General features: G+C 60.0%; 60 protein-coding genes (1 of these 60 only partly in view). 34 read left to right on the top strand and 26 right to left on the bottom strand.

Translation table 11 applies throughout. From position 1 onward, the window contains the following. Both VJ651_RS19415 and VJ651_RS19410 read right to left on the bottom strand, forming a co-directional pair. Positions 1 to 174: the 5' portion of a hypothetical protein gene (locus VJ651_RS19415; protein WP_324109023.1), read on the bottom strand. It extends 81 nt beyond the left edge of the window; only the first 174 of its 255 coding nucleotides appear in the window; its start codon is at positions 172 to 174; the stop codon falls past the left edge of the window. Between the two features lie 308 nt (positions 175 to 482). Then, positions 483 to 668, bottom strand: a complete 186-nt coding sequence (locus VJ651_RS19410) for a hypothetical protein (RefSeq protein ID WP_324109022.1) — start codon at positions 666 to 668, stop codon at positions 483 to 485. Positions 669 to 833: 165 nt separating this feature from the next. Between VJ651_RS19410 and VJ651_RS19405 the strand changes: the two genes are divergently transcribed. Both VJ651_RS19405 and VJ651_RS19400 read left to right on the top strand, forming a co-directional pair. Continuing rightward, positions 834 to 2,189, top strand: coding sequence for a lipase (locus VJ651_RS19405; protein ID WP_324109021.1), 1,356 nt, complete (start codon positions 834 to 836; stop codon positions 2,187 to 2,189). An 88-nt stretch (positions 2,190 to 2,277) separates the two neighbouring features. Next, complete coding sequence (locus VJ651_RS19400) at positions 2,278 to 2,856, top strand: lipase secretion chaperone (protein WP_324109020.1); 579 nt, start codon at positions 2,278 to 2,280, stop codon at positions 2,854 to 2,856. On the opposite strand, the gene VJ651_RS19395 is transcribed toward VJ651_RS19400, so the two are convergent. Then, positions 2,850 to 3,473 (bottom strand): hypothetical protein, encoded by a 624-nt coding sequence (locus VJ651_RS19395; protein ID WP_324109019.1) that lies wholly within the window; start codon positions 3,471 to 3,473, stop codon positions 2,850 to 2,852. The genes VJ651_RS19400 and VJ651_RS19395 overlap by 7 nt on opposite strands. Positions 3,474 to 3,961: 488 nt before the next feature. Here VJ651_RS19395 and VJ651_RS19390 point away from each other — a divergent pair, with 488 nt between their 5' ends. The 3 genes from VJ651_RS19390 to VJ651_RS19380 all read left to right on the top strand — a co-directional run bounded on the left by VJ651_RS19390 (position 3,962) and on the right by VJ651_RS19380 (position 5,855). Continuing rightward, positions 3,962 to 4,828: a CHASE domain-containing protein gene (locus tag VJ651_RS19390; RefSeq protein ID WP_324109018.1), complete on the top strand. Its 867-nt coding sequence runs from the start codon at positions 3,962 to 3,964 to the stop codon at positions 4,826 to 4,828. Positions 4,829 to 4,949: 121 nt separating this feature from the next. Continuing rightward, entirely contained in the window at positions 4,950 to 5,129 is a 180-nt protein-coding gene (locus tag VJ651_RS19385) for a hypothetical protein (protein ID WP_324109017.1), read from the top strand. Positions 5,130 to 5,342: 213 nt separating this feature from the next. Beyond that, positions 5,343 to 5,855: a DUF1993 domain-containing protein gene (locus tag VJ651_RS19380; RefSeq protein ID WP_324109016.1), complete on the top strand. Its 513-nt coding sequence runs from the start codon at positions 5,343 to 5,345 to the stop codon at positions 5,853 to 5,855. A 69-nt stretch (positions 5,856 to 5,924) separates the two neighbouring features. Here VJ651_RS19380 and VJ651_RS19375 read toward each other — a convergent pair whose 3' ends face one another. From VJ651_RS19375 to VJ651_RS19360, 4 genes are all read right to left on the bottom strand, one after another. Further along, the gene (locus VJ651_RS19375; RefSeq protein ID WP_324109015.1) at positions 5,925 to 7,115 is read right to left on the bottom strand and encodes an acetyl-CoA C-acyltransferase family protein; all 1,191 of its coding nucleotides are present in this window, start codon (positions 7,113 to 7,115) and stop codon (positions 5,925 to 5,927) included. Between the two features lie 156 nt (positions 7,116 to 7,271). Beyond that, the gene (locus VJ651_RS19370; RefSeq protein WP_324109014.1) at positions 7,272 to 7,925 is read right to left on the bottom strand and encodes a dienelactone hydrolase family protein; all 654 of its coding nucleotides are present in this window, start codon (positions 7,923 to 7,925) and stop codon (positions 7,272 to 7,274) included. Positions 7,926 to 8,019: 94 nt separating this feature from the next. Beyond that, positions 8,020 to 8,262 (bottom strand): GlsB/YeaQ/YmgE family stress response membrane protein, encoded by a 243-nt coding sequence (locus tag VJ651_RS19365; protein WP_324109013.1) that lies wholly within the window; start codon positions 8,260 to 8,262, stop codon positions 8,020 to 8,022. A gap of 149 nt (positions 8,263 to 8,411) precedes the next feature. Next, entirely contained in the window at positions 8,412 to 9,569 is a 1,158-nt protein-coding gene (locus tag VJ651_RS19360; RefSeq protein ID WP_324109012.1) for an ATP-grasp domain-containing protein, read from the bottom strand. Positions 9,570 to 9,822: 253 nt separating this feature from the next. On the opposite strand from VJ651_RS19360, the gene VJ651_RS19355 reads away from it, so the two are divergent. Beyond that, positions 9,823 to 10,674 (top strand): SMP-30/gluconolactonase/LRE family protein, encoded by an 852-nt coding sequence (locus VJ651_RS19355; RefSeq protein WP_324109011.1) that lies wholly within the window; start codon positions 9,823 to 9,825, stop codon positions 10,672 to 10,674. Between the two features lie 336 nt (positions 10,675 to 11,010). On the opposite strand, the gene VJ651_RS19350 is transcribed toward VJ651_RS19355, so the two are convergent. The 6 genes from VJ651_RS19350 to VJ651_RS19325 all read right to left on the bottom strand — a co-directional run bounded on the left by VJ651_RS19350 (position 11,011) and on the right by VJ651_RS19325 (position 19,452). Further along, positions 11,011 to 12,168: an AraC family transcriptional regulator gene (locus tag VJ651_RS19350; protein ID WP_324109010.1), complete on the bottom strand. Its 1,158-nt coding sequence runs from the start codon at positions 12,166 to 12,168 to the stop codon at positions 11,011 to 11,013. 92 nt (positions 12,169 to 12,260) lie between these two features. Continuing rightward, on the bottom strand, positions 12,261 to 12,797 hold the full coding sequence (locus VJ651_RS19345) for a DUF2059 domain-containing protein (protein WP_324109009.1): 537 nt from the start codon (positions 12,795 to 12,797) through the stop codon (positions 12,261 to 12,263). Positions 12,798 to 12,839: 42 nt separating this feature from the next. Continuing rightward, positions 12,840 to 14,423, bottom strand: coding sequence for an OmpP1/FadL family transporter (locus VJ651_RS19340; RefSeq protein WP_136418755.1), 1,584 nt, complete (start codon positions 14,421 to 14,423; stop codon positions 12,840 to 12,842). Positions 14,424 to 14,481: 58 nt separating this feature from the next. After that, positions 14,482 to 15,501, bottom strand: a complete 1,020-nt coding sequence (locus VJ651_RS19335) for a transporter (RefSeq protein WP_324109008.1) — start codon at positions 15,499 to 15,501, stop codon at positions 14,482 to 14,484. Between the two features lie 48 nt (positions 15,502 to 15,549). Beyond that, positions 15,550 to 16,314, bottom strand: coding sequence for a C39 family peptidase (locus tag VJ651_RS19330; RefSeq protein ID WP_324109007.1), 765 nt, complete (start codon positions 16,312 to 16,314; stop codon positions 15,550 to 15,552). Between the two features lie 405 nt (positions 16,315 to 16,719). Further along, a complete protein-coding gene (locus VJ651_RS19325; protein ID WP_324109006.1) occupies positions 16,720 to 19,452 on the bottom strand; it encodes a LuxR C-terminal-related transcriptional regulator in 2,733 nt (910 codons plus the stop codon). A 616-nt stretch (positions 19,453 to 20,068) separates the two neighbouring features. Between VJ651_RS19325 and VJ651_RS19320 the strand changes: the two genes are divergently transcribed. From VJ651_RS19320 to VJ651_RS19305, 4 genes are all read left to right on the top strand, one after another. Continuing rightward, positions 20,069 to 20,566, top strand: coding sequence for a DUF6160 family protein (locus VJ651_RS19320; RefSeq protein ID WP_324109005.1), 498 nt, complete (start codon positions 20,069 to 20,071; stop codon positions 20,564 to 20,566). Positions 20,567 to 20,755: 189 nt separating this feature from the next. Then, positions 20,756 to 21,535 (top strand): hypothetical protein, encoded by a 780-nt coding sequence (locus VJ651_RS19315; protein WP_414691365.1) that lies wholly within the window; start codon positions 20,756 to 20,758, stop codon positions 21,533 to 21,535. Between the two features lie 3 nt (positions 21,536 to 21,538). Continuing rightward, the gene (locus VJ651_RS19310) at positions 21,539 to 22,459 is read left to right on the top strand and encodes a hypothetical protein (RefSeq protein ID WP_324109003.1); all 921 of its coding nucleotides are present in this window, start codon (positions 21,539 to 21,541) and stop codon (positions 22,457 to 22,459) included. Position 22,460: 1 nt separating this feature from the next. After that, positions 22,461 to 22,928: a hypothetical protein gene (locus VJ651_RS19305; protein WP_324109002.1), complete on the top strand. Its 468-nt coding sequence runs from the start codon at positions 22,461 to 22,463 to the stop codon at positions 22,926 to 22,928. Between the two features lie 22 nt (positions 22,929 to 22,950). Here the strand turns inward: VJ651_RS19305 and folE are convergent, their stop codons facing one another. The 4 genes from folE to VJ651_RS19285 form a co-directional block, all read right to left on the bottom strand. Then, positions 22,951 to 23,520, bottom strand: coding sequence for a GTP cyclohydrolase I FolE (folE, locus tag VJ651_RS19300; RefSeq protein ID WP_324109001.1), 570 nt, complete (start codon positions 23,518 to 23,520; stop codon positions 22,951 to 22,953). A gap of 237 nt (positions 23,521 to 23,757) precedes the next feature. Next, positions 23,758 to 24,465, bottom strand: a complete 708-nt coding sequence (locus tag VJ651_RS19295; protein WP_324109000.1) for an RNA polymerase sigma factor — start codon at positions 24,463 to 24,465, stop codon at positions 23,758 to 23,760. Positions 24,466 to 24,569: 104 nt separating this feature from the next. Continuing rightward, positions 24,570 to 24,974, bottom strand: coding sequence for a hypothetical protein (locus VJ651_RS19290; protein WP_324108999.1), 405 nt, complete (start codon positions 24,972 to 24,974; stop codon positions 24,570 to 24,572). Positions 24,975 to 25,115: 141 nt separating this feature from the next. After that, positions 25,116 to 26,216: a hypothetical protein gene (locus VJ651_RS19285; RefSeq protein ID WP_324108998.1), complete on the bottom strand. Its 1,101-nt coding sequence runs from the start codon at positions 26,214 to 26,216 to the stop codon at positions 25,116 to 25,118. Between the two features lie 287 nt (positions 26,217 to 26,503). Between VJ651_RS19285 and VJ651_RS19280 the strand changes: the two genes are divergently transcribed. Continuing rightward, complete coding sequence (locus VJ651_RS19280; protein ID WP_324108997.1) at positions 26,504 to 27,124, top strand: class I SAM-dependent methyltransferase; 621 nt, start codon at positions 26,504 to 26,506, stop codon at positions 27,122 to 27,124. A 141-nt stretch (positions 27,125 to 27,265) separates the two neighbouring features. Continuing rightward, the gene (locus tag VJ651_RS19275) at positions 27,266 to 28,363 is read left to right on the top strand and encodes a GGDEF domain-containing protein (protein WP_324108996.1); all 1,098 of its coding nucleotides are present in this window, start codon (positions 27,266 to 27,268) and stop codon (positions 28,361 to 28,363) included. A gap of 3 nt (positions 28,364 to 28,366) precedes the next feature. On the opposite strand, the gene VJ651_RS19270 is transcribed toward VJ651_RS19275, so the two are convergent. Then, positions 28,367 to 29,599: a malic enzyme-like NAD(P)-binding protein gene (locus VJ651_RS19270; RefSeq protein WP_324108995.1), complete on the bottom strand. Its 1,233-nt coding sequence runs from the start codon at positions 29,597 to 29,599 to the stop codon at positions 28,367 to 28,369. Between the two features lie 540 nt (positions 29,600 to 30,139). Continuing rightward, entirely contained in the window at positions 30,140 to 30,502 is a 363-nt protein-coding gene (locus VJ651_RS19265; RefSeq protein ID WP_324108994.1) for a hypothetical protein, read from the bottom strand. 152 nt (positions 30,503 to 30,654) lie between these two features. On the opposite strand from VJ651_RS19265, the gene VJ651_RS19260 reads away from it, so the two are divergent. Continuing rightward, positions 30,655 to 31,320, top strand: a complete 666-nt coding sequence (locus tag VJ651_RS19260; protein ID WP_324108993.1) for a hypothetical protein — start codon at positions 30,655 to 30,657, stop codon at positions 31,318 to 31,320. A 369-nt stretch (positions 31,321 to 31,689) separates the two neighbouring features. After that, positions 31,690 to 32,868, top strand: coding sequence for a CHRD domain-containing protein (locus tag VJ651_RS19255; protein ID WP_324108992.1), 1,179 nt, complete (start codon positions 31,690 to 31,692; stop codon positions 32,866 to 32,868). Positions 32,869 to 32,878: 10 nt separating this feature from the next. Here VJ651_RS19255 and VJ651_RS19250 read toward each other — a convergent pair whose 3' ends face one another. Continuing rightward, the gene (locus tag VJ651_RS19250) at positions 32,879 to 33,205 is read right to left on the bottom strand and encodes a hypothetical protein (protein WP_136418706.1); all 327 of its coding nucleotides are present in this window, start codon (positions 33,203 to 33,205) and stop codon (positions 32,879 to 32,881) included. Between the two features lie 39 nt (positions 33,206 to 33,244). Continuing rightward, positions 33,245 to 33,778, bottom strand: coding sequence for a DUF3617 domain-containing protein (locus VJ651_RS19245; RefSeq protein ID WP_324108991.1), 534 nt, complete (start codon positions 33,776 to 33,778; stop codon positions 33,245 to 33,247). A 153-nt stretch (positions 33,779 to 33,931) separates the two neighbouring features. Here VJ651_RS19245 and VJ651_RS19240 point away from each other — a divergent pair, with 153 nt between their 5' ends. Both VJ651_RS19240 and VJ651_RS19235 read left to right on the top strand, forming a co-directional pair. Continuing rightward, positions 33,932 to 35,629 carry an ExeA family protein gene (locus VJ651_RS19240; RefSeq protein ID WP_324108990.1) on the top strand — a complete coding sequence of 566 codons (1,698 nt, stop codon included), beginning with the start codon at positions 33,932 to 33,934 and terminating at the stop codon, positions 35,627 to 35,629. A 3-nt stretch (positions 35,630 to 35,632) separates the two neighbouring features. Further along, positions 35,633 to 36,301 (top strand): general secretion pathway protein GspB, encoded by a 669-nt coding sequence (locus VJ651_RS19235; protein WP_324108989.1) that lies wholly within the window; start codon positions 35,633 to 35,635, stop codon positions 36,299 to 36,301. A gap of 18 nt (positions 36,302 to 36,319) precedes the next feature. On the opposite strand, the gene VJ651_RS19230 is transcribed toward VJ651_RS19235, so the two are convergent. Next, positions 36,320 to 37,378 carry an alpha/beta hydrolase gene (locus tag VJ651_RS19230; RefSeq protein WP_324108988.1) on the bottom strand — a complete coding sequence of 353 codons (1,059 nt, stop codon included), beginning with the start codon at positions 37,376 to 37,378 and terminating at the stop codon, positions 36,320 to 36,322. A 190-nt stretch (positions 37,379 to 37,568) separates the two neighbouring features. Between VJ651_RS19230 and VJ651_RS19225 the strand changes: the two genes are divergently transcribed. The 4 genes from VJ651_RS19225 (at position 37,569) to VJ651_RS19210 (ending at position 39,673) form a co-directional block, all read left to right on the top strand. Then, positions 37,569 to 37,979 carry a MarR family winged helix-turn-helix transcriptional regulator gene (locus VJ651_RS19225; RefSeq protein ID WP_324108987.1) on the top strand — a complete coding sequence of 137 codons (411 nt, stop codon included), beginning with the start codon at positions 37,569 to 37,571 and terminating at the stop codon, positions 37,977 to 37,979. Between the two features lie 52 nt (positions 37,980 to 38,031). Next, a complete protein-coding gene (locus tag VJ651_RS19220; protein ID WP_324108986.1) occupies positions 38,032 to 38,496 on the top strand; it encodes a cupin domain-containing protein in 465 nt (154 codons plus the stop codon). A gap of 73 nt (positions 38,497 to 38,569) precedes the next feature. Beyond that, entirely contained in the window at positions 38,570 to 38,998 is a 429-nt protein-coding gene (locus tag VJ651_RS19215; RefSeq protein WP_324108985.1) for a PaaI family thioesterase, read from the top strand. Positions 38,999 to 39,043: 45 nt separating this feature from the next. Further along, positions 39,044 to 39,673, top strand: coding sequence for an alpha-ketoglutarate-dependent dioxygenase AlkB family protein (locus VJ651_RS19210; protein ID WP_324108984.1), 630 nt, complete (start codon positions 39,044 to 39,046; stop codon positions 39,671 to 39,673). A gap of 96 nt (positions 39,674 to 39,769) precedes the next feature. Here VJ651_RS19210 and VJ651_RS19205 read toward each other — a convergent pair whose 3' ends face one another. Further along, the gene (locus VJ651_RS19205) at positions 39,770 to 40,039 is read right to left on the bottom strand and encodes a hypothetical protein (RefSeq protein ID WP_324108983.1); all 270 of its coding nucleotides are present in this window, start codon (positions 40,037 to 40,039) and stop codon (positions 39,770 to 39,772) included. A 158-nt stretch (positions 40,040 to 40,197) separates the two neighbouring features. On the opposite strand from VJ651_RS19205, the gene VJ651_RS23650 reads away from it, so the two are divergent. From VJ651_RS23650 to VJ651_RS19170, 8 genes are all read left to right on the top strand, one after another. Further along, positions 40,198 to 41,451: a leucine-rich repeat domain-containing protein gene (locus VJ651_RS23650; RefSeq protein WP_414691364.1), complete on the top strand. Its 1,254-nt coding sequence runs from the start codon at positions 40,198 to 40,200 to the stop codon at positions 41,449 to 41,451. Positions 41,452 to 41,487: 36 nt separating this feature from the next. Continuing rightward, on the top strand, positions 41,488 to 41,907 hold the full coding sequence (locus VJ651_RS19200) for an endo alpha-1,4 polygalactosaminidase (RefSeq protein WP_414691363.1): 420 nt from the start codon (positions 41,488 to 41,490) through the stop codon (positions 41,905 to 41,907). 217 nt (positions 41,908 to 42,124) lie between these two features. Continuing rightward, positions 42,125 to 42,499, top strand: coding sequence for a SirB2 family protein (locus VJ651_RS19195; RefSeq protein ID WP_324108982.1), 375 nt, complete (start codon positions 42,125 to 42,127; stop codon positions 42,497 to 42,499). Between the two features lie 31 nt (positions 42,500 to 42,530). Further along, positions 42,531 to 43,511, top strand: a complete 981-nt coding sequence (locus VJ651_RS19190; RefSeq protein ID WP_324108981.1) for a GGDEF domain-containing protein — start codon at positions 42,531 to 42,533, stop codon at positions 43,509 to 43,511. Positions 43,512 to 43,619: 108 nt separating this feature from the next. Next, on the top strand, positions 43,620 to 44,984 hold the full coding sequence (yegQ, locus tag VJ651_RS19185; RefSeq protein WP_324108980.1) for a tRNA 5-hydroxyuridine modification protein YegQ: 1,365 nt from the start codon (positions 43,620 to 43,622) through the stop codon (positions 44,982 to 44,984). A 95-nt stretch (positions 44,985 to 45,079) separates the two neighbouring features. After that, positions 45,080 to 45,943 (top strand): KPN_02809 family neutral zinc metallopeptidase, encoded by an 864-nt coding sequence (gene ypfJ, locus VJ651_RS19180; RefSeq protein ID WP_324108979.1) that lies wholly within the window; start codon positions 45,080 to 45,082, stop codon positions 45,941 to 45,943. Between the two features lie 47 nt (positions 45,944 to 45,990). Then, the gene (locus VJ651_RS19175; protein ID WP_136418720.1) at positions 45,991 to 46,209 is read left to right on the top strand and encodes an RNA-binding S4 domain-containing protein; all 219 of its coding nucleotides are present in this window, start codon (positions 45,991 to 45,993) and stop codon (positions 46,207 to 46,209) included. Between the two features lie 127 nt (positions 46,210 to 46,336). Next, complete coding sequence (locus tag VJ651_RS19170; RefSeq protein WP_324108978.1) at positions 46,337 to 47,770, top strand: 3'-5' exonuclease family protein; 1,434 nt, start codon at positions 46,337 to 46,339, stop codon at positions 47,768 to 47,770. Positions 47,771 to 47,773: 3 nt separating this feature from the next. On the opposite strand, the gene VJ651_RS19165 is transcribed toward VJ651_RS19170, so the two are convergent. Beyond that, positions 47,774 to 48,121 carry a helix-turn-helix domain-containing protein gene (locus tag VJ651_RS19165; RefSeq protein ID WP_324108977.1) on the bottom strand — a complete coding sequence of 116 codons (348 nt, stop codon included), beginning with the start codon at positions 48,119 to 48,121 and terminating at the stop codon, positions 47,774 to 47,776. Positions 48,122 to 48,217: 96 nt separating this feature from the next. Here VJ651_RS19165 and VJ651_RS19160 point away from each other — a divergent pair, with 96 nt between their 5' ends. Beyond that, a complete protein-coding gene (locus VJ651_RS19160; protein ID WP_324108976.1) occupies positions 48,218 to 48,781 on the top strand; it encodes a carboxymuconolactone decarboxylase family protein in 564 nt (187 codons plus the stop codon). Positions 48,782 to 48,881: 100 nt separating this feature from the next. Here the strand turns inward: VJ651_RS19160 and phaP are convergent, their stop codons facing one another. Further along, the gene (gene phaP / locus VJ651_RS19155) at positions 48,882 to 49,433 is read right to left on the bottom strand and encodes a TIGR01841 family phasin (protein ID WP_324108975.1); all 552 of its coding nucleotides are present in this window, start codon (positions 49,431 to 49,433) and stop codon (positions 48,882 to 48,884) included. 333 nt (positions 49,434 to 49,766) lie between these two features. On the opposite strand from phaP, the gene VJ651_RS19150 reads away from it, so the two are divergent. From VJ651_RS19150 to VJ651_RS19135, 4 genes are all read left to right on the top strand, one after another. Next, on the top strand, positions 49,767 to 50,774 hold the full coding sequence (locus VJ651_RS19150; protein WP_324108974.1) for a hypothetical protein: 1,008 nt from the start codon (positions 49,767 to 49,769) through the stop codon (positions 50,772 to 50,774). A gap of 188 nt (positions 50,775 to 50,962) precedes the next feature. After that, positions 50,963 to 51,220 carry a DUF2282 domain-containing protein gene (locus tag VJ651_RS19145; protein ID WP_324108973.1) on the top strand — a complete coding sequence of 86 codons (258 nt, stop codon included), beginning with the start codon at positions 50,963 to 50,965 and terminating at the stop codon, positions 51,218 to 51,220. A 20-nt stretch (positions 51,221 to 51,240) separates the two neighbouring features. Beyond that, positions 51,241 to 52,878 (top strand): DUF692 family multinuclear iron-containing protein, encoded by a 1,638-nt coding sequence (locus VJ651_RS19140; protein ID WP_324108972.1) that lies wholly within the window; start codon positions 51,241 to 51,243, stop codon positions 52,876 to 52,878. Between the two features lie 4 nt (positions 52,879 to 52,882). Further along, positions 52,883 to 53,338: a DoxX family protein gene (locus VJ651_RS19135; protein ID WP_324108971.1), complete on the top strand. Its 456-nt coding sequence runs from the start codon at positions 52,883 to 52,885 to the stop codon at positions 53,336 to 53,338. Positions 53,339 to 53,387: 49 nt separating this feature from the next. Here VJ651_RS19135 and VJ651_RS19130 read toward each other — a convergent pair whose 3' ends face one another. Continuing rightward, positions 53,388 to 54,098, bottom strand: coding sequence for a hypothetical protein (locus VJ651_RS19130; protein WP_324108970.1), 711 nt, complete (start codon positions 54,096 to 54,098; stop codon positions 53,388 to 53,390). A gap of 281 nt (positions 54,099 to 54,379) precedes the next feature. Here VJ651_RS19130 and VJ651_RS19125 point away from each other — a divergent pair. Beyond that, positions 54,380 to 54,813: DsbA family protein (locus VJ651_RS19125; protein ID WP_324108969.1), on the top strand; the 434-nt coding region annotated here is incomplete at its 3' end.

Raw genomic sequence — 54,813 nt, 5'->3', positions numbered from 1 at the left:
GATGCATTGGCGCCATGATTCGCTTCCTTGTGCAAAACCGTGTTCGACGCACAGCGGTCCGTACTCCTGCGACATCGCCAGCACCGGATCTTCGCGGTAAGCCGCTCTTTCCTGCGCGGTGCCGCAACCGGCGAGCAACACAACCGCGGCACACAAGATGAATGAGGCACGCATCGCGATCTCCTTATGTTGTTGGTGTTGATCGGGATGCGTGTCGTCATGATGGGCGCATGGCTGCATCCCATCTTCAGGATAGGTGCGTACGGGAGAAATGCGAGGTCGTTCGATGCGGCCGACTGTTCTTCGTCATCCGCGGCAGGAAGGCGTCAGGACGTACGATTGCGCGGAGTTGCGCGACAGCCCTGTTTTTCTTTCTTGTAGCACAATTTTCTGCATGTTTGTTGTCCCGTGTCTTCATTCGGCTTCCGACGTCAATCCCTTGGCTTCGCAGGACAACCGGTAAGACCGAGCGTTCTCGCCAACTATGGTGAAATCAATCCAGCCTCTTTTGCACAGCACGGCACACGCAAAGAGAACACATAAAAAATAAAGAACACAAGTTCAACCATATTGGAGACAAACCATGTTGCCCGTTCGACTTCGCTTTCCTTTGCCAGCACCGCCTTTCCTTCGGGAAGAACGCGCGCGACCGCGTTGAGATTCAACAAGAGCCTATCCCGTCGTGGATCGCGCACATCGCTTTCCCTGACGCCGACCTGTGTCGCGCATCCGTGCGCGACGTCGCCATGTCGCGACCGCTCCGGTCCCTGACGGGATAGGACTTTTGTCATATCACGCAGCAGCGAATATTCATACAAACCAAGGAGACCATGATGGCGTTTGCACGAAAGGCATGGAAGCAGGCAGCACAATTCCTGGCCAAGGCAACAGTCGCGCTGTCCGCGTTACTCGCGGGCAGCGCGGCGGTTGCGGCCAATAACGATCCGATCGTACTGGTGCACGGATTTTTGGGATTCGGCCCCAATGAACTGCAGGGGACCAATTTCAAATACTGGGGCGGCTTCAACGATATCGAGGGCCACATGCGGAGCTACAACGGCACGCACCAGGTGTACACCGCGTCGGTCGGACCGGTCAGTTCGAACTGGGACCGCGCGGTCGAGTTGTATTATCAGATCAAGGGCGGTTGCGCCGACTACGGCGCCAAGCGCACCGCGCAGTTCGCCGCCTACGGCAAGATCCAGAAACCGGCAGGAAAATGCTGGGCGGCGGATCCGAACAACAATCCGAACCACTACCCACTCGCCTTGTACCCGAGCTGGGATGCAGCCCATCCCGTCCATTTCGTCGCACACAGCCAGGGCGGTCAAACGGTGCGCACGCTGATCCAGTTGCTGGAGAACGGGTCGCCCAATGGCGATGAAGGCGGCGGCGCATTGTACACAGGCGGCAAGATCGGCTGGGTCAAGAGCGCAACCACCATCTCCACGCCGCATGACGGCACGACCCTGCGCGACGTGGTGATCGATTATGTGCCCAATGTGGCGGACTGGTTGGGCAAGATCGTCGAGGTAGCCGGCCTGGGCGGCAGCAGCGCACTCTATGGCTTCGACCTGGAGCAGTATGGCTTGGCGCAAGGCCCGTCGGAGAGCCTGGCTGATTTTATCAACCGCACCCAGGGCGCACCCTTCTGGTCGCTGAGCAATCACGATGCCGCGCAATGGGATCTCGGGCCGGATGGCGCCAAGCAGCTCAACAGCTGGGTGAAAACGTCGCCGAACGTGTATTACTTCTCGGTGGGCAGCAAGGCCACCGAACAGGGCAGCTTCTGCTGCAACGGCACCGACCGGTTGATCGCACCGTTCCAGAGCAGCAGCTATCAGTATGCACGCGACGACATGATCTTCTTCACCAAGAACACCGCCGGTGAATGGGTCGTGCCCTCGTTGTTCACGCGCGGCATGGGCTCCTACACGCAAACCGATCCGAGCCGCGTGCTGATCGACAGCAGCTGGTTCCCCAACGATGGCGTGGTCAATACCATCAGCATGCGCGGCCCGAAGGGACAGAACCTGCGCAACTTCGACGGCACTCCGGTGCGCGGCGCATGGAATTACCTCGGGTACTACAATCAGTATGATCATTTCGATGTGATCGGCTGGCTGCGTTCGAGCAGTGAGGTCTATCCGATCTACCACTATCTGACGAGCATCCTGTACGGCCTGTAATACCGCGAGTTCGAAACGATGCGGGGTCGCTGCGGCGGCTCCGCATTTCCTCAAGCTGCAACAGCTCAGGGAAGAGATGATGATGGGAATGCGAAGACCTCTAACGTGGACGGCAGTCGCCGCCATCCTTCTTGCCGGCGCCTCATGGATGACGCGTGAGCAGCAGGCGATGCCGAAGGCCGCTGTCGAGCCCGACCTTTTCCCCTTTCTGAAAGCCACCAACGGCATGGACCCCGACAGCCCCGATGCAAAGCGCGGTATGATCGCGCACGATTCGACGCACCACGATAGCCCGCGCGACAAACTGCCAGGCCAGGCGCAGCCGTCAAGCTTGCGCCAGCTGGCCGACGTGCAGCAGGCGGCGCGGGAATTGCGTGCGAAGGGTGCCAGCGATGACGAGATTTACCGGATGCGCGCCGAAGCCCTGTCGCCGGAAACAGCTGCTCGCCTCGCCGAGATGGAACGTGCGGAGTCGATGTGGCAGGCGCGCGTCGATGCCTATCTTGCGGAGAGAAACGCCTTGTCTGGCGGGGACGCGCAACAAGCGGCATTGCAGCAACTGCGCGATGCGCGCTTCAGTGCCGAAGAACAGAAACTGCTCGCGGCCTATGAACCGTCACGGCTGCCGCAACTCATGCCGCCCGATCTGCCGGAAGCGAATCAGTAATCGTAACCGAATGCCATGCCGCCGCCCCAGTTCAGACTGCCGTCGGCACGCGCACCCGACACATAGGTTTGCGTCTTCCACGATCTGTCCAGCTTTTGCTTGAAGCAGGCTGTAAAGCTGCTCCGCCTTGGTATGGCGGCGAAGGGTTTGTCCTGGCAATCAAATGCGATGCCTTCGCCATCCACCGGCGCCATCTTGAGCGGTGAGCCGGGGTCGGAGGCGGCGCGATCCCGTATGCGCAGGATCGGATCGAGCGTGGTCGCAGTGCCGAAACCGCCGCCCGAAACGCTCCTGCCATCTCCCAGACCGAAATGACGTTTGTCGCTCACGGCGCCGCCCAGCTTGAGAACGGGGTCGCGAAACAGGTTATAGGTCAGAATCCTTTGCTGCCGTTCCATCTTGCTGCGCCTGTCTTTGTCGCTCTTTGCAAGCGCATGCTTTTTCGCGGCCAGGACAGGCTTGGGCGGATGCTGCGGTTTGGCGGAGAGCCTGGACGGAGTCAGTACCGGATGCGAGGTCGGCGCGATCGTCAGATCGGAGGCAAAAAGCAAGGCGCCCGGCCATGCGCCGAGAACGCATACCGCGATGAAAGCAGGAATAGGTCGTTTGCATGGCATGGCCGCTCACCACATGGACGCTTGCGATCGAAAATATGCACGAAAAGTTGCAATTCGTCACCAAATTAACGTAGTTCTATCGACATTGCTGTAAAGAAACGTAACGGTGGGCGACTAACAGCGCCAGGGATTTTTGTCCCGACCTGCGCCTCGCCTGCCATTCGGGAATCACCGGTTTCGCCGGCGGATGGCGAATTGTGCATCCCGAAGTTGACGATTCCCGATATCACGCCGATCATGCCCTTCCTGTTGATATGCACGTTCTGGTATTGCGATCAGGAGCATGGAACATGCATTCGTGAATAATGGTCAACTAAGCCGGAAGTGCGTTGCCCCTACCCGCCTCGCGCAAAATTCCCTGTCTTGCGACTGCGTTCCGGCGTTGCCAAAATACGACAATCATTGCAATAGGCCTTAATAACCATATTTCCAATGAGGGAAATTCCAGATAATGGCCCTCAAACAGAATGCACTTCGACTGAATCTTCATGGGAAATACGAAGAACCCGCCAACACGGCGCTCGCGTCTTGGCGTAACGATTATCTTGCTGCTGTATGCCGTACTGGCCACAGCGCTGATCTGCTATTCCGAAAAGGTACGCGTCGAGCACGAACGCGCTCGCGTCTCGTATCTGGCCGGCGAACGCGCCATCGCGATCCAATCCAACATCGAACAGGCACTGTCCTCGGCCTATGCACTGGGAAGCATGGTGGAACTGACCAAGGGCGATCTGCAGGAATTCGATCGGCTTGCGAATACGCTGCGCATGTTTTATCCCGGCATTTCTGCGCTGGAACTGGCGCCGGGCGGCGTCATCCAGCGCGTTGTGCCCCTTGCGGGAAATGAAAAAGCCATCGGGCACAACCTATTGACCGACCCGCAACGGGAAAAGGAAGCCCTACTCGCCAGGACCTCGCACAAATTAACCCTCGCCGGCCCCTTCGAACTGCTGCAGGGCGGGCTGGGCGCCGCCGGCCGCCTGCCGGTATTCCTTCCCGATGAAAAAGGCGAGTCGCAGTTCTGGGGCTTTGTCGTCGTATTGATCCGTTTTCCGGAAACGCTCGTTCCGGCGCGGCTGTCGGAGCTGGTGGAGAGCGGTTACAACTACCAGATCTGGCGAGTCCATCCCGATACCGGGAAAAAGCACATCATCGACGCATCGACCAGGGAAGAATTGCGCAATCCGGTAGAACGCACGGTGCATGTGCCGAACGCAACCTGGACCCTGAGCGTCGCTCCCATGGATGGATGGATCGACACCACCACGCTGGCAATCAAGATCGGACTGGCTGTATTCATTGCCGCGCTGGTCCTCGTCATGACTCTGTCGTGGCAAAAATCGCATCCCGCCTGAATGGCGTCGGATCCTTCCCGGCTTGTCAACGCGACATGCGGACGGCGTGGCCCACAAATTTATTTATTGCCCTTGAGAACCAAACTTTAAAAGAGGAAACTAAGCTGTCTTTGGAGGCCACATGCACGATAACGACAGCAAAAACCTGAATGAGGCAAACGCAGTGATTCGCCTCATCAAAAAACTCGCCGGTTATCAGACCGTTGTCCCTGCCAGCGAGCAGCGCGTAATGCGACGCGATGCCCGTCCCAGAACGATCGTCGAAGTCACCGAAGAACTGCTGCGCCAGCAAGGCAAATAAGAGCGTCCGCTCTGCGCGCACAGAACCGATGCGCCTGATCCGAAGCGCAGATCAAGGCCGTCGCCGGACAGCTCCTGCAAACACTGCTTGCCGCCCCATGCACATCGGTATGGCGGCGCAGGCGAGTAGTGTGAAGCGCGCCCGGCAGCCGGTTCCATCCGCCGCTATACTTGGCTGTTATTGCGCGTTATGGTCCATCGAGGAGAAACCACCATGTCCGTCACTTTGTACACTGCATCGATTCCGGTATTCAAGCAAATGCTGAACAGTCTCGACGACATCCTTCGCAAAGCCGAAGCGCATGCGAACGAGAAGAAAATCGATCCGAATGCCTTGCTGCAGGCGCGGCTGTTTCCCGACATGTTTCCACTGCTCCGCCAGGTGCAACTCGCGAGCGATTTCGCCAAGGGCTCGGCCGCGCGCCTGGCCGGGATGGATGTACCGTCCTACGAGGATACTGAGCAGAGTTTTTCCGATCTGCATGCCCGCATTGCGAAGACGCTGGCATTCATCGGCAGCCTGATGCCCGCCCAGATCGACGGCCGCGCCGAACAGGAGATCGTGATCCAGCCCGGCACGCCAAGGGAGCGCAAATTCGCGAACCAGTCCGTGTACCTGCTTCACTATGGCTTGCCGCAATTTTTCTTCCATGTCACGACTGCCTACGCACTCCTGCGCCACAATGGCGTGGAAATCGGCAAGCGCGATTTCGTCGGCAGCTATTAGCGGATGCCGGATATAAAAAAACCTGCGACCAAAATCGCAGGTTTTTTTTATTGAAGCAGCGAACGCGTATCAGAGGCGTTCGATGATCGCCGCGATACCCTGGCCGCCACCGATGCACATCGTGATCAGGCCGTAGCGCTTGTTGGTGCGAATCAGTTCATACAGGCACTTGATCGTGATGATCGCGCCGCTCGCGCCCAGCGGGTGGCCCAACGCAATCGCGCCGCCGTTCGGGTTCGTGCGCGCCGGATCCAGGTCGAGGCCGCGGCACACGCCCAGCGACTGCGCGGCGAATGCTTCGTTCGATTCGATCACGTCCACGTCGTTCAGGCTCAGGCCGGCGCGTTTGAGCGCAAGCTGCACCGCCGGAATCGGCCCCGTTCCCATGAGGGACGGATCGACACCCGCCACCGCATACGACACCAGGCGCGCCATCGGTTTCAGGCCGGCACGCGCGGCTGCACCGGCTTCCATCAGCACGCAGGCGCCGGCGCCGTCGTTCAGGCCGGACGCATTGCCTGCCGTCACGGTACCGCCTTCCTTCTTGAATGCGGGCTTGAGCTTGGCCAGCGATTCGAGCGTGGTGTCAGCCTTCGGATGCTCGTCCGTATCGAACAGCACCGTGCCCTTGCGTCCCTTCACTTCGACCGGCACGATCTGCGACTTGAAATGGCCTGCCGCGATTGCGGCCAACGCCTTCTTCTGGCTGTCCAGCGCGAAGGCATCCTGCTCTTCCCGCGAGATGCCGAATTTCTCCGCGACGTTCTCGGCGGTGATCCCCATATGGCCTGCGCCGAAGGGATCCGACAGCGCACCCACCATCATGTCGATCATCTTGAAATCGCCCATGCGCTGGCCCCAGCGCGCCGCCTGCGCCGTGTAGGGCGCGCGGCTCATGGTTTCCACGCCGCCGCCGACCGCAATCTCGGTATCGCCGAGCTGAATCGCATTGGCCGCCGTCACGATCGCCTGCAAGCCCGATCCGCACAAGCGGTTCAGCGTCAATGCGGCCGATTCCTTGACCATGCCGGCATTGATGCCGACCACGCGCGAGACATACATGTCGCGCGGCTCGGTGTGGATCACATTGCCGAATACGATCTGGCCGGCTTGCGCCGCCTCGATACCGGCACGCGCGAAGGCTTCCTTGACCACCACCGCACCCAGGTCGCAGGCGGAAATATCCTTCAGTGCGCCGCCAAAGCTGCCGATCGCGGTACGCGCCGCGCCGACGATCACCACATCCTTCGTATTTGCCATTTTCAATCCTTGCTCAAATTGTTGGTGGAAATTCCTTTGTGCCCGCCAGTCAGCGCCGGAAGTCGTTTCAAGCCCGTATGCGGCAATGCAACATATGAATGATACGCGATTCGTCAAATCCGGTTCTGTCATGTTCCGGACATTTCCACCTGCGGCCTATCCGCCGCGGGCGCGGAACAGATCGAGAGTGCGCTGACGCGCCAGTGTCGCGCTCTCCTGATGAAAATCGCTGCGCCGGTCGGAATTGAATCCATGACCTGCGTCGTAGACATACACCGGCACCGCTGGATGCAAGGCTCGCACTTTCTCGACGCCGTCGAGGGGAATGCTCTGGTCATGCCGGCCGAAATGAAGAATGATCGGGCAGCGCGGCGTTTCGTTCGCCATCTGCGGAATCATGCTGCCATAGTAAGCCGATGCGGCGGCAAGTCCCTCGCAGCGACAGGCCGCGGCCCAGGTGACCGAACCGCCGTAGCAATAGCCGGTGATGAAGACCGGCCCCTTTTTTTTCAGCCGGTCGATACAGGTTTGCGTATCCGCCACCGACAGATCGAAGGGATGCGCTTCCCGCGCGATTTTGATAGCCATCTGCCGATCTTCGGGACTGTAGCTCGCCTGCAGCCCCGGCGCTTCGCGATCATAGAGAGCAGGCGCCAGCACCTCATATCCCTCGGCAGCATAGGCGTCGCATTGTTCGCGGATATGCTCGGTGACGCCGAAGATTTCCTGAATCAATACAAGTCCGCCGCGCCGCTGGCCCTGCGCCGGAACGTGATACACGCCCAGTGTCGCTCCGTCACTCATCGTCATTGAAATCATTTTTCCTGCGGAAGGCATGGCATCCCCTTTTCTCGCTTGCGTGGACAAGCATCGCAGTATAGCGACACTGCGGCGTCGCTGATGGCTAGGCGCGACGTATCAGTCTTAGCAAGAGGATGAGAACGATCGCGCCGACCGTCGCAACGATGATGCTGCCAAGTAGCCCGCCGCCGGCCGATACGCCGAAGGTGCGGAACAGGTAGCCGCCGAGAAAGGAACCAACGATGCCGACGACGATATCACCGATTACGCCGAAGCCGCCGCCCACGATGGCACTGGCGAGCCAGCCGGCGATCAGACCGATCAGAATGAACCACAGGAATTCCATGTTCTTCTCCTCAGGCAAGGATCACGCAAGACGCCGATTGAAAGGCGCACGCATTAACATAGAAGATGCAGCAGGAAAGCCGTTGACAGCTCTCAAGATGACCGCAGGAAGATTGCCGGCCTTTGCGCATGCCGCGCAACATGATTACCTCAGGCAATGTCTTTCGCAAACGCACTCGAGGTGCGCGTGCGGCGCAGGCCGCCTGTGAGGCCCGCCACGCGCGCAGTTGCCAGGCGCCAGCACGCCGCGGGAAGCTCCTTGATGAAATCGCTGAAGGCCAGGGGATCGAAGGTCATGGCACGCAACAAGCGTCCGCGTTCACTGGTGTCCAGGACCATCCGCTTCCAGCAGGAAGGGCGGATCAGCGGATATCTCGTATAGGCCGTCCCCGAAGTCAAATGGCGTACGCCGCTGGTGCTATACGCTGGCAGGATGACTTGCGCGGCAAAATTCAGCCCGCACCACACCGAAGCCGTCAACGAAGCCCAGAAGCGGGGATTCGATTCGATCAGATAAACCTTGCCGCTGGCCGTTTCAATACGAGCGTCGATGTGCATGACGCCGTGATAGCTGCTGACCTCGCACAGTTTGGCCGCCATGGCTTCCAGCTCGCGGCTGGGGCGGAACACGATGCTTGAATCGCCCGCTTGCTGGATCGCGAAGGCGGTAACCCTGCCACCCAGCGCGAGCAAGCTGATATCGACATCGTCGCCCTCGATATACTGCTGGGCAACCAGCGGACCGTAATCATACGCATCGTTGTGCAGGACTGCCTGTTCGAAATCGGCCTTGTCATGCACGATATACACGCCGGTCGAACCCGCCAGCCCGAGCGGCTTGAGCAGGAACGGACTTCCGATGTCTTCAACCATCGCCTCATAGTCCAGATCGGCCTTTGAGGGAACGAAGCGCGTCTGCGGAACGGCCAGGTCATGGGATGTGCAGAACTGGTGGAATTGCCACTTGTCATCGAACATGTTGAGCGTTGCCAGCTCCGGGATCGGCGTCACCGGCAGCATCAGGCGTGCGCGCACCCGGCTGACGAGACGAATGGCGTCGCAGTCCACGGGTATCAGGATCACATGCGGCCGTTGCCGGACGATGCTGTTGACCAGGTCGACAAACAGATTGTCGTCCTTTCCCTCCAGGTCCACGGTAATCTGTCGCTTGCATAATGCCGACCAGCGAAGAATGCGGGTTTCCGGACCGCCGATCACGATGCATTTGGCATCGGTAAAACTGCGAATCGATTGCAAAACCGCCGACGTGACGCGTCTGCACTTTCCCAATACGATGAAATTGATCATGTTTTCCGCGGTCCCGTCTTGTTATCAAAAGAATAGCTACCGCAAGTTAATGTACCCGCGGTATTCCGGCGCCGATTGATGATCCGCAAGCTTGCACGCGAGCGTCTTCCGGAGGCAAATGAAAACTCCCATGCGACGCCCGGCGAGTTTCCAATGGGTATTGTTACAATGCCCCGATCAACGGACCGCCGCCCGGAGAGTCGGACCTCTGCCCGCCACCGGCACGCGGCCGCGACTTCCCGAGGAGACAAGCATGGATACAACTGCACAAGCCAGAATCGTCATCGAAGGCCTCGCGTTTGCCGAGGCGCCGCGCTGGCACGACGGCGCGCTCTGGTTCTCGGACTTTTACACGCACAAGGTCCATCGCATCGGCGCCGACGGCAAACTGGAGACGGTCGCCGAAGTGCCCGGCCAGCCGTCCGGACTCGGATGGTTGCCGGATGGCCGGATGCTGGTGGTCTCGATGACCGACCGCCGGCTGCTGCGGCAGGACAGTGATGGCTTGAAGGCGCTGGCCGATCTCGGCGCGTATGCGCATTCGCATTGCAATGACATGGTTGTCGATCGCCACGGACGCGCCTATGTTGGCAATTTCGGTTTCGACATGATGCACAAGGAACCGGTCCGTTCGACCGTGCTGATGCTGGTGGAACCCGACGGCAAGACGTGCGTGGTGGCCGACGATCTGCTCTTTCCGAATGGCTGCGTCATCACGCCGGACGGCGCGACATTGATTGTTGCCGAGACCTTCGGCAAGCGCCTGACGGCCTTCGATATCGCCGACGACGGTTCGCTTTCAGATCGGCGCGTATGGGCGGACTTGGGCGAGGCGTCGCCGGACGGCATTTGCCTCGATGCGGAAGGCGCCGTCTGGGTGGCATCGCCGCCAACCGCCGAATTCCTGCGCGTGCGGGAAGGCGGGGCCATCTGCGACAGGATCGGCGTCAACGGTCAGGCGATTGCCTGCGCGCTGGGCGACGCGGACCGCCGCACACTGTACATGGTCGTTGGCCGCGTTTCGAAAGCGGAGCGCGCACTGGCCGAACGCAAGGGCCGAATCGAGGCCATCCGTGTCGATGTGCCCGGCGCCGGATTTCCTTGACAACCTTGCTCTCTGCCCGTCAGACCGGCAGCCTTGCTTCGATTCCTGCGGGCGCGTTCCGCTGCGTGGATCCACACGCGCCGACAACCGTCTGGCGCAATGTATCTGCCGGCATCGGCTGCCAGTCGATGTGACAAGCGCGCAGGTTGCCCCGGATCCCCGGCATCATGTTGCAGGACTTGGAGAATGGCGTTTTCTCGACGGATGGCACCGGCAATGGTTTGGCTCCGTTTCGGCCCGGAGGCTGGCGATTCGCGCCGCTCGCCGGCGGCACCGCAGCCTGCACGCAAGCACAGGCAAGAAAGGCGAGTACGGGCAGGGTTCTCATGGCATGCATCAACTCGGTTTGTACAAGTAGTAATTGGCCGCATTTTCGGAGCGCTCCAGCGACATGGCGGGCAACACCGCGTGCGATGCCGGCGGCGCCATGATCGACTGGTAGGAAACACGACCGCCCTGGAGCTGCTTCGGCGAGCGGCCAAACCAGCGCTTGCATGCGCGGCAGAATGCGCTCGGATCGGAAAAGCCGAGCTGGAAGCTGAGCTTCTTCAGCGATACTTCACCCTTGCTGAGATATTGCTGCGCCATCTCGCGGCGGGTATCGTCGACCAGCTTGGTGAAGTTGGTGCCCTCCTCCGCCAGGCGGCGCTGCAAGGTGCGTTCGCTCATCATCAACTGCTTTGCCACTTGCTCGCGTTGCGGTTCGCCATCGGGCAGCATATCGGCCAGCAATGCCTGCACCTTGGTGCTGAAGCTGTTGTTCGGCTGCGGCGCCTGCTCCAGCTTGGCCAGCATGCGCAAGGTCCAGTTGCGCTGCGACTGCGCCAGCTCGGCCAGCATGCGCAAGGCCCAGTCGGCCGCCATCGGAAACGCGGTCGGGATCGTGGCCGTCAGGTCCGCGTCGTCAAACTCCATGCTGTTGACCGCTCCGCCGAAGCGCACCTCGCAGCCGTACGCCTCCGCATACGCCTGCTCATTCTCGGGTGCGGGAAAGGCATAGGTGACCAGTACCGGCCGCACGTCTTCGCTGGTGGTGGCGGATTGCAGCGTGCGCAGCACCAGACACCAGACGAAGTCGTAGTGCTGTTGCGGAACGCGGCGCTGCCCACCGGGCAATTGCAGGCTGACGCGCGTACGTCCGTCGAGGGCTTCGATGGTGCTGTGGACGGTCGGCGATACCAGCGGTGTATAGCGCACCAGGTTCTCGATCGCGGTCTTGACGTCGGGTGACGCGCGCATGATGTGTCCCATCAAGCCGGATCGGTCCAGCGGTTGCGGTGATGCCACCTTCAGTCCAAGCAAGGGATCGCCCGACACCTGCACCACAAGATCCCACAAATGACTGAGCTTGTCCGAGAGCGTGAGCGCATCGTCCGTCATGCATTCGCTCTCTTCCAGGCCGACCTGCCTGCACAATGCGTCGATATCAAACCCGCGCGTTGCAAGACGGGACTTGATGCCACGTACCAAATCAATCGCCGACGAGTATGTCATGCTGCTTCTCCCACTGAAGATGCACTCCTCACACCAACAAGGCTTTGCGCCTCGCCATTCATGACGCAACCACGGAATCTCCCGGGCACGGCTCAGGGGATCGCGGCGGTACGCAGGCGTGTGCCGATGCGCTGGCGAAGTTCTTCCAGTTTCGGATCGACCTGCGAACGCGTTTCGGCGGCGAGTTTTTCTCCCAGCGCCTTTTGCATGTCGGGCACCATTTCCTCGAATTTGCGCTTCACCGGCGACTCGAAGATGGCGATGATCTGGCGCAGTTCATCCTCGCTGAATTTTTCGGCGAGCATGGGCACGATGGTGCTCGGCACCAGCTTGTGCGTCTTGTCGAGCACCATCGGCGTCGTGTCGTCGAGGAACTTCTTCGCATCTGCCGTGATGTCTTTCATTGCCGCGTCCTGCTTGTCCGGCGGCACCCGCCCTTGCAGCACGACGCGCGCTTGCGCCACCGCTTCCGCCACCGGGCGTTGCAGCATCGATTCGCCGAGCGCATCGACCTGCCACAACTGGAGCACCTTCTGCACGAGCTCTTTCTTGGCGGGCGGAATCGCGGTCTGTGCACTGGCCGCACTGGCGGCGATCATGACGGTGATGGCAACAATGGATCTGATCATGGAAACACTCCTCTAAAAATCGGTCGCGCTCTGCACGCGACACTAGAAACGCTTGGTCAAACTGAAACCCAGATACCGGACGCGAATCCCGCCGGCCACATCCAATCCCGCATAGGGGTTGTAAACAATGTTGAAGAAATTGGTGCAGTTCATGTTGCAACTGCTGCCGGCGGGCACGTTGTAATCGCCCTTCATGTAGCTGGCCGTCACGTTGATGTCGGTGTCCGGGTTGATCTTGTAATTGAAGCCCATGCTGTAGAGCTTCGTATCCGGCAGCGGCGCCACCAGGTCGAGCTTGTCGGCCGGGATCGAACTCTTGCGCGGCTCGTAGCCGAAGCGCAGCAGCAGCTTGTCCGTCACCTGCGTCTGCAGGCCGAATCCCCAGTGCAGCACGCTCTTGTAGCCGCGTGGCAGACGCAGCTGCGTGGAGTCGTTGATGCCGAACATGCGCGCCACTTCGAGCAGCTTGATGCTCTGGTCGAACTTGAGTGTCATCGCATCCCAGCTCCCCCAGTCGGTGTAATTCGCATCGACATTGAACTGCACGCGTTTGGTGGGCTTGAACTTGAAGCCGACCTGCATGTGCGCCGGAAAGGGAATGGTGGCGCTCATGTTGCCGCTCTGGACTTCGGGAACCGATTGCGGCATGCCCAGGGTCGCCGCGATGATCGGGCCCATCAGGCTGCTGTAGAGACCTTCGACGAAGCGCCGGATCATCGGATCGGTCTTGAATTCATAACGGCCGCTGTAGCGGGTCTTGGATCCGCTCTGATACACCACGCCCAGCGCGAACCAGTCCTTCGGCTCCCACAGGATGCCGAGGTTGATGGTCGGATCGACCGGCGCGGTCATGTCGATCTTCATGTTGGCGGCGCGCTTGAACGGATTCAGGCGCCCTTCCTCGCCGCCGCTGCACAGACCTGGTCCCAGCGTGTCGAGCAGGTTGCCGCCGTCCTTCGGGCACCAGCCGTTCTGCAACTGGCCGGTGATGCCGATCAAGGTATTCGGCATGCGCATGTCGGTATTCAGTACGAAGGCCGCATGCGCCAGAGGCACCGCAACGCCGACGCTCAAGGTGTCCGACACCTTGTAGCCGACCGCGGGCGACGCCAGCACCATCCGTTGTATGTGCGTGACCTTGCCGTCGAAATTCCCCGGATCGTTCGGATCGGTCCGCGTGACGCTCATCGCCTGCGTCACATAGGTCGCGGTGCCGTAGGTAAAGGGTGAATCGGGTTTGTTGAACGAAAACCCCGGCCCGCCGGCGACCGCCGCCGGCAGGCGTGCGCCAAGCAGGCCGATGCCGGGAATATACAGCCGCTGCCTTTCTTCGCCGGTATGCGTGCCGTTTATCGGGTCCTGCTTGAATCCGCCGATGTCGAAGTCGTCCGGCTGATGGAAGGACGCGCTGGTGCGGATCGACGCCGCGAAGAAGCTGTGGGTGTGCTGCTCGCCCTTCAGGCGCGTCAGGCCCGCAGGATTGAAATGGATCGATTCAATGCCTGGCGGATCCGCTGTCACTGCATTGCCGAGCGACATGGCGACGACACCGGTGACCAGATTTTCGGTAAGCGCCGCATGCGCCGCCGGCAGCCCGCCGGCGCCAAGCAGACAGACTGCTGTCATCAGTCCGGCGCGCGATCGGCGCCTTGTCACGCGAGTGGTCATCTCTTTGTCACCTCGATCAGAACGACAACGGCATGCTCATGCCGAGGCTGAAGTTAGGCGAGTCCGCCGTCAGGCCGATGCCGGCGGTGAAATTGAGCGTGGTCTTCGGCGAGACGCGATAGCCGAGACCAAGGCTCAGTACACCTGCGGTCTGCGTCTTGGTGCGATAGACGCTGCCATTGTCGAAATGCAGTTTGGTGCCGCGCGAAATCGTTTCCTGGATCGAGACCGAGGTCGAGATGCCATAGGACAGCGCATACGCAAAGCCCAGGCCGAAACCGATGCTCGCGCCCGGATCGACGCGGTTAAGCACGAGGTTGCCGTCGCGCCGTTGCGAAAGGTGCTTGGCTGCGGTGCTGTAGGAAACGTTAAACGAACCGAACAAGGCCACCGGATCGACGATGTGGTTGACGTTCAGGCCGCCGGTCAGTGTCGCCACGCCGGAACCGGTTGCGAGGCTCTGGTTGGGATCGACCTTGAAGGGGCTGCGGCCGGTCGGCAGGCGCAGGTTTGCGGTGAAGGTGGTGGACGGCTTGCCGCGGTGCGCTTCCCACGGCTGGAAGCGTGCGCCGATGCCGATGTCGCCCAGCGAGTGGGACAGGCCGGAGCTGGTCGGGCTTTCGGAATACTTGCTCACCAGCGGCAGGCTGAAGCTGCCGGTCAGGTTGTCGCGCAGGCCGTAGTCCAGCGAGAGCGTGTTGGTGATCGCATGCGAGCTGTCGTTCTCGATATTGAACAGCGTGAGCGTGCCGTCGCTGAAGTTGGCGTTGATCTTTTCCTGGCCGATGTAGGTGTAGTTCAGGTCGTAGGTAGCCTGGATCTTGCCGCGCTTGATCAGCGAGTACTGCTTGTCCACCGCGGTCAGGGTCTGCTTGAGCAAGGTGGTCTGGTCGGTATCGCCTTCCTTTTGCTTGAGCGCTTCGCGTGCCGCCGCCGTACCGGGCGCGTCGCTCGCCGCCGAAGACGACTCTTGCTGCGCATACGCAGGCAACACCAATGCAGCGGCAATCAAGCCCAATAGCTTATGAATTTTCATGACAACAACTCCCTTAGAGATGGATGGTGTGGCGATGCCTGTCCTGCCTTATTGCCTGCGCAGGTACACCCCGCCGAAGCCCGAGTTGATAGCGCGTTCAAGCATGTGGGTATTGCCGAACGGCTGGAGGTTAGCGACATCCCGTACGCGGTCCGTGTCGATCACGCCCAGTTCCTGGTCGGACAGGGCGAGTTGAGCGACCGGCGGCCGGTCCTTGGGGGGATACAGGATGAAGAGGGTATTGCGGTCCCAGAGCGTTGCGAACTCGTCGACCGAAAACACGATGTTGCCGGCCGAAGGGTCGGCAATGTAGACAAGCTCGCCGCGAATGCCGCGCAGCACGACGAAGTGCTTGGCGCCGGCGTAATCGATCGGCACGATGGCCGGATGGTCGAGCTCGCGCAAGTCCTTCACGTCGGCGCGAAAGCCCGCGCTGTTGATGCCGAGCGAGGCGACATAGCGCTTCATGTCGAGCAGGGAAAAGCCGCGACGCTCGATGATCTTTTCCTTCTCGCCGCGCTCCAGCATGCCTTCCATCGCCTGCTGTTCGGATACCTTCAGTCCAAGGTGGTAATTGAGGATCGTCACCAGTGCCGCGGAGCCGCAGCTGTAGTCGAACGCCTGGCGGACGATGTGGCGATACTTCAGTTCGGAAAACGGCTCGAGCGTGACCGACTCGGTGATGGGGCCGCCGCCGACGGCGGCGAGCGGCAATTCGAATTGCTCCTTGGGGCGATCGACGGGCTCGAAGCGGGATGTCGCGCCCGAACCCGCAATCAAAAAGGCGATGGCGCCAAGCGCAATCATGAACATGTGGCTGTCCCCTTCATGTCTTTTCCTCAAACGTGAATTGTGTCCGGCGTCGCGATGTGTCCCGCGCTCGACTTCGCTTCTGATCGAACTCAACGGCCCGCAATTCTTGTCGTTTTGGGTACGTTGCGAAGTGGCTTTAATGTACGAGGGACTTGCTAACGCGAACTCATCCGAACGGACGAGATTGGATTGCGCCGCATCAAGCCGGCCGCATTTGCTTGCTTGACAGATGCAGATAAATTCTTGATGGAAATAACCATGTCATGCATAGGTGATACAGAGACAGCGCGCGCTGCGGATTGCGTCGCGAATGTACGCCATTGCGGCCGGAGTCACGCCTCCGCGCCGCAAATATTTCTTTCGGTAAATTGAATGCGCTGTTGCGTCAGGACGCGTCGCGTGTGCTCAGGAAATAATGCAGAGCTTGCGCGCGAGCGAAATGGCTTCGGTGCGATTGTGTGCGCCGAGCTTGATGTTGATGTTGCGCAGGTGTGTCTTGACGGTGGTGACGGAGACGAACAGCTTTTCGGCAATCACCTGATTGCCATAGCCTTGCGCCAGCAGCATCAGCACGTCCAGTTCGCGGCCCGTCAGTTCATTTTCCATCGCGGCATGCGCCTTGCCCTGCGCGCCGCCTTCGGCATGCGAAGGAAGCGGCACGGCGAGCATGGTTTCCTGCGAAGAACGAAGGATTCTTTCAACGAATGCACGCAGCGCAATGTTCTCGTTGTTCGCGACATCCTTGGTGCCCTCCAGCATTTCGCGGATCAAGGCCAGCAGCGCCGGCCCTTCATCCTTGAACACGCGCACGAAGCCTTCGGACATGGCGTCCTGCAGGGTTTCGCGTATCGCGCGCATTGCCGGGTTGCGCTGCCCCGCGAAGGACAGCGCCAAGGCATACAAGACCTTGACGCGCAATGCGTAGCGCAAGCGGCCGCGGCTGTATGCGTCCTGCAAATGTTCCTTCAGCAAGGGCAAGACATGTGCCGCCTGGCCGCAATGCAATTGCAGGCGCGCCCTGGCGAGCATCGGCGTTTCGATATCGTCCGCAATCATCTGCAACTTGCGGCGTTGCCACGCGGGCGCGCTTCCGACCAGGGCCAGCAAGGCCTTGGCGGATTCGATGTCCTGGTCGAGGATCGCCATGCGTGCCTGTTCCAGCCGCGCGATGTCCACCACGCGCGGCAGCATGCGCTCCATGCCGAGCTGCTCCAGTTCAAGCAAGGTCTGCAAGGCATCGTTCACATTGCCTTCGGAACGCAGGATGCGGGCATGGATGAGGTGGCTGGCAATGAGCTGGTCGGGAATGCCCGCGTCCTTGACCAAAGGCAGGTATTGCTTCAGCAAGCGCTTGGCTTCGTGCAGCGAATCCATCTCATACAACACTTCGGCCAGATAGACACTCGCAAAACCGCTGTCGCCGCCCTGCCGCAAATCCGGCGGGTTGGCGCCAAAGCCCATCAACGCGCCGGCGATCCGCAAACGCATCTGCGACTCGTCGCCGATCAAGGCCAGCAAACGCGCTACCGCAGCGCGCAAGTGCCCTTGCGCCAGGTCCAGCATGCTGCGCACATATCCGGCCACTGCGATACTGAACAGGGGCCCTACCGCCTGCTGCTCCTGGGTCGCCTGATCCAGCAGCAGACGCGCGTCCTGAAAGCGTCCGATCGTTGCATAGTAATAGGCGCAACCGATCATGAGCATGCTGCGCAAAAACGGTTCCTGCGCGGCACTGCCGAGAATGTGCGGATCGTCCCACATCGGCGCCGTCTCTTCGATGCGATCCATCATCACCAGGGTGAAGGTGCGCAACACGTTGTAGTTCGGATGCGGCAGCGGCGACACGCCGTCGGGATTGGTCACCGTTTCCAGCAGCGTGAGCGCTTCCGAACTCCGGTTGATATGAATCAGCGACCACGTATAGACCGACATCAGTTTGGGATGCTTCGCCAGGCTGGCGCGCTCCAGCACGTCGAACCAGCGCACCAGCAGGCGAACGCGCCCCTGCAGGAACAGCGACTCGGCATGCTTGTCGAGCAACTCCAGCACTAGCTCTTTATCGCGCGAGGCCATTGCATGATCAATGGCATGCGTTGCGCGTCCCTGCTCGATATACCAGTTGGCCGCGCGGCGATGCAAACTGGGAGAAAGGCCCGGATACTGGCGTTCCAGCTGCGCCCGCAGGAAGCCCGCGAACAACGGATGATAGGTGAACCAGTTGCGCCCTTCGTCCAGCGCGGTCATGAACATATTGGAGCGCTCGACTTCCTGCAGCAGCTCCTTGCTGTCGCTGCGGCCGGTCACGGCATTGCAGCTTTCAGCAGTAAATTTCTGCAGGATGCTGGTCTGCAGGATGAAGTCCTGCAGATGCTTCGGTTTCTGCGAGAGCACATCCTCGGCGAGATAGGAGGCGACCACCGTATTGGAGCCGGAGAAGGTCCGGATGAAACGCTTCGGGTCCTCGCTATCCTCCAGTGCCAGCGAGGACAGCCACAGCGCGGCCGCCCATCCTCCGGTGACCTGATGCAGTTTTTCGACATCCTGGCTGTCAAGCTTCAGCCCGCGCTTCTCGCACAGGAACTGTCGCGTTTCCTCCAGGGTGAAGCGCAGCTGTCCCGCATCGATTTCCAGAAGCTGCTGGCGCGCGCGCAAGCGCCCTAGGCTGAGCGCGGTCTGCTCGCGCGAACCGATCACGATCTTTTGTTGCGGGCCGAGCAGTTCAATCAATTGTTGAACGACGGAAATAGCGGCCGGATTCTGCAGATGCTCAAACTCGTCGAGGATCAGCATGAATGGCAAGGGGGTCGACGCGACCGCCTCCATCAGATCGAAGCTGTCGCTGTCGCGCGCATGCGACGTTTCGCCCGGCATCAATGCCGCCGCCAGCGCGGAAGGGATCTGATCCAGTTGCGCGAATGCCTGGCTCAGGCAAGTCATGAATCGGTCAAGATCGTTGTCGCCCGCGTCCAGCGTCAGCCAGACGATCGCATATCCGACCGCAGTAAACAGATCGTGGATATCACGCAACAGCGTGGTTGTGCCGAATCCGGCCGGGGCCTGCACGAGAATCAGTTTTGCGCCCGCGGCCTGCCGAATACGCTCGGTAAGGCGATCGCGCGCGACGAACGGTGCACCCATCGCCGGTGGCCTGAATTTGGATGGCGGCGATCGGGGAACCGTGGGCTTTTCCCAAGGCGTAGTAGGTATTGCTGCCATTCAGATCACCCGAAGAAGTGGACCCTGCAACATGTCGAGCGATGCACGGTTGCGATTCCGTATAGCACTCAAATGACGCGAAGAAAATTAGGAGATTACATAAGATTGTCGGCGGACCAATAGAGGACTTCCTCTAATTTTCGACCGGTCGTACTTTTTCTTGCGCTGCACCACGCGCATGCCGGAGTACTCGTGCGAGTCATTTCATCCCGGCGGCGACGGTGGCTGAATCATGCCGCGATCGCATTTCATTTCGATGGGGAAATTTTTTTCTGCTTGGCTCTCGCGGCCAATGTTTTGGCTTCGGCGGTAAGGGCGTCGCACACCGTTTCCGCGTCGTGTTGCCCTACTATGAAGGCTCTTAGTATTGTTGAAATATTAAGAGCTGTACGGCGCTGGATTTCACGTCCGGATGGCAATGCAAGTCGCCGACCGGGCAGCGCAAACATGTTTCCACAAGAAACAGGGAGCCAGCGTTAGCGGCAAATGAAGAAAAAAACCTTTTGAATAAATTTTTTTATCGAATTGGAGACTATATATGAAACTGCAACTGATCAAGAAGACCGCAATTGCCGCTGCTCTGTCCGTAGTCGCTATGGCCGCTTCGGCCATGACCCCGATGCAAGATGACAGCCTGAGCCAAGTTTCCGGCCAGGACGGCGTGTCGATCGCTGCCAACCTGAACGTTGACATCGGTTCGTTCCAGTACACCAACACGACCGACAACAATGCAAACATCAACTTCAATCACATCAAGGCAAATGGTTTGATTGCAGCCACCATCGACGTGATCAGCGGAACCACCTTCGGTGCGATTCGCACTGCATCCGGTGTGAGCGGCGACTTCTTCAATCCGGCAAGCGACGTGGTCCAGATCGCTATTCCGGCTGCAACTCACGTCTCGCTGCCGGCTCCTGCCCTGTTGAGCGTATCGGTTGACAGCGTCACGATGGGCGGCAGCACTGCCTCCTTCGGCAAGATGGCGATGAACCAGATCGACCTGCGCGGCACCAGCGTCTGGATGTGGGCACACTAATCAGCCGCCGCTGGCAACAGCGACTGGCCTGATCTAGCGACCTGCCCCCGGTGTCATGCCGGGGGGTTTCCAGCAGCGCTTTTCATCGGTCCCGATGGTTGGCTAACGGATCGGTGAAGAGCGCGCTCCCGGCAAATCGCCTGGCGGCACTGCTCCGCCGGACACACCGACTGCTTCGCAATCATGAGCGTGAAACGATTTCCTCTTGTCTTGATGAGCGCAGCGCTCTCCACGCTGCTTTGCACGGGTACCGCATCGGCGCAACTGCGCGCGATGTCCGAGCAAGAGATGTCGTCGACCCACGCCCAGGGATTATTGGTGCTGAACAACAGCAGCTTCGACGGATTCGATTTCACCCGCATCGCGCTGGGCGCGGACGTCACGCTGAACGCCAATTTCCGCAACATCCGCCTCGGCGAGTATAACTACGCAGCACGCAACGGCACGGGTGCCGACATCGACATGCCGCTGCTGCAGTTCGGCCGCAGCGACGGCACCTACGATCAGCGCCTGGTGCAGATCACCAATCCTTACCTTGAATTCATCTATCGCAATGTCGCGAATGCCGCCCAACGCGAGGTCGTCGGCATTCGCTTCGGTTTCGACGGCATCAAGGGCGACGTCGGCCTGACACTGAATACACTGAGCGGTTCGATGCTCGTTGACGGCGGCGCCGCCGGCATGCTGGACTCCAGCACCGCACCGGACGGCGGCAAACGCTGGGACGGCAGTTGCACCGCACCTTGCCTCACGCTGGCGCAACTGGGCGGCGTTCGGGCCGGCGATGCAAACGGTCCCAGCCGCGACTTTTGGATGGCAGTACTGAAGACGCCCGTGCAATTCCAGCCGCCTGCGGGCCTTACCGCGCCGCAGGTCGCGCAAGCAGGCTTCTGGATGAACTGGCGCGACCGCCTCGCCGCCATCAATACGACCGGCACGCCGCCTCCCAACCTCCCGTATCCCCGTTGACGCATGCGTGCACTCGACCTGACCGCAATATCGGCCGGCCACGCTGTCGCCACGCTCTGTGGATTGATTTCGCTGTGCGGTGTGCCGACATCAGCGAGCGCCGAAGGACTGCAGCCACTCAACGATGTGGCGCTGTCGTCGGTCACCGGCCGTGACGGACTGAGTTTCGACCTGTCCAATTTCTCCCTGTCCGGCGACGCACGGTACACCTATTACGCGCCCTCACCCTCGACGGCGAGCGCCTATATCGGCAGCCCCTATCTTTCGCGCTCGGACGATAGCGTCAGCGAATTTGCCGATCCCTACCGGCTGGCAGTGGTAAAAGGCGCGCCCGGCATGGCCGATGTGATCAGTCTTTCCAATCCGCTCAACGCCAATGGCTTGAAGCGATGGCAGGCGGCGTTCGACTGGGGAGTCAACGCGGACGGCATTGCCTTCGAAGGCGGCAGTGCCGTGTTCAAGGATGCGGTGTTCTATGGCGGCGGCATGCAATGGACCACGCCGCGACGCGGCGAAGGAATCGCTTTCGGCCTCGCCCTGCGCGCAGACATCGGTAACATTCTGCTGCGCCCGCGCGGCCGGGACGACATTACCCAGGCCGAACCAGCAGGCGTTGCCGAACAAATGAATATTCGCGGCGTGAAAATCGGCGCGGTCGACAGTAACGGCAATTTTCTGAATACACCCTGGCGCATCGCCGACGTGGCGACCCAGCCGGGCATCTTCAATGCGGTAACGGACGCCGGCGGCAATCCGCGCCTGCACGTCGGCATCGACTGGCCTGATGCAAGCGGCGCTGCACTGGGCGGCCTGCAGATCGACAACGTTTCCTTCCGCAGCGACATCACCGGCAATCTCGATCTCGGATCAAGCCGCATCGGCTCGATACAGATCCAGTACCTGGACATCAAGGTGAGACCCTGACATGCTCAAGACGCTGCTCGCCGCATTCCTCGCCGCCGGCACAAGCGCCGCATTCGCGCAGGCGCCCGTTCCGCTGGACGACGCAGAGCTGTCGCAAGTCAGCGGCGCGGATGGAGTCGGCTTTGCCATTCACCTCTCGCTGAATGATCCGACCGTACCCGATCCCGTCACCGACAGCCGCATCTCCATGGGTTTTACGGTCGACGGACAGACCAACTACATGGTCATCAAGAACCTGCGTGGCATTGTCGATATGGGGACGGTCACCATCAGCGTGCACAAGCGGACGGACGGCGGCGGTGATTATGTGGCGCTGGGATTGCCGGGATCCGTGAAGTACACCAACTTCGGCTATGAGTCGTTGAGCGTGCAGACCAACCCGCTGGCACCCGTCACCGACAGCCTTGGCCGCACCAATCTCAACGGCTCGCTATCGATGACGGGAGAGCTCCGGTTCTGGGCGAACTGAGCGAACGGAGCGAAGACAGGCGCTAGTCCTTCTCGCGCGCCAGGGAAAGGAATTCAGTCCTGAGACCGAGATTGGTGCGCATCTCCCCCAGCAGCGCCGAGGTGACGGTCTCCTCGCCGGGCGTCTGGATGCCGCGGCTCTCCATGCACATATGGCGGCAGCGAATCACGACGCCGACCGACAAGGGCTGCACATGCGTCATCAAGGCTTCGGCGATCTGGATCGTGAGGCGCTCCTGGACCTGCAAGCGTTTGGAAAAACATTCCACCAGCCGGGTCAGCTTCGAGAGTCCGACGATTCTTCCGTTCGGCGTGTAGCCGACCGTTGCCGTCCCGAAGAACGGCGCCAGGTGATGCTCGCAATGGCTGTACACAGGAATGCCGCGCACCACGATCAGTTCATTGTATTGTTCCGCGCCGTCCTCGAACACCTTCAGGATCTCGGCCGGATCCTTGTCGTAGCCCGATGTCCAGTCGCGCCATGCCTTGTCGACGCGCGCCGGCGTGTCGCGCAGTCCTTGCCGGCTCGGGTCTTCGCCCAGGTGGCGCAACAGACGACGCCAGTCTTTTTCGGAGAAATTGTTTTCATCCATTATGTGATCCCTTCGTTTCTGAAATTGAGTGCGGGTGGCATGCACGTCTTGCAACAAGCTGCTGCGCTCGAATACTGCATCTGCACTCCGTGCGAGGTCCGTTGCGCGTGCCGGCTGCACATTGATCCATGTGCCGTGCGGACGCTCCGCATGCGGCTGAAAAAGCAGGCATTGCCACTCCTGTTGGGCGCATGATAGCACTCGCCGCGTCATCCCCCAGCGCAGCGCCATGACCCGTCAGGCCTCGTCCGACGGCATATCCGCAACCCGCGCCAGCACGCCGTTGACGATGCGGTCGCAGCGCGCGCCATCGAAAGAAAATGCCTCTTCGAAGGCGAAATCGATCTCGCGTGAAAGCGACTCGCGCAACAGACCTCTGGCGCGGAAAAAGCGCGTGCGCACCGTCGCCTCCGGAATGCCGAGGCAGGCCGAAGTCTCTTCTACGCTCATTTCTTCCAGCGCACGCAGCATGAACACCGTGCGAAACGCCTCGGGCAACTCGTCGATTTTCTTTTCGAGCAAGCGACGCGCTTCGGCGCGCAGCGCAGCGCGTTCCGGTTGTTCTGGGCTGGCTTCATTCATATTTGTCTCTGCGGCCTCGCTATCCCATTCGATCTCGCCGCCCAGGCTGATCACCTGTGCCCTGCGGCTGCGTTTGCGGGAACGTGCAATCGCTTCATTGACCACGATACGCGTCAGCCATGTGGATAATTTCGCATCGCCGCGAAATTGATTGATGCGTCGATACGCCAGCAGATAGGCGTCCTGCAGCACGTCCTCCGCTTCTGCGTCGTCCTTCAGCACGCTGCGCGCGGTGCGGTAGAGCACGCGGTTATAGCGCCGCATCAAAAATTCGAATGCCTGCTGGTCGCCGCCTGCGATCCTGCTTGCGAGTTCGACATCGGAAATGTCCTTGTCGACTGTCGTCCTGATTGGCTGTGGCATGGCCCCTCTGCGTTTTTGTTGAATTCAAGGCATTAGATGACGGCAATCTTCGACGCGTTCCCGGGTTGCAGGATTTCCGCAAAAAGCGAAGCCCGCCAGGCGTTTCAGTACTTCCTGATCCTGAAATCGTGCTGCAACACGAGCCTGGTCGATCCGATCAGGCTGCTCAGCCCGAGTACAAGCTGCGTCAGCGCTGTTCCCGGCACAGCCCATATCTGGCCCGACGGCGCCTGAATGTTCGTTGCCGCAGAAATGACCGGGACGGCCCACTCGGCTTCAGGTGTCACGTCGAGCAGGATATCGCCCTCGCCAGTGGTGTGCATGTAGATTTCGCCGCCGTACTCGAGACAAAAGCAGATGCCGTAGCCGGTGGCGTTGGTCTTTTCGATGGCGCGCTGGAGTTCCCGGTTGTAATTGTCAATCCAGGCTTCGACGTCGTAGGTCGACTTCAGATCGATCCACGGACGCTGCGCAGTCTGGGCATCCGTGGTCTTGTCGTTGATGTGCATCGCGGTTCTCGCTGGGATATCAGGCTAGTTTCCCATATTGCGAGGCAGCGTGCTTGATGACCCGGCGGTCGATCCTGATGCCGCCGAGGGATGGGGGCAATCCTCAGACAGCGGAAGAATTGCTCTTCCGCCTGGCTTCGATTACTTGTGGCTGATTGTCCAGTTGCCAGTCCAGCCGGTGCCGGCCGACCATGTGCCGCTTGCGGCAGTACTCGAGGCGAACTGCCCGGTGAAATGGGCACCATTGCTGGTCGTCCCTGAACTGAAGCTTGCAGCACCTTGCGAGTCGACAGTGCCCGAGACCGAGAACGTTCCCGACTGGTTGCCGACGCAGGTACCCGAGATCACGCCGCTGGTCGAAATGCTGAGGTTCGAGCACGTACCGCTGTCGGTGCCGCTGAAACTTCCGGTCCATGTGCCGGCAAATCGCGACGCCGACAAAACACTGGTCGTCGAGGCTTGCGCAATATAGTTGGTGAGCTCAAAGACTGTCGACGACACCGGAGTTTGTGCTGTCGAGCCTGCTGTCGTCGTGGCCATTGTCCATTCACACTTCACTCGCTGCCCCAGAATGGCATCTCGCCAGCACGTGTAGCTGGTGATGGTGATTGTCGGACTGGAGGGACTGGTCTGCTGCGTGGTAACCGTGTAGACCTCTTTGTAGGCATTGAACGTCCCGGCCGGAACGGTCACCGTTTCCTGTCCGACAATCGAGCCTTTGTTCGCCCCCGCCACGACGGCCGTACCGCATGTCTTAGTCCATGCGTTATTCCACGATTGGCCCACGGCAAAGGGCGCGACGCTGCTTGCGTTGACGCCGGCATACGTACATGTAGCCGTCGATGAGCTAATCGAACTTGTCGATGAGATACTACCGTCAGCAGAAATATTGGCACTTGAACCGGCAAAGCTTCCGTTCGAGAAGGTGTCGCTATATGCGAGGGATCCGTCACTATTGACTGCGGTGAATTCCCGCGTCCAGTCAAACGTTGTCGCCGAACTGGTAGCCATCGTAGTATCGGTCCGGCGATAGGTATAGGAATCGCCCTTTGTCACTGGAATGCTCGAGACGGTTCCGGTGCTTGCTTGCGTATTCGAAGATGTCGAGCCCGTCGATGATGTGTCCGTTGACGAGATGCTTGATGAGGACGTGCCGGTTGCAACGCCGTCGCCCCCACCGCCACCGCCGCACCCCAAAAGAACTACGCCCGTCAGAATCCCTGCCAATACTGCTTTGATCATTACTAACTCCCTGTTTGAAATGTGGTCATAGATCTTTGCTCACCCAAGTTTCATTGTCTTTTTGTCAATGAACCGCGCATTATGCTTGTTTGATATCAAATTGCCAAACCATATTCATGGTAGTTGTGCTGTATCGCAATCTCGAAAGACGGACCGGGCGCGGAGCGAATCAGCGCATCGCTTGTCATCGACGTTCGGACAAGCGTCGAGCTCCACTCGCATTGGCGATGAACTTTCTGGCGTCCAAGGGTCTTACATTCCAATTCGACAAGCACAACCGACGGCCCATGAACCCGATTTCAGTCGACAACGTTGTCAGTACTTATCGTTTCTATGCTCCCCACTACGATCGGCTGTTCGGCGCGGTGCTAGAACCTGGACGACGCGCTCTGACGCAGGCTGTATGCGCGTTGCGTCCGGCGTCGGTACTCGAGGTGGGCGTCGGCACCGGATTGACGCTCTCGCGCTACCCTGCCGGTTCCGCCGTAGTGGGTATCGACATCTCGGACGAGATGCTCGACATCGCGCGCGAGCGCACCGCGAAACTTGCGGGCCGGAATATCCATCTGGCAGCGATGAATGCCGAAGCAATGGACTTTCCCGACGCCTGTTTTGACTGCGTGGCGATTCCTTATGTCCTGTCGGTGACGCCGCATCCGGAACGCCTGGTCGCCGAAATCCGCCGCGTATGCCGCAAGGGCGGCACCATCCTGATTCTCAACCACTTCAGCGGCAGCCGATTCTGGTGGTTCCTGGAGCGCGCTGTACGCAAGCTCTCCAACAAGATCGGCTTCCGCTCCGACTTTTGCTATGACGAACAGATCCTCAAGTACAATTGGGAGATTCTGTCGGTGAAGAAAGTGAATTTCCTCGGTCTGTCCAGACTGGTGGTCATTCGCAACTCCTGAATCCTGCTTCGGCTTCCACAGGATGCATACCGCGCGCACGCACTGCGCGGCACCCGTTGTTTTTGCCAGACATCTCCAACGACAATGAAGCGCTTCACGGATGTCCTTTGGCATCGACTCACCGGCCTCATGCCGGGAGAATTGAATGAACCAAGACCCGGGTGGCTGGCGTTCTCACGCGAGCACTCCCCCCTGCTGACACGCCGGCGTGCGATGCTGGTGGTCAATCGCGTGCGGCTCTTTGCCGTCCTGTTCGCGGTCGTGACTCCGCTATGGAGCGTTGTCGATTTCCTGGTATTTCCCTTTTCGCTCTGGGGCAGTCTTGCGCTGATGCGTCTTCTTGCATCGTTCGCATTTGCCTTCCTGCTCGCCGGGTTTCATCCGAGGGGCAACCTGCCCAACGCCTACCGGGCGCTGGCAATGCTGTTCTTCATTCCGACGGCCTTCTACATCGGCTCGCACACGCTGCTCACGAGCTATCATTTGACCGGATTTTCAGCCGCGATCAGCGCGGGTTATGCTTTCCTCCCGTTCGTACTCCTTTCCGGGCTGTCGATCTTTCCGCTCACGCTGCTGGAAAACCTCCTCATCGCCAGTCCGATCCTCATGGCACAGGGCGCGTCTGCGTTTCTTGCCCAAGGCGCATCAGGCTGGTCGCCGTTCGCCGGCGCTTTCTGGCTTCTTGTGCTGATCACCGGGGTATCGATGCTGGCCGGAATCAGTCAACTGGCATTCATGATCGCGCTGGTACGTCAGGCCAACCGCGATCCGCTGACCGGCGTGTTCTCGCGCAAGAGCGGAGAGGAAATGCTGGACCTGCAATTCAATATCGCCAGCCGCGGCAACTCGCCGATGGCGATTGCCTTCATCGATCTCGATCACTTCAAGAGCATCAATGACAGCTTCGGCCATGAAGCCGGCGACCAGGTTCTGATCGGCGTCACGGAAATCATCGGCGCCAACCTGCGCCGCGGCGACACGCTCGCGCGCTGGGGCGGGGAAGAATTCGTGGTGATCATGCCCAATACCGATCTGCCGCAGGCCGAGGCAGCAGTCGCGCGACTGCGCGCCATTGGTTTCGGCATGCGCCCGAACAACCTGAGCATCACGGCCAGTATCGGGATCGCGGAGCGCATCGCCGATGCGAGCGCCGACTGGAAGGCGCTGGTCGAGATTGCCGACCAGCGCATGTATCGCGCAAAACAAGGCGGCCGCGACCGCGTTGTCAGTACGGATTAAGGTTTAAAGAAGCGTCTTCGCCAGTGCCTCCAGCTGCACGCGGTACTCCTGCTCATGGAGCTGTCTGCGTGCAACACCGCTTTCAAACGCGGCTGTTGCAATCAGAGGCGTGACGCCGGTCAGCAAGCGCTTGTCCAGCAAGGTCGGCACGATGTACTCCTTGCCGAATTGTTCGTCGTCGCGTGCCATTGCCGCCAGTGCCACAACACAGGCACGCTTCATCGCCTGGTTTATCGTCGTCGCGGCGGAGTCGAGCGCGGCGCGGAACAGGTAGGGAAAGCACAAGGCATTGTTGATCTGGTTAGGATAGTCGGAGCGGCCGGTGGCGATGATCGCGTCCGGTGCCACTTCGCGCACCAGTTCCGGCCGCAGCTCCGGTTCGGGATTGGCAAGCACAAAGACGATCGGCCTGGCAGCCATCTTTTGCACATCCTCCTGCCTGAGCAGGCCGGGTCCCGACACGCCGAGGAAGACATCGGCCATGCCGATCACGTCGGAAAGGGTTTTGGCCGATGTCGCTTGCGCCCAGGCCCGCTTTTCTTCGCTCAATTCGCGTTCGGTGCTGAGAACGCCGCGGCTGTCGCAGACATAGACGTTTTCGCGGCGCACACCGAGATCGATCAGCATGTCAAGACAGGCCATTGCCGCCGCGCCGGCGCCGGAGCAGACGACCTTCACCTTGGAGACATCGCGTCCGGTCAGTTGCACCGCGTTCAGGAAGCCGGCGCCGACCACGATCGCCGTACCGTGCTGGTCATCATGGAAAACCGGAATCGACAAACGTTCGCGCAGGCGGCGCTCGACGTAAAAGCATTCCGGCGCCTTGATGTCTTCCAGGTTGATGCCGCCGAAGGTCGGATGCAATGCGGCGACGATCTCGACCAGTTTTTCCGGATCGGTTTCGTCGATCTCGATATCGAAGGAATCGATACCCGCGAACTTCTTGAAGAGTACCGCCTTGCCTTCCATGACCGGCTTGCCGGCGAGCGCGCCGATGTCGCCCAGACCCAGCACCGCGGTGCCGTTGGTAATGACGCCCACCAGGTTTCCCTTTGCGGTGTATTCATAGGCCTTGGCCGGGTCCTTGTTGATTTCGACGCAAGGGACCGCGACGCCGGGGGAATAGGCCAACGCGAGGTCGGCCTGAGTGGCAACCGGCTTGGTGACCTGGATGGCGAGCTTGCCGCGTTGGCCGGCGGAATGATATTGGAGTGCTTGTTTTTCCAGCGTATTCATGTTGTCGTTGTCAGTAAATGGTAATCGTCAGCAGTTCTTGTCGGAGTCCGTTCGAAAGTCGCAACATGCGCTGCCATGCGCGGCAGGGCGCCGGCCGGATTGCCGGCGACGCCACGTTTCTCGAACGGGCTCGTTGTAAGTCAATGCATCTGCGGCCCGTCTGATGCGGGCTTCGAATTGCTTCTCGATGTCGCATGCGAACTCCACCCGGAATGGGTTTGGAGAAAGCAAAAGACATCCGCTCGCGCGCGGGCGCGAAGCAGAGACGCAACACTAGGGATCTCTCGTGCAAACGTTCTTGCCATCGTTTGCGGTGTGCACAAAGGCGGGTAGTCTTTGGCGTTCCGTAGGGAGGCAACATGTCGCAAAGTGCGTTGCGACATTTCCTGGTCTCTCCCGCTGATAGGGGAAAGGAGGCAAACAGCATTCTCCTGCGGGTACCGTTCAGCTTGCTGACGGACGGACCCGAAAGAGCATATAGCCTAGCACACTATGATCTGCATGGCATCGCTTTTGTGCAAAGACGACACCCTTGCGCGCTCATCGAAATGCTTCGGCCAGCGACATGACACGCGGCTGAATCGTGATGTTGAAGCCGGCAAACACTTCATCCATTTTTTTCAGATTAGCTTCGCGTTCGCCATCGGTCCAGCCGTCAAAGATATCCGTGCCGGTTTTCTGGAAATGCAGATCGACGATTTTCTTCCCGTCGTGATGCGTATAAGGCTTGGAAAGCACCTGCTTGAACCCCATCGACTCCACCGCTTCGATGAAACCGGCCGGCGGTTCGCTGGCATCGACCGCGACGTAAATCATGAAAGTCTTTCCCGGTGGCTTGGCTGCAACATCGACTGCGTACACACCCGGAGCAACCGGCGCCGAAGTACTCTTCAGAAATAGCATCGCTTTCCTTTTACTTTGATTCGACACAGGCCGAACGGGCGGCCTGCCACTCCCTAGAAATATGCCACTAATTGTTCCGATCAGCAATTTTCAGGCGACAAGCCTGTGTTATGGTAACAAGTCGACAATAGTATTCCGCGTCCTAACGAACAATGTTCATCGGTCATTATTCCGCTGCCTTTGCCGCCAGGCGTGCCGCGCCCGCCGCGTCGCTGCCAACGTATTTCATCGCGTGCCAACTGGTCGACCTGTGCTGGAGCGTGCTGGTCCTTCTCGGCGTGGAAAAGCTGCGCGTGATACCGGGCTTTACCGCATCCAACGGCCTGGATCTCTATTTCATGCCGTACACGCACAGTCTGGCGGCCGCAATCATCTGGTCGCTTGGCGCCGCCTTCCTGTTCTGGCTTTTCACCCCTTCACTTGCAGCGCGCTTCCGCACAGCGGCGGCGGTCGGGATGGCGGTTGGCTCGCACTGGCTGCTTGACCTGCTGGTGCACGTTCCCGATCTGCCCTTGTGGTTCGACGATGTGAAAGTGGGCCTGGGATGGTGGAATTACCGCGCTTTCGCCTTGCTGCTGGAGCTGGCCTTGTTGTGGGCGGGCGTGCTGCTTTGCCTGGGACGTGTCGCGGAGAACCGCGCACGATATCTGGTGCTGGCCGTCCTGATGAGCGCCATCCAGATAGCGAGTCTGATCATGCATCCGGCGCAAGCCGAGATGGTCGCACTCGAATTGCTGGTGACACACGCCGCCTTGATTGGCGGCGCATGGTGGGCGTGCAAGCTTCCGGCCGCATCCGCGCTGCCGGAAGCCGCCTGAGCGCCTTCAACGCGCACATGCCGGGCGCAAGCAGAACCGCAGCAGCAATCAAGCCTGGCGCAAAACCACCGTTGCCGCCAAAGCGCAGGGCGGCGGCAATGACGGCGGCGTACGCACACTGCGACTGCCTCAATACTTCCTTCTGAACTCCGCCGCCGGGACCGCATCTCAAGAACATTCGCAGCGTCGCTGCTTCGAAAGGTGTTCTGTCCGGCATGTCGACATTCACCCGTGTTCCGATGGGAAAAGTACGCGCGGCCTGACCCATGCATTGTTGCCGTCGACCGGTCGCGTGGAACACCGTTCATCAACCGTTGCCGCCCTGCTTCGAAGTGTGCGCATCTGCCCGAGACAGTCAGGAGGCCCTCCATGAAATCCTTCAGCAACCGGTTCATTTCCCATGCATGCCTTGCCATCGCGACCATGGCATTGCTCTCCTGCGGCGGCGGTGGCGGCGACAGCGGGGTCACGACCAATACCTCCGCGGCGTCCGCCTCGATTCAGGCAGCGGAACGGGAGCTGGGCGACGCCTTCGCGGCCTCGCTGTCCGGCCCGCAAGAGACACCGCCCACAAACAGTGTCGCCTTGGGATCGGGAACCCTGGTGCTCAACGCGAGCACGCGCGAGATGACGGCGATCGTGACGACGACCGGCATTACCGGCACCGCCGCGCATATCCACCAGGGTCCCCCAGGCACAGCGGGCCCGATCGTTTTTCCGCTGAGCGAGACCATTCCCGGCAGCGGAATATGGACCACGCACGCCACGCTGACGGATGACCAGGTGAACACGCTGCGATCAGGAAATTACTATTTCAATGTACACAGTGCCGCATTTCCGAACGGTGAAATCCGCGGCCAGATCCTGTCGGAAGACCCGAACGCCATTCGAACCGCCAGCGTCAATACCGGCACGACGAGCAACACTACCGACGTCCCGGCCGCACTTCCATCCATCGCGAATTTCCTTTCCGCCTTGCGCGGATCACAGGAAGTGCCGCCCAACGCGAGCAGCGCGCGCGGTTCAGGGACGATCGTGATCGATCCGAACACGCGGCAAATGATCGCTGCGCTCACCACCACCGGGATCGCGGGAACCGCCGCGCATATTCATCAAGGCGCACCGGGCATTGCCGGGCCTATCATCGTTTCGCTGGTTTCCGCCGGTCCGGGAAGTCCGGTCTGGCTGGCCCGCACAACACTGACGACAGACCAGTACAACGCGCTGCGTGATGGCAAGCTCTACTTCAATGTACATAGTGCGGCGTTTCCGGATGGAGAAATCCGCGGGCAGATCTTACCGCAGCAGCACTTTATCGGGCACTTGGTACAGGCGAGCAATACCGGCGACTTGAGCGGCCTCGCCAACCCGCTCAATATCGGTGGTACGGGCACATCCGGCAGTAGCGCGCTGCCCCCCTCCAGTTTCGGGCCGACGGGAAGCACGACCGGAACCATCAGCATCCCGGGCGGCATGCCGGGAACGGACACGGGAACGGATACAGGACCGAGTTCAGGGATGAGTTCGGGAGCGGGACTCGGGTTCTGAAGCGTGCAGGCTAGGCCTGCCACACGCCGTATCCGGCTTCGCGCAGGCCGATCGCGAGTTCGACTTCCATTTCTCGCGCGCCGCTGTAAGGCATGGGGTTATACATCTCGTACAGTTCGGGCAGCAGCCGCAGCCCGAACTCCTGCACGTAGCGGTTAGCCTGGATGCCGGCCTTGTGCTTGTCGAAACGCAGGTCCGGATTGAGTCCGGTCATGCCGACATACACGCAAGGCTTGCCCTCGATGTAATCGGGATTGGATTTCCGGAAGCGCCCTTCGTACAAGACATCCTTCGACAGTTCCACCACGTACACGTGATAGTGGTAGCGGCGTCCCATCGCTGTCCCCTGTGCGGAAAATCCCTGCGCACCAAACGATCACTTCTTCGGCATCATCTCGCCGACCGGCTTCACGTTGCCGCAATCGGAAGCCAGCCACTTGCCGCTGCTCTCGTGATGCTGGTTGACGGGCTGTCCATACATGCTGCCCTTGAAATCATAGGTCGACGTAAAGCTCTCGTTGCCCGAGAACGTGCCTTTCGCCTTGCCCTCGCCCTTCATTTGCTGGCCATTGCAGACCACATCGACGCTGTAGGTGTTGCCGCTGCGCTGATAATTCTTCGACTGGCAACCGGTGTCCTTCGGATTCATGGCGGGAGGCTGGTCGGCTTCGGCCATCTGCCTGGTGATGCACGCCTTGGTTACCATTGCGCCATCCTGTATCTGCGGTACATTCACGCCCATCTTGCGCATCTGCTCCATCTGCTCGGGCGGCATCTTCGGCATGTTCTTCAGTTCATCCGACTTCATTTTCATTTCCCACAGGCCGGGCTTCATCTGGCCGGCAGCGAGTGCAGCGACGGAAACAGACAACATGCAACAGAGCAACAGCGAGGCAGTGAGTGTGCGCATGAGGCCTCCCGGAATGGTGAAAAAGAGGATGAACACAGGATCGGGCGGACGCCCGCGTCGTGTATTGCATTCTATCAAAGCCGCATCGGAAGGCCTGGAATATGCTTGAGTGCAGCCCCTCGTTCATGCACTTGTGGTAGCCTTGCCCTTGTCATGTATACACAGTTTTTCAGGCTGAAACAGACGCCGTTCTCGATTTCGCCGGATCCGCGCTACCTGTTCATGAGCGAGCGTCATCGCGAAGCGCTGGCGCATCTGCTGTACGGCGTCGACGCCGGCGGCGGGATCGTGCTGCTGACCGGCGACATCGGCACCGGAAAGACCACCATCTGCCGCTGCTTCCTCGAACAGGCGCCGGGCAACTGCAACCTCGCCTATATCTTCAATCCCAAGCTGACCGTCATCGAGCTGCTGCAAGCGGTCTGCGAGGAATTCCATGTCGTGTGTCAACCGGGCGGCGGCGTCAAGGATTACATCGATGCACTCAACCGCTTCCTGCTGTCGGCGCATGCCGAGCGCAGGAACAATGTGCTGATCATCGACGAGGCGCAGAATCTTTCCGCCGACGTGCTCGAGCAGTTGCGTCTGCTGACCAACCTGGAGACCAACGAGCGCAAGCTGTTGCAGATCATCCTGATCGGCCAGCCGGAACTGCGCGCGATGCTGCTGCGTCCGGAACTGGAGCAGTTGGCGCAACGCGTCATCGCGCACTATCACCTCTCGGCCCTGTCGGAACAGGAAACCGCCAGCTACATTCAGCACCGGCTCACGACCGCCGGCCTGATCGGTGCGTCGCCCTTCCAGCAGCCGCAGATGAAACAGATCCATCGGCTCACGCTCGGCATCCCGCGACGCATCAACCTGTTATGCGATCGGGCGATGCTCGGTGCGTACGCAAACGGTGCGCATGAAATCGATCGCGAGACCATCGAGCACGCATCCGGCGAGCTGTTCATCAATCAGGACAGCCAGGCGCCCCGCAAGCGGCGCAATTGGAGCGCCACGGCACTCGGCTTGCTCGCCGCGCTTCTGGCCGGCGGCGCCGCATGGTCGCTGAGCGACGCATCGGTATTGAAAGAGCTGCGCGCCAGATGGTCCGCCCCGGCTGCCGAGGAACGCATCAAGCTGGTCGAGCACAAGGACGCGCCCGCTTCCGTCCCCGAAAAAATCGTGCAGCCCGCGGCCTCCACCGCACCGTCGGTCGAAGCCGAGAAGAACAGGGAGCCCATCATCTCGGTGCAGGACGGTCGCATCCTCGCCGGGCTGGGCAGCGAACAGGAGGCCGTACGCGAACTGTCGGCACTGTGGAATGTGAAGCTTGCGGGCGACGAGCCATGCGATACGGCCAAAGACAGCGGTGTGCGCTGCCATCGCAGCACCGGCGGATTCGCCGAGCTGAGGAAGCTGGACCGCCCCGCCGTCCTCAAGCTTTACGATGCGGAGAACAAGACATCCTATGCCCTGCTGACCAGCCTCGGCGACGCCGGAGCGAGCCTGCGGGTGGGCGACGCAGTACAGAATGTGACGCTGACCGAATTGACACGCTACTTTCGCGGCGAATTCATCACCTTGTGGCGTGCCCCGGAGGGCTTCGCCGGTACAGTGGGCCTCGGCCGCATCGGACCGGAGGTCGATTGGATCGCAACCCAGCTCGCGACGCTCAACAACATTGAGGTGCCAGCCGCCGGCCAGGCATTCGGATCGGCGATGCAGAATCAGGTACGCCAGTTCCAGCGCGCGCATGGATTGTTCGTGGACGGCGTTGCCGGTCCGGTGACAGTCATGTTCCTCAATCGCATCGCCGGCATCGTCGAGCCGCACTTGCGCGAATATCCGGCGTCAGGAGAGTAATCGATGTCGTATATTCTCGACGCGCTCAGAAGGGCCGAGGCGGAACGCCGCGTCGGCGCATCGAATGCATCCTACTCGCCGTCCGTTCTCGCCGGACGGAGCGAACGCTCCAGCTCCCGCTGGCCGCGGCGATGGTGGATCGCACTGCCCGCCCTGGCCATTGCGGCCGCAGGCGGCGCGTGGTTGGGTGCAAGCCAGGAAAAGAAACCGGTTGCTGCTGCAACGGTCCCTGTCGTGCCAGCGCCGCAGGTGCAGATTGCAGAGAAAGCCCTGGCCCCCTCAGCCAAGACTGCTGCGTCCCCTGTGCCGGTTGCGAAGGAGGCCGCAGCTGAACCACCTGCTCCGGCGCGGGAGAGCATTGCGCACAAGGCGCCGGACCGGAAGACGCACCCGAAACCCGCCGAATCAAAGCCCGCACCGACAGCCAAGGCACCCGAAGAGCCGGCCGTCGCCACGCTGCGCGAACTGCCGGCACAGATTCAGGGAGAGATCCCTCCGCTCACCGTCGGCGGCTACATCTATTCCAGCAGCAAGGCGGACCGCACCGTGTTGATCAACAAGACGCTGCTGCATGAAGGCGACGAGGTCGTACCTGGGCTGCGCCTGGAGAAGCTGATGCCCAACGGGATGGTGCTGAACTACAAGGGATATCGCTACCGCGCGTCGTATTAGGCGCGCGGCGCTATGGCGCTAGTTCAGCCGTACCGACGCCGGAAAAACATGTTTGCCCGTGACGCGGTGCTCGACACTGGCCGCTTCCACCGCCTCGTCGACGGCGCGCATCACTTCCTCCGGTACCAGATGATGAATCATGTGGCCCGCGCCGCGCGTCACATGCAAAATGCTGTGCGGTATGTCCTGATGCAAGGCTTCCGAATGCACGTGCATGTCGGCATGCTTGTCGCCGTCGCCCGCCATGATCACCACCGGCATCGCCAGTTCGCGATAGCGGTCATGCAATGAGTACGCTGCCGGAATCATCATCGCGGCATCGCCGGCAGAGGCGCGCAGTTGCGATGGGCGCAGTGTCATCCATACCGGGAAGTCGGACGAGAACCGTTCCGGTATCGGCGACGGGCTGAAGATGCGGCGCTTCATGGCCGGCCAGATCATGCGTCCGATCAGCGGGGAAACCGTATAGCGCAGAAGGTCGCCGATGATCGGTATCGCAGGAGGCGACAGAAGCGGGACATCCAGTCGCGCGGTCGGATAGTAATAGCCCGAGAGAAGGACCAGGCTTTTCACATAGTCGGGCGATTGCAATGCCAGCGCAATCGCGACCAGCGTTCCCCAGGAATGACCGAGCACGATGGGCCGCTCGATTCCCATCCGGTGCAATGCCAAGTGCAGCAGTTCCGCCTGCGCCTGCGGCGTCCACACTGTCGTACGCGGACGCTCGCTGTAACCATAACCCGGACGGTCGAAGGCGATCACGCGATACTTCTTTGCTGCGAGATCGATCAGGCCGCTCACTTCGAAATCCTGAATCATGCTGCCGTCGCCATGCAGCAGGACGAGCGGCTGCCCCTCGCCGCGCTCCACGTAATGCAGGCGGATGCCTTCGACTTCGATGAATTTTCCCAAAGGCGGATTGTCGCGCTCCGCTTCAAGCGTGCGCTGGCGCACCACAAGTGCTGCCGCCGCAAGCGCGGCACCGGCGGCGATCAGCAAGGTATTGCGGCGCATGCCGGCATTTTCCTTGCGGCGACCGGTAAATCGTGTGACTTCCTGCTGCGATGGGAAATTCATTCGTACACTCCAGGCGATGTTTGACGTCTCTGTTGGAAGGCGGCTTGCTGCATGAAGTTCAATGTTGCTTTGCCCATCCTCGATTCGCTGTCTTGCAAGCAACATGCATGGCGGCTTGACATTAGATGTATATGCATTTATCTTGCATCCATCCTGTTTCTCTTTGTCGCATGCCGTGAAACCTTTCAGAATGCCCTGCTACGCCGGTTCGATCCGCCAGGCCTCGCGCATCGTGACGCAGATGTACGACCAGACGCTCAAGCCTTCCGGCGTCAAGATCACACAGTTCGGCATTTTGCGTCTGTTGAGCGCGTGTCCCGGCCTGACGACCGGCTCGATGGCACAGGCCCTGGCCATGGACAGCACCACCTTGACGCGCACCCTGAAGATCATGGAAGAGAACAAGTGGATAGAGGCGCGCCCCGGAGAGGACCGCCGGGAACGCCACTGGAAGCTCACGCGCGCCGGCGAAGACCGCCTGCAACAAGCACTTCCGCTGTGGAAGAAAGCGCAAAAGGAATTCGCACAGATGGCCTCGGACGTGGATCTGGATGGATTGACGCGAGCGGTGTTTCATTTGGTTCAGAAAACCGCGGCCTGATTTTTTTAGCACATTATGTGTATATACACTTATTTATGAGAAGGAGAAGGCAATGGGCGATGCAAATCTGGATGTCACCCAAGGAACGAATTTTTCCGGAGCACAGGTCGGCGCGCTGACAGGCCTGCACAACTATCAGTTCTTTCATCCGCTGGGCAAGGGTCGCGGCTTTCCGGGCAAGCTGTTTCTCAAGGAAGCGTTGCGGATGACGAGCATGGAGGTATCATTGAACAAGCTGCCTGCAGGGCAGAGCGTTCCGTTTTATCATCAGCATCGCAAGCACGAGGAGTTGTACATTTTCCTCAAGGGCAGCGGACAGTTCCTGATCGACGATGCGCTCATCGACGTGCGTGAAGGCACCGTCATCCGGGTGGCGCCCGAAGGTGTGCGTACCTGGCGCAACCATTCGCAGGAAGACCTGTACTACATCGTCATTCAGGCCATGGCCGGCAGCATGCATGCCAACGACATAGAAGACGGCATCGTCCGCCCGGAAAAAGTGAGCTGGCCGGCTTGATGCGAAAGATACGAAGGGGTCCGTGGCAAGCTGATCCGTCATTCACAATTTCCATTTGATGCAAAGGCATGAAATGCAACACTCGCAACACACTCTCAACCCCGAATCCTTCAACCACCGTGGGAAGAACTTCCTGCCGGGACTGCTCGGCATCGTCGTCACCGACGTCGGCAAGGAAACGCTCAACGCCGAGTTGGCCGTCCAACCCACGCACCTGGCGCCTAACGGCTATCTGCACGCAGGCAGCGTCGTAACATTGGCCGATACTGCCTGCGGCTACGCATGCATCGCCAATCTGCCGGAAGGCGCGACCAGCTTTACCACCATTGAACTCAAGAGCAACTTTCTCGGCACCGCGCGCGAAGGCGTAATCGAGTGCGAAGCAAAGGCGGTCCATGCCGGGCGAACGACCCAGGTTTGGGACGCACTGGTCAGGCACCGCGATACCGGCAAGCTGATCGCGACCTTTCGTTGCACGCAGATGATCCTGTGGCCGAAATAGCGTGTCTTGCTTCCCGCTCGACACTTCACGCTCACTGAGCGCGCAATGAACGACAGCTTTTCCCTGTTCGACGGCAGCAGCGCACCGGAATCAATTCCGATGCCGGATGCGCAAGTGCGATTCATGCAGGCGTTCTATCGGCCGCCAGTTTCCGGCGAGCTAATGGATCGTCTGATACACGACATTCTCTGGCGGCAGGAGACCATTGTCTTGTGGGGTAAACCGCATCTGCAACCGCGCTTGTCGGCCTGGTATGGCGATGCCGGCAGCAGCTACGCCTATTCCGGCGTGCTGCTGAATCCGCATCCCTGGACCGATACCCTCTTGCACATCAAGCAGGATATCGAGCAGGCGGCCGGGCATCGGTTCAACAGCGTGCTGCTCAACCTGTACCGCAATGAACAGGACAGCGTCGGCTGGCACAGCGACGCCGAACCGGAGCTCGGGAGCATGCCCGTCATCGCCTCGTTGAGCCTCGGCGAGACGCGCACATTCCGATTCCGCCACAAGACCAGGAAGGATCTGAAACCGGTATCGATTGCGTTGACGGATGGGAGCCTGCTGCTGATGGAAGGCGCGACGCAAAAGTTCTGGCAACATGCCATCGTCAAGGAACGCGAAGTCCGCAAGGCCAGAATCAATCTGACCTTTCGCACGATCCTGCGCCGGAAATAAAAAAAACGGCATGCATGCAAACATGCAGTGCCATTCAAGCAAGCCGGCAAACAACTGGCAGCAACCGCCGTTTGCCGGGGAAAACCAATCTTTCGCTCAGTCGCGACCCGCCATCACCATCAATTCCTGCTGCAGGTTCGGCATGATCGCATCATACGGGCTTGCCAGGCGATACAGACGGAAAAGCGCCGTGTCTTCTCCGTTGACGTGTTGGGCCGATGCGGCAGCCACGTCAGCGGCTGTTTGCCTGCGGGCCGGCACGGCGAGCAATGCCGCGAGCAGCGCACGAGCGGCGCGTCCGACGTTCTGTGTGTAAGTGACACCGGCATCGGCCGGGGCATGTGATCCAAATGTCAGCGCAGACATGATGTATTCCTCTTCAATAAAGTCTCTTGCTTAAGTGCAGTGTAGTGACGCAACAGTGATAAATCCAATTGCGATTGCCGATATCAGATATTGGGTCTGTGAATAGCCCTTTTGCCGGTTTAAGGTCGCAAACGCCCCGGATTTCCATGGAACCAAGCATGGCAAATCCTTACTCAGGAAGAAGTGGAGACTTTATTTTGCTGCAATATCTTGCAATGGCTATTGCGATCTCTGCCCTGACTTATAGCCGTTTTCAAGACGTCAATCACGAAATTTTTTGCCAGAGTGAAGCCATTATGTTTCGCAACCTGCTACATCTCGGTCAACGCTCTCAGAATACACAAGCCGGTCAATTCCCCGGTTCGCACCAACCGGCTATCGAACCCGTCACGACGCCATTACGCGCATCACAGGACAAGTATCAGCGACGTGTGCTCGGTATGAACATGCCAGAGACCATCAATCGGCATCACTTTTTGAATCAACTTGAAAAAGACTGGAAAACAATCAAGGAGGATCGAGAGGCATTTCCCAGGGACATGCTTTCCGACCTGCTGAAGTTCAATTGGACATCATTGATCACCGCCTACCGACATGACATTCCCGTTGCATGGCTGGCGAGATATGCCCCGGATTCTCGGCAGGACTGGCAAGGCAGTTTGACGCGGCTTCAAGTGCTCGACCTGAGTGGCAATCAACTCAGCACCGTGCCGCGGGGAATCGAATATTTGGCAGAATTTCGAGAGCTCAATTTCAATGGCAACCGACTTACCAGCCTGCCGCCGAAAATCGGTGATTTGAAGCAGCTTCGACGCCTCACTCTGTGGCGCAAGCACCTGACCACTTGCGCCAACGACCATCCCGACATCGACAAAGCGCGCGAGGTTGCCACGGAGATGTTTAAAAAAGCCTTCGGTTTGAAAAAAGCATCGTTCAATGATTTCCACTACTCTCCCGGTCACGTTTTGTCCTATGTGATGCTGCATATCGAACGAGTGCGAGACAGTGCCCCTGCCGAGCGGCAGGATGAGGTATTCAACAAGGGAATACGCCTTCTCACCGATCATCTGGCTTTCGCCCATGATTCTTGCGATACGCGTCAGATCGAGGAAGTGATGATGGCGGTTTCCATCCCGTTTGATGCAGATGAAAAGAGCACTCAGGGCACCATCATCCCGATCACGCCACTGCCCGAACACACGCGCGATGCCGTTTATGGCGAGGCCAAAAAGGCCTTACCGAAACTGCTCGCCGCGTATCCGGATCTGCGCGACGATGACAAGCAGCTGCAGAATGCATTTCGCTTGCACTTGAAGGAGCTTGTTCAGGCCGAGCATAAAAACATCCCCGTCTGGCAAACCGCAGCATATATCGACTCGCTTAAGGCGCAGGGCAGAAACATGGTTTGCTAATTCTCGGCCGGCAGCTCCGAAAACTGGCGGCCTGATTTGAATCAGTTCCTCGCCAGCGACAAGGGCAACGCATTGTCGGGTTGGGCTGGTGAACGCTGGCTGGATACGCGTTCGGCCAATGTGCGTCAGATCATGCAGAAGCGACTGGACCTCGCCAAGGCAAAGGGTTGCGATGGCGTGGAGCCGGACAACGTCGACGGGTACACCAACAACTCCGGATTTCCGCTCAACGCGTCCACGCAACCGAACTACAACCGCATCCTGGCTGCGGAAGCGCGCGGACCAGCCTGTGTCAGGCGGCACGATCCGCCAACATCCGGACCCTGGTATTGCCCTTGTATCTGGACGATAAATTCCGCTATTCCTGCGATTGAAGCAGATCCTGCTCTCGTTCCGCAGTTCGCGCGACCTGATTGCGCCGCGTTCTGCGCTCTCGAAACAGGCATCGCTATTTGACGCGTCACACGCCTTGCCAGCACCGATTCCGGCACGAGCGCGAACCACCCTGTTGATGCAACGAGTTCGTCACGCTTCGAGATGGCCCGGATGGACATGAAAGTGCCCATCCGTTTCTTAAATCAGAAGAAAATCGCCGCCGCCGGCCGACATTGATAGAATGTAGCCCGACTTGCACGACGCAACGCATGATGCAACCTAAGGCACGCGACAATCGATGAGCTACCTGGCGATCAAATACCTCCACATGACCTGTGCCGCGCTGAGCGGCCTCCTCTTCCTCGCACGCGGCATGCTGATGCTGGCCGACTCGCCGCTGCTGAACCGGCGCCCGCTGAAGATCCTGCCCCATGTGATCGACACCGTTCTGCTGGCAAGCGCGCTGACGATGGTGGTATGGAGCGGCCAGTACCCCTTCGTGCAGAACTGGCTCACCGCGAAGGTGATCGCCTTGATCGCCTACATTCTCGTCGGCTCCGTGGCCATCAAGCGCGGCAAGACCAAAGGCATCCGCACCGTTGCATTCGTCATCGCCCTGATGTTGTTCGGCTATATCGTGAAAGTGGCATTGACCCGGCAAGTGTGGTGGTAAGAGCCGGTTTTCGGAACAGACGGCGAGCGAAATGACCTTGGAACCACACACCACTTTCGAAGCATCCGGATACGCGCTCGGCGATATCCAGCTATTCCAGGGAACGTCGCATTCACAAATCGCCGCCCTGCTGGCCGCTTGTCCGGTGATACACCTGCAAGCCGGCCAGTCCGTGCAGGAATCGCGGGAGAAAGGCGCACGGCTCTATATCGTGCTGAGCGGCGCGCTCAGTCTCACGCACACGGACGCACATGCTGCTCCGGGCGACGCGGCGGCCACCAGGATTCTGCCCGGCGAATGCGTGGGCGAGCTGTCGGTGCTCGACGGCGAAGCCAGTTCCGACCATATCAGCACCCTGATGGACTCGGATCTGCTGGTCATTCCCGCCGATACGCTGTGGAAGCTGGTTGACGAGTCCAACGGCGTCGCGCGCAACCTGCTGCGTCTGCTGTCCTTCCGCATCCGTGCCGCCAACGCGCAACTGCGCCGACGCCAGAAGGTTGGCGAGTTCTACCGCCAATTGTCGATGGTCGACGGCCTGACCGGCCTGCACAATCGCGCATGGCTCAACGACAACCTGCCCGCCATGGTCGAGAACGCGCATGTCGTCAACAGCCCGCTGTCGCTGATCATGATCGATATCGATCACTTCAAGCAATTCAACGACCAACACGGCCATGTATCCGGCGATCACGCGCTGCAAGTCGCGGCGAAGGCGATCCGCTCCGGCCTGCGTCCGACCGATTTCGCCGCACGCTTCGGCGGCGAGGAACTCATCGTCATCCTTCCCGCCGCCAATCAAAAAAGCGCCTTGCTGGTCGCCCAGCGGCTGCGCGACAGCGTACGACAAGCAGCCGTGTTCAGCGAATTGCGGAACCCCCTGCCGCACATCACCGCTTCATTCGGCGTTGCGATGCTGGAGCCCGGGCAGAATGCCGAGGCGCTGATTTCGTCCGCCGATGCAGCCTTGTACCGGGCAAAAGAGGATGGGCGGGACCGGGTGGCGATGTAGGGTTGGTCAAAACCGGTCTGGCACAACCACGACTTGCAAGCTTGTCAAGAATAATGCGACTTCCTGCCCGGTATAATGTCGGGTTCCGCTCGACCTGGATATCGCATCATGCTCCGCTCTCCCGAACTCCTCCTGCCCGCCGGCTCCCTGGCAAAAATGCACGCCGCATTCGATTATGGCGCCGACGCCGTTTACGCCGGTCAGCCGCGCTACAGCCTGCGTGCCCGCAATAATGAATTCTCGTCGCTGGAGTCGCTCGCCGCGGGTATCGGCGAAGCCCACGCGCGCGGCAAATTGTTCTTCGTCGCCAGCAACATCTTTGCGCACAACGCCAAGCTGAAGACCTACCTGCGCGACATGGAACCCGTGATCGCGATGAAGCCGGATGCATTGATCATGGCCGACCCCGGCCTGATCATGATGGTGCGCGACAAATGGCCGGAGGTGCCGGTCCACCTGTCGGTGCAGGCGAATGCGGTGAACTGGGCCGACGTGAAGTTCTGGCAGCGCATGGGCCTGACGCGCGTGATCCTGTCGCGCGAGCTGTCGCTCGATGAAATCGAGGAAATCCGTCAGCAATGTCCGGACATGGAACTCGAAGTCTTCGTGCATGGCGCCTTGTGCATTGCCTATTCCGGCCGCTGCCTGTTGTCCGGCTACTTCAATCATCGCGACCCCAACCAGGGCACATGCACCAATTCCTGCCGCTGGGACTACAAGGTGATGAATGCCTCGGAAGATGCGAGCGGCGATATCGCTCGCGTACCGGTGGAAGCCATCCAGTTCAATTACCAGCAGGCGCTGGAAGAAGCGAACCAGTCCTTCGCCCCGCTGGGCGACACGCCGCGGCATCCACTGGCCGACCGCCCCTACCTGATCGAGGAAGCCGGACGTCCCGGCCAGCTGATGCCGATACTCGAAGACGAGCATGGCACCTACATCATGAATTCCAAGGACCTGCGCGCGGTCGAGCATGTCGAGCGTCTGGTGAAGATCGGTGTCGACTCGCTGAAGATCGAAGGCCGCACCAAGTCCTTGTACTACGTCGCGCGCACCGCGCAAGTCTATCGCCGTGCCATCGACGATGCGGTCGCGGGCCGGCCTTTCGACGAAAGCCTGCTTGGCGAACTGCAGGGCCTGGCCAACCGCGGCTACACCGATGGCTTCTACCAGCGCCACCATACGCAGGAATACCAGAACTACATGAGCGGCGTATCCGAAGTGCATCGCAGTCATTACGTGGGCGATGTGCAATCGGTGGTCGATGGCTGGGCGGAAGTTGAAGTGAAGAATCGTTTTTCGGTCGGCGATCGGCTCGAGATCATCCACCCTGCCGGCAATCAGGTCGTGACGCTTGCCGACATGCGCACGCAAGATGGCGAACCGCTGCGTGTCGCCGCCGGCAGCGGACACCGCGTGCGCATTCCGCTCGATGCCCGCTACGAGAAGGCCTTGCTGGCTCGCCTGCTTTGATCTTTCCCTGACGCACTTCGCGAAGTGCAGATCCCGCTGCTTGTTTGGCGCAAACCGTCTATGCTGAACAGAGGTTTGCATAATGGAGACAAGGCATGAAGTGGGAAGGCAATCGCGAAAGCGAGAACGTGGAAGACCGCCGCGGCGCGGGCGGCTTCGGATTGGGCGGCCGCTCGGTCGGCCTGGGCACCATCGCGATCGCGGTGATCGCATCGTATTTCCTGGGCGTGAGCCCGATGACCATACTGAGCATCCTGACCGGTGGCCAGGGGCAGGTTTCGACGGTCCAGCAAACCCCGCAGCAATCCGCCGAGTCGGACCAGATGAAGAAATTCGTGTCGACGGTTCTGGCCGACACCGAAGACACCTGGACCGAATTGTTCCGCGAGCAAGGCGCGAGTTACGTCGATCCGCACCTTGTCTTGTTCTCCGGCAGCACGCCGACCGCCTGTGGCACCGGCGTGTCGGCGACGGGGCCATTCTATTGTCCGGGCGACCAGAAGATCTACATCGACCTGAGCTTCTACCGGCTCATGCGCGAACGCTTTCGCGTCTCGGGCGAATTCGCGCAGGCCTATGTGATCGCGCATGAAGTCGGTCATCATGTGCAGAACCTGATGGGCATCTCGGCCAAGGTCGAGAGCGCGCGACAACGTGCTTCGGAAAAACAGGCCAACGCGCTGTCGGTGCGACTGGAACTGCAGGCCGACTGCTTTGCCGGCGTCTGGGCCAACCATGCCGAGCGGACGCGCGACATCCTTGAAGCCGGCGATGTGGAAGCCGCGCTCAACGCCGCCAGCGCCATCGGCGACGATGCCCTGCAACGCCAATCGCAAGGCGAAGTCGTGCCCGATTCATTCACGCACGGCAGCTCCGCGCAACGGGTGCGCTGGTTCAAGCGCGGCATCGAGACCGGAAAGGTCGGCGCCTGCAATACCTTCGAGGCGAAGCAGCTCTGATCCGTTACAATGCAGCCTTTTCTCGCGCAAGACCAACAAGGATAATGATGCAATCCCTCGAATTCAGCCTTCATGGCGACTATGTCGAACTCAACCAGCTGCTGAAACTGGTTGGGGTTTGCGACAGCGGCGGAGCCGGCAAGGCGATCGTCGCAGCCGGCGAGGTGTCGGTGGATGGCAAGCTCGAATTGCGCAAGACCGCCAAGATCCGCGCCGGGCAAGTCGTCACGCTGGGCGATGTGCGCATTCGCGTTGTTGCCGGCTGAACTTTTCCCGGCAGTCACAGTCAATATCGGGTTATGCCTTCGTCGGCGACCCCGCCGGCGAAATTTTCATTCCTGGCTGTGATCGGCGTTGCGCGTCGCCAGCACCTCATCGCGGAATGGCGACCTCATGTTGAATCACTACAGCAAACTGATTTTCATCGACCTGGAAACCACCGGGCCGAATCCCCTCTGCGACCGCATCACTGAAATCGGCATGGTCGAAGTCTCTGCGGCCGGCGTGCAGCGCTGGACCACGCTGGTGAATCCGGAAATGCCGATTCCGCCCTTCATTCAGCAACTGACAGGCATCAACGATGACATGGTGCGCCATGCCCCGACCATCGACACGGTGCGCGACGAGCTGGTGCGGCGGCTGGGCGACGGCCTGTTCATCGCGCACAACGCACGTTTCGACTACGGTTTCCTGCGCCATGCATTCAAGCGCTTCGGCATGCACCTGCACTGCGAAGTGCTGTGCACGGTGAAGCTGTCGCGAAAATTGTTTCCCAATGAGATCAAGCACAGCCTGGATGCGCTGGTGGAGCGCCACAAGCTGGCGGCGCACACCCGCCATCGTGCGCTGGCCGATGCCGACCTGCTATGGCAATTCTGGCGCAAGCTGGAAGCGACCCTGCCCGCCGAGATGCTGCTCGACTCCATTCAAGAGCTGCTGCATCGCCCCAACCTGCCCGCGCACCTCGACCCCGATCTGCTGCACGATCTGCCGGACGGCCCGGGCGTCTATGTGTTTTACGGCGAACATGACGTCCCGCTGCATGTCGGCAAGGCCGCCCATTTGCGCCAGCGCATTCTGTCGCACTTTCATACCGACCATCCGTCGTACAAGGACATGCATCTGGCACGCCAGGTCCGCCGGCTGGAATGGCATGAGACTGCCGGTGACGTCGGCGCACAATTGCTGCACGCGCAGTTGAGCAAGGGACTGCAGCCGGTGCATGACTGCGGTCAGCACCGCGAAACGGAGCTGTGTTCGTGGCAATTGCTTCCCGATGCGTCCGGCGCCTTGCGCCCGGTCCTCGTGTACGCGCGCGATGTCGATTTCTGCAGGGCGCAAGGTCTGCACGGGCTGTTCACATCGCGCGAAAAGGCGCGAGCCGCCCTGCATGCATTGGCCGAGCAACACGGCTTGTGCCTGGCGATGCTCGGCCTTGCGCATCGTCCTCGGGCCGGCGAGCCCTGCGTCGCGAGCCGTGCCCAGCGCTGCATGCAGGAGTGCGTCGACAAGGGCCGGCCCGATCGGCAGCAGGAACGCCTGCTGCAGGCGCTGTCTTCCATCCGCATCCAGTCATGGCCCTATGGCGGTCCGGTTGCGATCGTAGAGGCCGGCGCCGATGGTCGGCGTGACATGCACGTGGTCGATCACTGGGGCAGTCTCGGCACCGTGCATGAAGAACACGATGTGCAGCAGCTGCTGCTGGAAGCCGCTGCCCGCCCTGACTTCGATCTCGACAACTACAAGATCCTGTCGCGCGCACTGAAGCTCGGCAAGGTGGAAGTGCGTCCGCTCCATTCCTCGCAAGCCGCCCGCGTCGCGCGATAAGTCCTACTTGCCGCGCGCCTTCGCCAGCTGCTTTTTCTGCCATTGCTCGGCCCACTGATGCAAAGGCATCAGCGACGCCAGCAACTGCCTCCCCTGCCCGCTCAAGGTATAGCCGCCCGGTTCTTCCAGCACAACGATATCCGCGTCGCGCAGTTCGCGCAGCCGCTGGTTGAGCACCGTGGGCGACAGGTCGTCGCAATGCTCGCGCAACGCGCGAAACGTCAGCGGCTCCTCGCGCAACTCCCACAGGATGCGCAACACCCAGCGCCGTCCGAGCAAGTCGAGCAGCACCATGATCGGGCGGCCGGTACGCGATCCGCGTACCGGCGTTCCAGGTTTCGGTAAAGCCATCTCCCCCTCCGCTACATAAAACGTAGCTTAATGCTACAGTAAACGTAGCCTTCCGTCCAGACGGATGCGCTTTCCATTCACCATCAGGAGAACATGATGAGTACATTCCCCGCCGCGCCGCGCATTGCCCCGGTGGAAGCGCCGTACGATGCATCCATTGCAGAAGCATTCGCGCGCGTCATGCCGCCCGGCCGTGAGCCCCTCAAGCTGTTTCGGACGATGGCGCGCAATCCGCGCGTCCTTCAACGCATCTTTGCCGGAAGTCTGCTTGACCGGGGCACGATTTCCTTGCGCGAACGGGAGCTCGTGATTCTTCGCACTTGCGCGCGCTGCGGCTCGGAATACGAATGGGGCGTGCATGTCGCTTTTTTTGCGCAGCGTGCGGGATTGAGCAAGGAACAGGTTGCCGCGACGCTTCCGGCTGCAAACAATCGCGACGCCTGGACTGGTGGTGATGCCTTGCTGATTCAACTGGTGGACCAACTGCACGATAGCGCCTGCATATCGGACGCGCTGTGGGAACAACTGGCCGACACATTCACGCCGGAACAGCTGCTGGAGCTGGTCGCGTTGACGGGTGCTTACCACACAATTTCGTACATGACGAATGCCTTCCGCGTCGCGCTCGAACCGGATGCCGCGCGATTTTCCGCCGCATGAATAGGCGAACAAACTGGCGCACTGGCATTCACCCGCGCAAAAAAAAAAAAAACGGGCCGCAATGCGGCCCGTTCCTCAAGGTTTGAAACGCATCAGCGCATCAGCTCTTGGTGACAGCAGCAACTTGCGACAAGCTGTTCACGGCCGTCGTCACGTTCGACTCCATGACTTCGACTGCCTGCTTCGCGGTCTTGGTCAATTGCTCGTAGCCGTTGCTGGCGGTGCCGATCGCTGTCCTGACGATGGTAACGAGGTTATCGGAGCCGACCGGAGCCTTCTTGGCGGCCTCTTCGACCAGCTCGCTCATCTTGCGACTGATTTGCGCAACCTGCGCTTCGGCTGCCTTGGTGAATTCAGCCTGGGCAGCACCGGTGATGCTGGCAAAGTGGTTGCCGTAGGCGATCGCCTTTTCAAACTTCGGCGCGGCTTGCGAGCTGAGGATGGACAGGAATTCCTGCGGATCCTTCGCGGTCAGCATCTGGCGGGTTGCGGCGGAAGTTTCTTCCATCGACATGCGAACCGTGGCGATATTCAGATTGACCAGTTTCTCGACGCTCTCGAGCGCCTTGTTGGTGAGGGAGGTGTACAGCGCGAGATTGGCTTCGAGGTTGGCTTTGGTGGCTACGGAAATCTGGTCTTGAATCGGAAACATGGAAACTCCTGAATGGTGGTGCAAACAAGCGGGTGGCGTGGCGAAAAATGTTATCAAACTTTGCTGCGAAGCAGCATCGATAATTCTAGAGATCGACCGCCGCAAGTACAAGCATCTTTTTGTGCGATGCAGAACTTTATTTCCCGATTCTGTACGTCCTGATAATGTTCGATGTCACCTGCATAATCCTTGGCGATGAAGACGCATTCTCTTCGTATCATTTCAATACGCGTTGTTGAAAATCCGGCTAATATGAAATGAAAATTCCGTCGAAGTACAGTCGATTCGTCCGCCCGGAAATCATGGGAAACGAATTATCAGGGATAGGCAAAGATGGACAAGGAAAATCCGCGCGCCCGCCTCTATTATCTGTTTGGCGCAAACAGCCCCCAGAAATCTTCATGGCTGGAACGATTGCCGGCCGGGTTATTCGCCATTTCAGTCGGCTTGTTCGGCCTGCTCGGATCGTGGCGACGAGCAGCCGCCTACCGATGGGATTTCGCCGCCACTGTCAGTGAACTGCTGGTCTGGCCGGTGACCGCGATCTGGGCCGTGTCCCTGCTGCTGTACATCCTCAAGTGCAGGTTCTATCCGAAGGCGGTGATGCGCGAGTACAGGCATCCGGTGCACGGATCGCTGCAAGCGCTGATACCGCTGTCGATACTGCTGGCCGTGATCCAATTCAGGCAGCCCGGCCAGGACGTATGGCTGGTATTGACGCTGCTCACGCTGGGCCTGAACCTGATTATCGCGCTTCCCATCGTCTCCGTGCTCGCCACGGGCCAGATGCCTTCCAATGCCGTCACGCCCGCACTTTATCTGCCTGTCGTCGGCGGCGCGCTGATCGGCGGCATGACGCTGGGCGCGCTGCATTATCCGGGATGGGGCGCTCTGCTGTTCGGCACCGGAACATCGGGCTGGGCACTGCTCGAAGCGCGCATTCTCAGCACCTTGTTTGAAGGCCCGATGCCGGAAGCCGTGCGCCCGACGATAGGCGTGGAACTGGCGCCGCCCGCCATTGCGACCCTGACGGCAGCGACCATCTGGCCGGGCTTGCCGGGCGAAGTGCTGGCGATCGGGTTGGGTCTGTCGGTCGGTCCCTTTGTCGGCGTGATGGTGCGCTATCACTGGTGGACCAAGGTTCCTTTCTCGATCGGCTTCTGGTCGTTCTCGTTTCCTCTGGCGGCACTGGCCAGCGTGATGCTGGAAACCGTGCACCGCGGCGGCTGGCCGCAATGGATCGGCATCCTGGCCCTGGTACTCGCGTCGGCGGTCATCGCATTCCTCAGCTTGCGCACCCTGATTCTGCTGGCACAAGGCAAGCTGTTCCCGAACCTGTAAAGCAGCACCGCCACATCCATCCCTGCTCGCCTGCCGGCATCATCCATCCATCGGATGGCGCCGGCTCTCGTCCCACAAAAAAATAATGATGACCTTGTAAGCAATCCGGATCCGGCGCGACTACTGTTCAGCCGGATCACCGGCTCTTTATATATCCGATCCATTTTTATTGATTGAAGGAGAGTTCCATGAACAAACGCCACACCCTGCTCGCGACCGCCCTTGCTACCGTTTGCATCGCCTGCCTCGACACCGCCCATGCCGCCGACAACGACAAGGAGAAATGCTTCGGGATCGCCAAGGCCGGCCAGAACGATTGCGCCAGCGTTACCGGCACGCATTCCTGTGCCGGTCAGGCCAGGAAGGACAAGGATCCGACTGAATTCAAACTTGTCGCCAAGGGCACGTGCACCCAGATGGGCGGCAAGATGAGCGCGTCGAAATAATGTCAGCGCGGAGCCGCGCCATGCCGCATTCTGAACAACCATCGCTCGAACGACCGGGTTTCGGAGTCGGATTGCGGGCTCCGCACTACCGCGAATTTCTCGACAAGCGCCCGAGGGTCGATTGGCTTGAGGTCCATACGGAAAATTATGTCGAGGCAGGCGGATGGGATGCGCATGTGCTGCAGCGCTTGCGCGAGGATTATCCGGTCAGCCTGCATGGCGTCGGCATGGGTATCGGCTCGGCGCACGGGTTTTCCGAACGCCATCTGGAGAAGGTGCGCGAGCTCGTCTTGCGCATTGAACCAGCGCTGGTGTCCGAACATCTTTGCTGGAACGCGGTCGGTGATCGTCATTTGAACGATCTGCTGCCGATGCCATTGACACGCGCAGCCTTGACATTGATCTGCGAACGCGTCGATCGCATCCAGGAAGTGCTGGGAAGGCAGATCCTGCTCGAAAATGTGTCGACCTATTTGCGCTACCGCGATGATGCGATGAGCGAAGCGGAATTCCTCGCAGCGCTTGCGGCACGCACCGGCTGCGGCATTCTGCTCGACATCAATAATCTCTACGTCAATCTTTGCAATCACCATGAAGACCCGATCACGGCGATGGCGTCGATCGCACCGGGCAGCGTGGTCGAAATGCATCTGGCCGGGCACCTGGTGACGCCCGATGCTGTCATCGATCATCATGGCGACCGTGTGGCGGACCCGGTATGGAATTTATATGAAAAGGCCGTACGACGCTTCGGCCGTGTAGCGACCCTGATCGAATGGGATACCGACATTCCTGCACTCGATGTGCTGCTCGATGAAGCACAGCATGCGCGGCAGATCGCGAACACCGTACAGCAATGCATGGAAGCCGATAGCATCGCGCCCATGCAACAGGCGTTTTCGAATGCGCTGTTCGATGCGAAGACCGAAGTACTGGCACTGCCCCTGTTCAAGGGCGATGCGCAGCTTGCGGAACAGCGTCTTGCCCTGTATCGCGGCAACCTCACCGGCCACTGGGAAAAGACATTGTCGTCCGCCTATCCGGTCATGAAGAAACTGGTCGGCGAGGAGTTCTTCACTGCCCTCGTGCGCGCCTATGGCAAGGCCTACCCCTCCAGAGCAGGCGACCTGAATCAGTTCGGTGCGGAGTTCCCGCAATTCCTCGAAACGTTTGCGCAGGTGGCCGACTATCCGTATTTCCCGGACATGGCACGTCTGGAGTGGATGCTGCACCGCGCGCACTTTGCGCCAAACGCGGATGCGATCGATCCGGGGAAGCTGACGCAACTGCAGCCCGAACAGCTCGATGGCGCGCGCTTCATCCTGCATCCGGCATGCCGCCTGTTCGCCTCGACCTGGGCCGTGGTTGAACTATGGCAGGCGCACCAAACGGACCTGGATGCGGAATTTCCGCGCGAGATTGCGCATGCCAGTCATGCACTGATCGTGCGGCCGCAATGGAAGGCCCATGTCTTGCCGCTGACGCAGGCCGAGCATGCCGTGCTGATGGCGCTGCAGCAAGGGCACGCATTGGGTACGGCGCTCGATGCGGCACTTGCGTTGGACGCGGATTTCGACTTTGGCGCACATCTGCAGCAGTGCTTGCGGCATAAGGTGCTGGTCGATATCGAATTGAACGAACACACTGTGAAGGAGTGAGAGGATGGAGTCGATTCTGCGATTGCATCGCGACCTGATCCGATACGATGCACGGATCACCGATTGGGCCGGCTCACTGCTGAGCCTGGCGATTCGGCTGTTCGTCGGCTGGCAGTTCTTCAAGGCCGGCATGGTGAAGCTCAGCGATTGGGACGCGACGCTAGCGCTGTTCCAGGTTGAATATCACGTCCCGCTGCTGCCGCCGGCAGTGGCCGCATGGCTGGGCGCATCGGGCGAGCTGGTGTTCCCGGTGCTGCTCGCGCTCGGCCTGCTGACGCGGCCCGCCGCGCTGGGTCTGTTTGTTGTGAATGCGATGGCGGTGCTGTCGTACCCGGCATTGTTCGCGTTTGAATGCCCGGCGGCGATCAATGACCACTTCTATTGGGGTGCGCTGCTGCTGGTGCTGGTCGGCTTTGGGGCTGGACGGATTTCGCTGGATGACTGGCTGTCGCGGAAATAGCAGGCCGGGCCGGGCTCGATGCCCGGCCGGGTGTAGTGACAGATCGAGATTACAGCGTCTCGGTGCGCCGGTTCCCGCGACGATCGGCGGAATGGGAAGAGACGCGGAATTCGAGGTTGGTGATGCCGACTGCTCCGGGCGGACCGGCGACAAAGCCGAAGCCTTGCTTCACCGGAAACAGGCAGTTGTCGCGCAGCATCAAGTCGGTATGGCAGTTGGGCGTCGGGCTGTACAAGTGCGGCTTGATTTCATCCCAGACCGGCTCGGTGACCCAGCCGTAGAGGTACAACTGATGCGGATATAGCGAGCTGTCGGATTCGATGTAGCCCTTCTGGTTCTTCTGCAGCGGCGGCTTGGACGGCAGGCTGTTGCAGACCGACAGTTCGACCGATCCTTCGCCGATCGGGAAGGCTTCCTCGTTCTGGAAGGTCGCATACGCCAGCCGCAGATGCCAGCGGCAGGTCAGGGTGATGTTCTTTTCCATGCCCACTTTTTCGGTCGCCATCGACAGGCCGTCGGCCACTGTCAGCTGCGTGCAGGTGACCTGTCCGATCAGGGTCGGTTCCAGCTTGCGGAATTCGTCGAGATTTTCGTGCAGATTCCAGAAAAACCACTTTACCCGTTCGCCCTCGCTCATCTCGGCCAGGTCGGAAATCGGCCGGGTGCCGTGAGATTCAATCATCCGCATCACTTCCTTGCGTGATTTTTCATGCGCGTCATCAATTTCGGTACCAAATCGCTGGATGTAATCGCTCCGCATAAAACTCTCCAAGAGTCGCTTGCAAATAATTCAGTGTAGAACCCATTTCGCAAAAAAACAGGGGACGGGGCCCGCGCATGCCGAATTACCGGCGTGCGACGACACCGGCCTCCTGCGGATAGATCATTTGTCCATGAAGTTAGTTCAGGAATCGGCGGCGGATTTTGCGCGTATTTCGGGGAAAAGGACCGGATTTCGGGCGATGCTCGGCATTAGAACGCAATGCGTGCCGGGTTAGTATGCAAGCTGGACATTCCTTATCAACTCAAAGAAAGAGCCCTATGCCGAGCCTCATTTACATAGCCGATCCGATGTGTTCCTGGTGCTACGGCTTCGGTCCTGAGCTGGCGGCGCTGCTGGAAGGTTTGCCCGGCATGCCGATCGAGATCGTGGTCGGCGGACTGCGGCCGTATGCGACGAAGCCGATGGATGCATCATTGAAGGCATCGCTGCTGGAACACTGGCACAAGGTGGCCGACCAGACCGGTCTGCCGTTTTCCTACGACGGCTTGTCGCGCGAAGGCTTTATCTATAACACCGAGCCGGCGTGCCGCGCAGTCGTCGCAGCGCGCATGCTGGCGCCGAAAGCCTCGCTGTTCGCGTTTCATGAAATCCAGCGCGCCTTCTATTCGGAAGCACAGGATGTGACGCAGGGCAAGGTTCTGGCGTCGATTGTCGTCAAGGCCTTGAGCGAGTCCGGATATCCGACGGATGA

Origin of the sequence: Noviherbaspirillum sp., from assembly GCF_035254865.1 — a bacterium.
GTDB lineage: Bacteria > Pseudomonadota > Gammaproteobacteria > Burkholderiales > Burkholderiaceae_D > Noviherbaspirillum.
This window is presented reverse-complemented; position numbering and strand designations above follow the sequence as displayed.

Excerpts from the sequence above, each read along its gene's own strand:
- VJ651_RS19400 (WP_324109020.1), top strand. The coding sequence starts at position 2,278 with ATGCGAAGACCTCTAACGTGGACGGCAGTCGCCGCCATCCTTCTTGCC.
- VJ651_RS19165 (WP_324108977.1), bottom strand. The coding sequence starts at position 48,121 with ATGGCTTTACCGAAACCTGGAACGCCGGTACGCGGATCGCGTACCGGC.
- VJ651_RS19395 (WP_324109019.1), bottom strand. The coding sequence starts at position 3,473 with ATGCCATGCAAACGACCTATTCCTGCTTTCATCGCGGTATGCGTTCTC.
- VJ651_RS23650 (WP_414691364.1), top strand. The coding sequence starts at position 40,198 with ATGGCAAATCCTTACTCAGGAAGAAGTGGAGACTTTATTTTGCTGCAA.
- VJ651_RS19390 (WP_324109018.1), top strand. The coding sequence starts at position 3,962 with ATGGGAAATACGAAGAACCCGCCAACACGGCGCTCGCGTCTTGGCGTA.
- VJ651_RS19225 (WP_324108987.1), top strand. The coding sequence starts at position 37,569 with ATGCCCTGCTACGCCGGTTCGATCCGCCAGGCCTCGCGCATCGTGACG.
- VJ651_RS19150 (WP_324108974.1), top strand. The coding sequence starts at position 49,767 with ATGGACAAGGAAAATCCGCGCGCCCGCCTCTATTATCTGTTTGGCGCA.
- folE (WP_324109001.1), bottom strand. The coding sequence starts at position 23,520 with ATGGATGAAAACAATTTCTCCGAAAAAGACTGGCGTCGTCTGTTGCGC.
- VJ651_RS19220 (WP_324108986.1), top strand. The coding sequence starts at position 38,032 with ATGGGCGATGCAAATCTGGATGTCACCCAAGGAACGAATTTTTCCGGA.
- VJ651_RS19325 (WP_324109006.1), bottom strand. The coding sequence starts at position 19,452 with ATGGGTGCACCGTTCGTCGCGCGCGATCGCCTTACCGAGCGTATTCGG.
- VJ651_RS19320 (WP_324109005.1), top strand. The coding sequence starts at position 20,069 with ATGAAACTGCAACTGATCAAGAAGACCGCAATTGCCGCTGCTCTGTCC.
- VJ651_RS19260 (WP_324108993.1), top strand. The coding sequence starts at position 30,655 with ATGTTCATCGGTCATTATTCCGCTGCCTTTGCCGCCAGGCGTGCCGCG.
- VJ651_RS19285 (WP_324108998.1), bottom strand. The coding sequence starts at position 26,216 with ATGATCAAAGCAGTATTGGCAGGGATTCTGACGGGCGTAGTTCTTTTG.
- VJ651_RS19160 (WP_324108976.1), top strand. The coding sequence starts at position 48,218 with ATGAGTACATTCCCCGCCGCGCCGCGCATTGCCCCGGTGGAAGCGCCG.
- VJ651_RS19210 (WP_324108984.1), top strand. The coding sequence starts at position 39,044 with ATGAACGACAGCTTTTCCCTGTTCGACGGCAGCAGCGCACCGGAATCA.
- VJ651_RS19145 (WP_324108973.1), top strand. The coding sequence starts at position 50,963 with ATGAACAAACGCCACACCCTGCTCGCGACCGCCCTTGCTACCGTTTGC.
- VJ651_RS19340 (WP_136418755.1), bottom strand. The coding sequence starts at position 14,423 with ATGACAGCAGTCTGTCTGCTTGGCGCCGGCGGGCTGCCGGCGGCGCAT.
- VJ651_RS19135 (WP_324108971.1), top strand. The coding sequence starts at position 52,883 with ATGGAGTCGATTCTGCGATTGCATCGCGACCTGATCCGATACGATGCA.
- VJ651_RS19215 (WP_324108985.1), top strand. The coding sequence starts at position 38,570 with ATGCAACACTCGCAACACACTCTCAACCCCGAATCCTTCAACCACCGT.
- VJ651_RS19290 (WP_324108999.1), bottom strand. The coding sequence starts at position 24,974 with ATGCACATCAACGACAAGACCACGGATGCCCAGACTGCGCAGCGTCCG.
- VJ651_RS19280 (WP_324108997.1), top strand. The coding sequence starts at position 26,504 with ATGAACCCGATTTCAGTCGACAACGTTGTCAGTACTTATCGTTTCTAT.
- VJ651_RS19190 (WP_324108981.1), top strand. The coding sequence starts at position 42,531 with ATGACCTTGGAACCACACACCACTTTCGAAGCATCCGGATACGCGCTC.
- VJ651_RS19345 (WP_324109009.1), bottom strand. The coding sequence starts at position 12,797 with ATGATCAGATCCATTGTTGCCATCACCGTCATGATCGCCGCCAGTGCG.
- VJ651_RS19330 (WP_324109007.1), bottom strand. The coding sequence starts at position 16,314 with ATGTTCATGATTGCGCTTGGCGCCATCGCCTTTTTGATTGCGGGTTCG.
- ypfJ (WP_324108979.1), top strand. The coding sequence starts at position 45,080 with ATGAAGTGGGAAGGCAATCGCGAAAGCGAGAACGTGGAAGACCGCCGC.
- VJ651_RS19305 (WP_324109002.1), top strand. The coding sequence starts at position 22,461 with ATGCTCAAGACGCTGCTCGCCGCATTCCTCGCCGCCGGCACAAGCGCC.
- VJ651_RS19230 (WP_324108988.1), bottom strand. The coding sequence starts at position 37,378 with ATGAATTTCCCATCGCAGCAGGAAGTCACACGATTTACCGGTCGCCGC.
- VJ651_RS19235 (WP_324108989.1), top strand. The coding sequence starts at position 35,633 with ATGTCGTATATTCTCGACGCGCTCAGAAGGGCCGAGGCGGAACGCCGC.
- VJ651_RS19245 (WP_324108991.1), bottom strand. The coding sequence starts at position 33,778 with ATGCGCACACTCACTGCCTCGCTGTTGCTCTGTTGCATGTTGTCTGTT.
- VJ651_RS19270 (WP_324108995.1), bottom strand. The coding sequence starts at position 29,599 with ATGAATACGCTGGAAAAACAAGCACTCCAATATCATTCCGCCGGCCAA.
- VJ651_RS19385 (WP_324109017.1), top strand. The coding sequence starts at position 4,950 with ATGCACGATAACGACAGCAAAAACCTGAATGAGGCAAACGCAGTGATT.
- VJ651_RS19205 (WP_324108983.1), bottom strand. The coding sequence starts at position 40,039 with ATGTCTGCGCTGACATTTGGATCACATGCCCCGGCCGATGCCGGTGTC.
- VJ651_RS19130 (WP_324108970.1), bottom strand. The coding sequence starts at position 54,098 with ATGCGGAGCGATTACATCCAGCGATTTGGTACCGAAATTGATGACGCG.
- VJ651_RS19140 (WP_324108972.1), top strand. The coding sequence starts at position 51,241 with ATGCCGCATTCTGAACAACCATCGCTCGAACGACCGGGTTTCGGAGTC.
- VJ651_RS19350 (WP_324109010.1), bottom strand. The coding sequence starts at position 12,168 with ATGACATACTCGTCGGCGATTGATTTGGTACGTGGCATCAAGTCCCGT.
- VJ651_RS19265 (WP_324108994.1), bottom strand. The coding sequence starts at position 30,502 with ATGCTATTTCTGAAGAGTACTTCGGCGCCGGTTGCTCCGGGTGTGTAC.
- VJ651_RS19240 (WP_324108990.1), top strand. The coding sequence starts at position 33,932 with ATGTATACACAGTTTTTCAGGCTGAAACAGACGCCGTTCTCGATTTCG.
- VJ651_RS19405 (WP_324109021.1), top strand. The coding sequence starts at position 834 with ATGGCGTTTGCACGAAAGGCATGGAAGCAGGCAGCACAATTCCTGGCC.
- VJ651_RS19170 (WP_324108978.1), top strand. The coding sequence starts at position 46,337 with ATGTTGAATCACTACAGCAAACTGATTTTCATCGACCTGGAAACCACC.
- VJ651_RS19355 (WP_324109011.1), top strand. The coding sequence starts at position 9,823 with ATGGATACAACTGCACAAGCCAGAATCGTCATCGAAGGCCTCGCGTTT.
- VJ651_RS19175 (WP_136418720.1), top strand. The coding sequence starts at position 45,991 with ATGCAATCCCTCGAATTCAGCCTTCATGGCGACTATGTCGAACTCAAC.
- VJ651_RS19370 (WP_324109014.1), bottom strand. The coding sequence starts at position 7,925 with ATGACGATGAGTGACGGAGCGACACTGGGCGTGTATCACGTTCCGGCG.
- VJ651_RS19250 (WP_136418706.1), bottom strand. The coding sequence starts at position 33,205 with ATGGGACGCCGCTACCACTATCACGTGTACGTGGTGGAACTGTCGAAG.
- VJ651_RS19295 (WP_324109000.1), bottom strand. The coding sequence starts at position 24,465 with ATGCCACAGCCAATCAGGACGACAGTCGACAAGGACATTTCCGATGTC.
- VJ651_RS19380 (WP_324109016.1), top strand. The coding sequence starts at position 5,343 with ATGTCCGTCACTTTGTACACTGCATCGATTCCGGTATTCAAGCAAATG.
- VJ651_RS19255 (WP_324108992.1), top strand. The coding sequence starts at position 31,690 with ATGAAATCCTTCAGCAACCGGTTCATTTCCCATGCATGCCTTGCCATC.
- VJ651_RS19310 (WP_324109003.1), top strand. The coding sequence starts at position 21,539 with ATGCGTGCACTCGACCTGACCGCAATATCGGCCGGCCACGCTGTCGCC.
- yegQ (WP_324108980.1), top strand. The coding sequence starts at position 43,620 with ATGCTCCGCTCTCCCGAACTCCTCCTGCCCGCCGGCTCCCTGGCAAAA.
- VJ651_RS19335 (WP_324109008.1), bottom strand. The coding sequence starts at position 15,501 with ATGAAAATTCATAAGCTATTGGGCTTGATTGCCGCTGCATTGGTGTTG.
- VJ651_RS19195 (WP_324108982.1), top strand. The coding sequence starts at position 42,125 with ATGAGCTACCTGGCGATCAAATACCTCCACATGACCTGTGCCGCGCTG.
- VJ651_RS19360 (WP_324109012.1), bottom strand. The coding sequence starts at position 9,569 with ATGATCAATTTCATCGTATTGGGAAAGTGCAGACGCGTCACGTCGGCG.
- VJ651_RS19375 (WP_324109015.1), bottom strand. The coding sequence starts at position 7,115 with ATGGCAAATACGAAGGATGTGGTGATCGTCGGCGCGGCGCGTACCGCG.
- phaP (WP_324108975.1), bottom strand. The coding sequence starts at position 49,433 with ATGTTTCCGATTCAAGACCAGATTTCCGTAGCCACCAAAGCCAACCTC.
- VJ651_RS19365 (WP_324109013.1), bottom strand. The coding sequence starts at position 8,262 with ATGGAATTCCTGTGGTTCATTCTGATCGGTCTGATCGCCGGCTGGCTC.